40 protein-coding genes (1 of these 40 only partly in view) are annotated in these 47,216 nt (G+C 67.3%); 25 read left to right on the forward strand and 15 right to left on the reverse strand.

What is annotated here, in order from left to right; translation table 11 throughout:
• From A5780_RS28185 to A5780_RS28205, 5 genes are all read left to right on the forward strand, one after another.
• Nucleotides 1–634 carry the 3' portion of a hypothetical protein gene (locus A5780_RS28185; RefSeq protein WP_063014392.1) on the forward strand. 722 nt of this gene lie to the left of the window's left edge, so only the last 634 of its 1,356 coding nucleotides appear in the window; its start codon lies beyond the left edge, outside the window; the stop codon is at nt 632–634.
• A gap of 53 nt (nt 635–687) precedes the next feature.
• A complete protein-coding gene (locus tag A5780_RS28190) occupies nt 688–1,479 on the forward strand; it encodes a TIGR03084 family metal-binding protein (RefSeq protein ID WP_063014394.1) in 792 nt (263 codons plus the stop codon).
• 355 nt (nt 1,480–1,834) lie between these two features.
• Nucleotides 1,835–2,644 (forward strand): hypothetical protein, encoded by an 810-nt coding sequence (locus tag A5780_RS28195; protein WP_064906289.1) that lies wholly within the window; start codon nt 1,835–1,837, stop codon nt 2,642–2,644.
• Between the two features lie 225 nt (nt 2,645–2,869).
• Nucleotides 2,870–3,406 carry an SRPBCC family protein gene (locus A5780_RS28200; RefSeq protein ID WP_064906287.1) on the forward strand — a complete coding sequence of 179 codons (537 nt, stop codon included), beginning with the start codon at nt 2,870–2,872 and terminating at the stop codon, nt 3,404–3,406.
• A 10-nt stretch (nt 3,407–3,416) separates the two neighbouring features.
• Nucleotides 3,417–4,046, forward strand: coding sequence for a ribonuclease H (locus A5780_RS28205; protein WP_063017400.1), 630 nt, complete (start codon nt 3,417–3,419; stop codon nt 4,044–4,046).
• A 189-nt stretch (nt 4,047–4,235) separates the two neighbouring features.
• On the opposite strand, the gene A5780_RS28210 is transcribed toward A5780_RS28205, so the two are convergent.
• The 9 genes from A5780_RS28210 to A5780_RS28250 form a co-directional block, all read right to left on the reverse strand.
• Nucleotides 4,236–5,126 carry a hypothetical protein gene (locus A5780_RS28210; RefSeq protein ID WP_082976772.1) on the reverse strand — a complete coding sequence of 297 codons (891 nt, stop codon included), beginning with the start codon at nt 5,124–5,126 and terminating at the stop codon, nt 4,236–4,238.
• A 61-nt stretch (nt 5,127–5,187) separates the two neighbouring features.
• Entirely contained in the window at nt 5,188–6,357 is a 1,170-nt protein-coding gene (locus A5780_RS28215) for an MlaD family protein (protein WP_063025995.1), read from the reverse strand.
• Complete coding sequence (locus tag A5780_RS28220; protein WP_064906259.1) at nt 6,354–7,448, reverse strand: MCE family protein; 1,095 nt, start codon at nt 7,446–7,448, stop codon at nt 6,354–6,356. The genes A5780_RS28215 and A5780_RS28220 overlap by 4 nt, the downstream gene beginning before the upstream one ends.
• Complete coding sequence (locus A5780_RS28225) at nt 7,445–8,533, reverse strand: MCE family protein (RefSeq protein ID WP_063017374.1); 1,089 nt, start codon at nt 8,531–8,533, stop codon at nt 7,445–7,447. The genes A5780_RS28220 and A5780_RS28225 overlap by 4 nt, the downstream gene beginning before the upstream one ends.
• Entirely contained in the window at nt 8,530–9,537 is a 1,008-nt protein-coding gene (locus A5780_RS28230; protein WP_063017376.1) for an MCE family protein, read from the reverse strand. Before A5780_RS28230 ends, A5780_RS28225 begins: the two co-directional genes overlap by 4 nt.
• Nucleotides 9,534–10,565: an MCE family protein gene (locus A5780_RS28235; protein ID WP_064910268.1), complete on the reverse strand. Its 1,032-nt coding sequence runs from the start codon at nt 10,563–10,565 to the stop codon at nt 9,534–9,536. Before A5780_RS28235 ends, A5780_RS28230 begins: the two co-directional genes overlap by 4 nt.
• Complete coding sequence (locus A5780_RS28240) at nt 10,565–12,067, reverse strand: MlaD family protein (RefSeq protein WP_063017380.1); 1,503 nt, start codon at nt 12,065–12,067, stop codon at nt 10,565–10,567. The genes A5780_RS28235 and A5780_RS28240 overlap by 1 nt, the downstream gene beginning before the upstream one ends.
• A 10-nt stretch (nt 12,068–12,077) precedes the next feature.
• Entirely contained in the window at nt 12,078–12,941 is an 864-nt protein-coding gene (locus A5780_RS28245; protein ID WP_030514081.1) for an ABC transporter permease, read from the reverse strand.
• A gap of 4 nt (nt 12,942–12,945) precedes the next feature.
• The gene (locus A5780_RS28250; RefSeq protein WP_030514080.1) at nt 12,946–13,764 is read right to left on the reverse strand and encodes an ABC transporter permease; all 819 of its coding nucleotides are present in this window, start codon (nt 13,762–13,764) and stop codon (nt 12,946–12,948) included.
• Between the two features lie 541 nt (nt 13,765–14,305).
• Between A5780_RS28250 and A5780_RS28255 the strand changes: the two genes are divergently transcribed.
• From A5780_RS28255 to A5780_RS28290, 8 genes are all read left to right on the forward strand, one after another.
• On the forward strand, nt 14,306–14,977 hold the full coding sequence (locus A5780_RS28255; protein WP_030514079.1) for a hypothetical protein: 672 nt from the start codon (nt 14,306–14,308) through the stop codon (nt 14,975–14,977).
• A gap of 172 nt (nt 14,978–15,149) precedes the next feature.
• Nucleotides 15,150–15,662, forward strand: coding sequence for a DUF6764 family protein (locus tag A5780_RS28260; protein WP_231983128.1), 513 nt, complete (start codon nt 15,150–15,152; stop codon nt 15,660–15,662).
• A 163-nt stretch (nt 15,663–15,825) separates the two neighbouring features.
• Entirely contained in the window at nt 15,826–16,992 is a 1,167-nt protein-coding gene (locus A5780_RS28265; RefSeq protein WP_063017402.1) for a serine hydrolase domain-containing protein, read from the forward strand.
• A gap of 53 nt (nt 16,993–17,045) precedes the next feature.
• Nucleotides 17,046–18,449 carry a cytochrome P450 gene (locus A5780_RS28270; protein WP_082976776.1) on the forward strand — a complete coding sequence of 468 codons (1,404 nt, stop codon included), beginning with the start codon at nt 17,046–17,048 and terminating at the stop codon, nt 18,447–18,449.
• Between the two features lie 424 nt (nt 18,450–18,873).
• A complete protein-coding gene (locus tag A5780_RS28275; protein WP_081879348.1) occupies nt 18,874–19,701 on the forward strand; it encodes a L,D-transpeptidase in 828 nt (275 codons plus the stop codon).
• Nucleotides 19,702–19,942: 241 nt separating this feature from the next.
• The gene (locus A5780_RS28280) at nt 19,943–20,869 is read left to right on the forward strand and encodes a carbohydrate ABC transporter permease (RefSeq protein ID WP_063017406.1); all 927 of its coding nucleotides are present in this window, start codon (nt 19,943–19,945) and stop codon (nt 20,867–20,869) included.
• Nucleotides 20,866–21,708 carry a carbohydrate ABC transporter permease gene (locus A5780_RS28285; protein WP_064910270.1) on the forward strand — a complete coding sequence of 281 codons (843 nt, stop codon included), beginning with the start codon at nt 20,866–20,868 and terminating at the stop codon, nt 21,706–21,708. The genes A5780_RS28280 and A5780_RS28285 overlap by 4 nt, the downstream gene beginning before the upstream one ends.
• A gap of 19 nt (nt 21,709–21,727) precedes the next feature.
• The gene (locus A5780_RS28290) at nt 21,728–23,047 is read left to right on the forward strand and encodes an ABC transporter substrate-binding protein (protein ID WP_231983125.1); all 1,320 of its coding nucleotides are present in this window, start codon (nt 21,728–21,730) and stop codon (nt 23,045–23,047) included.
• Here the strand turns inward: A5780_RS28290 and A5780_RS28295 are convergent, their stop codons facing one another.
• Genes A5780_RS28295 through A5780_RS28305 form a run of 3 tightly spaced genes read right to left on the reverse strand, consistent with a single transcriptional unit; the run spans nt 23,048 to nt 26,327 of the window.
• On the reverse strand, nt 23,048–25,078 hold the full coding sequence (locus tag A5780_RS28295; protein WP_082940713.1) for a M13-type metalloendopeptidase: 2,031 nt from the start codon (nt 25,076–25,078) through the stop codon (nt 23,048–23,050).
• Entirely contained in the window at nt 25,079–25,468 is a 390-nt protein-coding gene (locus A5780_RS28300) for a DUF397 domain-containing protein (RefSeq protein WP_064910272.1), read from the reverse strand. It abuts the gene before it with no gap.
• Between the two features lie 10 nt (nt 25,469–25,478).
• Nucleotides 25,479–26,327 carry a helix-turn-helix transcriptional regulator gene (locus A5780_RS28305; RefSeq protein WP_063017384.1) on the reverse strand — a complete coding sequence of 283 codons (849 nt, stop codon included), beginning with the start codon at nt 26,325–26,327 and terminating at the stop codon, nt 25,479–25,481.
• 117 nt (nt 26,328–26,444) lie between these two features.
• On the opposite strand from A5780_RS28305, the gene A5780_RS28310 reads away from it, so the two are divergent.
• Nucleotides 26,445–26,960, forward strand: a complete 516-nt coding sequence (locus A5780_RS28310; protein ID WP_231983126.1) for a hypothetical protein — start codon at nt 26,445–26,447, stop codon at nt 26,958–26,960.
• 9 nt (nt 26,961–26,969) lie between these two features.
• Here A5780_RS28310 and A5780_RS28315 read toward each other — a convergent pair whose 3' ends face one another.
• Complete coding sequence (locus tag A5780_RS28315; protein WP_082976774.1) at nt 26,970–27,641, reverse strand: DUF4190 domain-containing protein; 672 nt, start codon at nt 27,639–27,641, stop codon at nt 26,970–26,972.
• Nucleotides 27,642–27,692: 51 nt separating this feature from the next.
• On the reverse strand, nt 27,693–28,493 hold the full coding sequence (locus A5780_RS28320) for a pirin-like bicupin family protein (RefSeq protein WP_156769697.1): 801 nt from the start codon (nt 28,491–28,493) through the stop codon (nt 27,693–27,695).
• A 95-nt stretch (nt 28,494–28,588) separates the two neighbouring features.
• Here A5780_RS28320 and A5780_RS28325 point away from each other — a divergent pair, with 95 nt between their 5' ends.
• From A5780_RS28325 to A5780_RS28335, 3 genes are all read left to right on the forward strand, one after another.
• On the forward strand, nt 28,589–29,953 hold the full coding sequence (locus tag A5780_RS28325) for a hypothetical protein (protein ID WP_063017387.1): 1,365 nt from the start codon (nt 28,589–28,591) through the stop codon (nt 29,951–29,953).
• 187 nt (nt 29,954–30,140) lie between these two features.
• Nucleotides 30,141–31,757, forward strand: a complete 1,617-nt coding sequence (locus A5780_RS28330) for a DUF4185 domain-containing protein (RefSeq protein WP_064910305.1) — start codon at nt 30,141–30,143, stop codon at nt 31,755–31,757.
• Nucleotides 31,758–31,837: 80 nt separating this feature from the next.
• Nucleotides 31,838–32,653: a hypothetical protein gene (locus A5780_RS28335; RefSeq protein ID WP_063017389.1), complete on the forward strand. Its 816-nt coding sequence runs from the start codon at nt 31,838–31,840 to the stop codon at nt 32,651–32,653.
• A gap of 27 nt (nt 32,654–32,680) precedes the next feature.
• Here the strand turns inward: A5780_RS28335 and A5780_RS28340 are convergent, their stop codons facing one another.
• Nucleotides 32,681–34,129: a CCA tRNA nucleotidyltransferase gene (locus tag A5780_RS28340; protein WP_063017413.1), complete on the reverse strand. Its 1,449-nt coding sequence runs from the start codon at nt 34,127–34,129 to the stop codon at nt 32,681–32,683.
• A gap of 195 nt (nt 34,130–34,324) precedes the next feature.
• Between A5780_RS28340 and A5780_RS28345 the strand changes: the two genes are divergently transcribed.
• The 8 genes from A5780_RS28345 (at nt 34,325) to A5780_RS28380 (ending at nt 47,176) form a co-directional block, all read left to right on the forward strand.
• Entirely contained in the window at nt 34,325–34,861 is a 537-nt protein-coding gene (locus tag A5780_RS28345) for an NUDIX hydrolase (protein ID WP_064923396.1), read from the forward strand.
• Nucleotides 34,858–37,419, forward strand: coding sequence for a DUF6049 family protein (locus A5780_RS28350; RefSeq protein ID WP_064910276.1), 2,562 nt, complete (start codon nt 34,858–34,860; stop codon nt 37,417–37,419). The genes A5780_RS28345 and A5780_RS28350 overlap by 4 nt, the downstream gene beginning before the upstream one ends.
• A gap of 1,036 nt (nt 37,420–38,455) precedes the next feature.
• Nucleotides 38,456–42,382, forward strand: a complete 3,927-nt coding sequence (murJ, locus tag A5780_RS28355) for a murein biosynthesis integral membrane protein MurJ (protein WP_064910278.1) — start codon at nt 38,456–38,458, stop codon at nt 42,380–42,382.
• A gap of 271 nt (nt 42,383–42,653) precedes the next feature.
• Nucleotides 42,654–43,217: an RNA polymerase sigma factor SigM gene (gene sigM, locus A5780_RS28360; RefSeq protein WP_030514058.1), complete on the forward strand. Its 564-nt coding sequence runs from the start codon at nt 42,654–42,656 to the stop codon at nt 43,215–43,217.
• Between the two features lie 181 nt (nt 43,218–43,398).
• Nucleotides 43,399–44,268, forward strand: a complete 870-nt coding sequence (locus A5780_RS28365; RefSeq protein ID WP_156769698.1) for a hypothetical protein — start codon at nt 43,399–43,401, stop codon at nt 44,266–44,268.
• 99 nt (nt 44,269–44,367) lie between these two features.
• Nucleotides 44,368–45,354, forward strand: a complete 987-nt coding sequence (trxB, locus tag A5780_RS28370) for a thioredoxin-disulfide reductase (protein WP_063017396.1) — start codon at nt 44,368–44,370, stop codon at nt 45,352–45,354.
• Between the two features lie 55 nt (nt 45,355–45,409).
• A complete protein-coding gene (gene trxA / locus A5780_RS28375; protein WP_030514055.1) occupies nt 45,410–45,739 on the forward strand; it encodes a thioredoxin in 330 nt (109 codons plus the stop codon).
• A 240-nt stretch (nt 45,740–45,979) separates the two neighbouring features.
• Complete coding sequence (locus A5780_RS28380) at nt 45,980–47,176, forward strand: N-acetylmuramoyl-L-alanine amidase (RefSeq protein ID WP_030514054.1); 1,197 nt, start codon at nt 45,980–45,982, stop codon at nt 47,174–47,176.
• Nucleotides 47,177–47,216 lie beyond the last annotated feature (40 nt).

A 47,216-nucleotide genomic window follows, 5' to 3' on the forward strand; every position in this document is an offset into this window, starting at 1 on the left:
GCATGTCCACTCCGACATTCCGGTGATCGGCTGGCTCCCGGGATGGCTGGTGGTACTGGCCGCGGCCGCCACCATCGGCGTGCTGGTGAACATGATCGCCATCAAGATGGTGTTCGAGCCCGGCGATCCACAGCCGCGCTACAAATACCTCTGGCGGCAGGCACTGCTGGCCAAGCGGCAACCGCAGGCCGCCGACGACCTCGCCCAGATTCTGGCCTATCAGGTGCTGACCCTGCCGAATCTGGCGGCGGAACTGCTGGACGGACCCAACGGGGACAAGACCCGTCAGCTCGTGGAGCATCTGATCGCCGATGAGATCCGCGCCCAGCTGGGACCCACGCGCTCGGTCGTGCGCGCCGCCTTCGGTGCGCGGCAGTTCGACAACCTGCAGGTCGGCGCCGCCGGGGCCGCGGTGAGCCTGGCGCCGAGCCTGGTGCAGGACGAGGCCTTCGCCTTGGACCAGGCCAAGAAGATCGACGAATTCGCGGCGCGGAAACTCAAGCAGCTCACGCCCGGTGAGTTCATGGAGATGTTCTACGCCTCGGTCGAACAGGACGCCTGGCTGCTCTATCTGCACGGCGCGGCACTGGGCCTGCTAGTGGGCGGCGTGCACCTGCTGATCTTCGGCTGGTGACAAACAAGCACGCATGCTTGCATTTTTTTCGGGGCGTTGCCATGCTTTCGGTCATGGCTGACCTAGAGGCGCTGCTCGACGACTTCGAGGCCGAATGCGCGGACCTGGACCGGCTGGTCGCGCCACTGGATCCGGCTGGCTGGGCGCGGGAGACACCGGCCCCAGGATGGACCATCGCCCATCAGATCGCCCATCTGACCTGGACCGACGAGGTGTCGACGATCGCGGCGACCGATGCCGAGGCGTTCGCCGAGTTGCTGCGCGAGGCGACCGCGAAGATCGCGACCTTCGTCGACGACGCGGCCGCCGAGGTGGCGACCACACCGGCGCCCGAACTGCTCGCGCGGTGGCGGCGGGGTCGGGCCGGTCTGGCCAAGGCGCTGCGCGCGGTGCCCGCGGGCACGAAGTTGCCCTGGTTCGGACCGCCGATGAGCCCGATGTCGATGGTGAGCGCGCGGTTGATGGAGACCTGGGCCCATGGTCAGGACGTCGCCGATGCGCTGGGCGCGGTGCGGACCCCGACGGCGCGCCTGCGCAATATCGCGCATATCGGCGTCCGGACCCGCGATTTCGCCTATACCGTGCACGGCCGCCAGGCCCCCGCGGAACCGTTCCGAGTCGAGCTCACGGCACCGGACGGGTCGATCTGGAGCTGGGGTCCCGAGGATGCCGCGCAACGAGTGAATGGTTCGGCATTGGACTTCTGCCTGCTGGTGACGCAGCGCCGGCATCGCGACGATCTGCCGTTGACGGCGACGGGAACCGACGCCGCGCAGTGGCTGACGATCGCACAGGCCTTCGCCGGGCCCCCGGGATCGGGGCGCGATGCCGGCCAATTCGCCTGAAAAGTTCCGGTTCGAGCGGGCGAGCGCCGACTCAGGTTGCGACGTGCTTGTGGCCGACCGGACGCCGTTGGCCGGAGGACTTCGAGATCGCAGCTCGAAGTTGACGCTCGCCAGCTTTCTCGGGTTACCCGGCGTCGATCCGGCGCAAACCTTCGCACCGCTCGGTGGCCGGCGGCGTACCGGCACCGACCGAATGGGGTGAACAGCGGTTTTCACGCCGCTACGCCCGCTGTTGTGATCTTGACCGCAGGCCTCGGAATCCCTTGCGCCAGGCAGTAACCTGGACGTGCGTACGACTTTCAACGGTGCGGGTCGGCCACGAGGGGAACCAGGGGAGAGGGAAGGACGCACCGGTATGGCCCAGTCCGCGCAGTCCCGGTCCACCGGCCAAATTCTGCAATACACCGCTGTCGTGCTCGCCGGAATGGCGAGTATCGGCCTGACCGTCGCCGCCGGAACCTATGTCGTCAACCAGATCGGCGGCGCGGGCCTACCGGCCGTCATCGGCTCCGGCGAGCGAGGCGACACGCTCGTCCCGGCGCCCGACACCCGCCAATCCGACACGTCGTCGAACACCGGCCCGGCCACCACCGGTTCGTGGGAGGCGGCCGCGGCCTCACGCCGCCTGCCCGCCTTCGCGGCCGACGCCGCGGCGACGCCGGCACGTCTCGTGCCCGAATCGGCGGACCGCTCACCGAATACCGAAACATCCTCGGCGACAACCGGTCCCGGCGGCGTCGGGGGCCGCCTGAACCTCACCGGCGAAACCTACGTCGGGGCGAATCTGTCCAGGACACAACAGCATTCGTTCGCCGTCACCGTCGACACGAATGTGCCGTCGGCACTGGGCGCGAACGGCTCCCCGGATCAGCGGCCGGGCGCCGCGCCGAATGCGGTGACCGAATTCCGTACCGACGTCGACGTGCACAGTGGTGAGTTCAGCGTCGCGATGAGCGATCCGCTCCTTGGCCGCCACGACGTTCAGGTCCAGCGGCACGCGCGGCCGGCTCCAATGCCGTCGCACCATCCACAGCAGATCCCCGCGGACCCGGCCGGCACCGATTCGACGGAACCGACGGTGGGCCCGGCGACCACGGCGGCAGCCGGTTCGCCCACCGCGGCAGCCGGGTTGACCACAGCGCCACCGGATTCCACGCTGGCATAGCGTTTCGACACCCTCCCGGCCGGGTACCGTCAAGGTGCCTGGCCGGTTGTCGTCTGTGCCCGCTCCCGTCGAGCACACTCGAAACGTACTGGTCGTTTGCCGCATTTGTCCTTGTCAGCGGTTATCCGCCACTCGACGTGCGGAGCGCACGTTATTCCCCGGTAACCGTTTAATAAAAAGGAATTCTGTAGTACTTTTGTGGCAAGCGTGGAACAGGGAGGGCCTATGGGCCACATCAGGTACGCGAGCGACGTCGGGGCTCCGGTGGAGGTCGCATTCACGTACACCGACAACCATCTGTTCGTCCCGGATTGGATGTTCGGCATCGCAGCGTTCGAACCCGTCGGCGAGGCCGGCCACGGACCGGGTGCGGTCTACGCGGCGACGTTCCGGCTCGGGCTGTGGCATCCCACGGTCGACTGTGAGATCACCGAATACCGCCGCAACGCGGTCATCGGGTACACCCTGCGCAGGCGCCGGCCGGGGAAGGTGGCGCCTGCGCAGGACCCCGCCGCGTCGTCGCAGGACCTCGAACCCGCACCCGCGCTCGCCACACTGACGCTGCGATTCGATCCGCTCGGCTACGGCCGGTCGGTGCTGACCTCGGAGGCCGACTATTCGCCGGCGCGCGGCTGGTTGGCCCGTCCGGCCGCCAAGGCCATCGATGCGCTGGCCCAGGCGGCGGTGCGGCGCAGCGAAACGCAATTGCGCAGGGAAATCGAAGAATTCCACGGCACGGATCTTGTCGGCCGGATTGCGTAGGGTACCGGTCATGATCATCGTGAGCACCGACGGATCCTGCCTGCGCAATCCCGGCGGCGCCATCGGCTGGGCGTGGGTCAATCATCAGGGCAGTTCGGCCAGCGCCGGCGCGGCCTCCGGCACCAACCAGGTGGCGGAGCTACGCGCGGTTCTGGAGGCGATTCGGGCGCATCCCGGTCCCGAACCGCTGTTCATCGAGAGCGATTCGCTGTACGCGATCAAATGCGCGTCGGAATGGCTACCGAGCTGGCGGCTCAACGGCTGGCGCACCGCCACCGGCAGCGCGGTGAAGAATGTGGAGCTCGTCCAGTGGATCGATCACGCGATCGCCACTCGCCCGGGGCCCGTGCGGTTCCGCTGGGTGCGCGGGCACGTGGGCAACTACTACAACGAACAGGCCGACAAGCTCGCCGGTGAGGCCGCCCGCGCCGCCGCGGGCCGGGCCGATGCGACGCCGAACGGTATCGACGATCTCCCGCCGTTGCCGACCGCGGTGCGGCCCCCCGCCGCAGTCACCGAGACGATGTCCGACACCGCCGCGACGACGCCGCTGACGGTCGTCGTCACCGACAAGCCGGCGTCCCGGCCCAAACGCGGCCGCGCGACAGCCGAAACCGCGGACGCCCTCACCCTTTTCTGACCGGGCACGCGTCAGACCACCTGAATGGCTTCCGGCGGTGGTGGGTCGGCCCACCGCCGGAGGCGCCCGGTTGCTGCACCTCGGCCGCCCGAACCCTGCCGGTTCCACCACCCGAGTTACCCCCGGACGCGTTCCGGCCCCGCGACGGAAACTGTCGCGGGGCCGGAAAGTGTTGTGCTGTAACCGGATTCAGTTACCCGGCTGCGGAGCCGGTGCGGGCTGCGCCCCGCCGTTGGCCTGCGGGCTGGTACCCGGGGCCGCCTGCGGCGCACCCGGAGCCGGACCGGACGGGCCCATTCCCTTGGTGACCGGCGAGTCGAACTTCGCGACCAGCCACTTACCGTCGTGCTTCTCCATCTGGGCGACGCCCGGGATGGTCAGCTTGTCCGGCTGCGGGACTGCCTGGTTGGTCTGCTCCTGGGTGATCACCAGCACCACGTTGGCCTGGCTGTCGTTGCCGGACTCCCACGCGCAGTGGATCTCGTCCAGCTTCGACTTGGCCTGCACGCTGACCATGGCCTGCTTCAGCGTGTCCGAGGCGCCGCTGAAGAACTTGCCCCACTCACCCGTCGAGAGGTCGTTGACGCTCTTGAAGTAGGCGTCGAGATCCTTCGAGTCGTAGCTGGCCACGGCCTTGCCGAAATCGCACGCCGCCTTGGTCGAGTCATCTCGTGCGGAGAGCTGATCCTCGCGATTGTCGGCCTTCAGATAGAAGACCACCACCGCGGTGACCGCGGCCACCAGCAGCACACCGGCGGCGAAGGCCGCAACGATCGGAACCCACGGAGTGCTCTTCCCGGAGGCAGGGGCGCTCGCCGGCGCCGGGGCCGCCGACTCGACGGCCGGCGCATCGGCCGAGGTCGGGCCCGCGGTCCGGAGCTTCACCGTTTCGTCCGCGTCGGCGGCCTTCGCGGCGTCGGCGGCCTTCGCGGTATCGGCACCCTTGGCGGCAGCAACCGACGAGTCCGACTCGAACTTGACCGTTGCGTCCGCGGCGGTGCTGTCTTGCGCCGCGCCGACCTTCTCGGTCGACTCGGCATCGTTGTTCGCCTTGTCCTTGGCGGTGTCGTCATCGGACATGAATCGATCTGTCACCTTCCCGGCATGTGGAAACCACGCCGTATGTTTCGGGCCACTCTACTTACCGCACCGGCTTCGGGGTCCGAGCGTTCGGATCGGCACCCGACGGCATCTGCGCTCCGTTGTTCGGAACGTCGGGCCGCGGCGCGTTCGCCGAACCACGAATCTGCTGGTCCGGAGGTGCGTTGGTGCAATAGTTGTACTTCGGGAACGTCCCGTCGGTCGCGACATACGGTGCGACCGGCGCGTGCGAGTACTGGCAGAACGGGCGCGGCCAGATATCGAGGATCGTATAGAACTCTCCGTCGTGGGCCGGCACCCCCATCGCCGAACTGCCGACGACCAGCGACGGGAACAGCGCCCGCAGTGCCGGCAGCCGCAGCTGCGCCGCCTTGGTGACGGCCACGAAGTTGGTCGCGAGGCTGGTGATCGGATCGGTGGTCTCGTCCAGCGTGGCGCCCAGCGACTTCATCTGCGCCGGGGCCTGGTCCAGCACCTTGCGCAGTTCGTCGTTGGCGTTGTTGAACTGGGTGAACAGCGTCGACGAGTTCTGCGTCAGGGTGCTCAGATCGGGCTGCGCGTTCGACGTAGTGGACGCGATGGTGCGCAGGTTGGTGAGCAGGTTGGTGGTCTGCGGCAGCAGATTGTCCAGACCGGCCGTCACCAGGCTCAGCGCATCGACCATGTCCCGCAGCTGATCCGGTCCGCCGCTGAGCGCTGTGTCGAATTCGGTGAGGATGGTGCTGAACCGGTCCGGGTCGATCTGGTCGAAGAACCCGCTGGCGTTCTCCAGCACCGCCGACACCGGCGTCGGGGTCTGCACCTTCTGCGGGTCGAACGGGATCACCGAACCGTCGGTGAGGTACGGACCCTTGTCGCTTTCGGGCTGGAAGTCGATGTACTGCTCACCGGCGGCCGAGAGGGCGTGCACGACGACCTGCGTGGCCTTCGGAATCTTGTACCGGGTGTCGATCTGGGCCTCGGCCGCGATCGAGGCGCCGCGATTCGCCAGCTTGATCGAATTCACCTTGCCGATGCGGAATCCGCGCAGCGTGACATCGTTGCCCGGCTGCAGGCCGCCGGAGCGGTCGAGCGCGACCGTGACCGTATAGGTGCTGCGCAGCGGATTGATCCGCATCACGCTCACCGCCAGGTACGTCGCGCCCACGACGAAGGCGATCACCAGTCCGATCGTGGACAGCAGCAGTTTGTGTCGCAGCAGCCAGCTCATCGGTGGCCCCCTGTCACTCGGCCGTAGACGATCTGCAGCACCTGGATCAGACTGCCCGCCATGTCCTGCAGATCGCGCAGATCCCAGAACTTGCTGTGCGGCGGGTCGGTGAGCAGGCCGATGTCGAGCTGGGTCAGAGTCGCGGCGACGGCGAGGGTGTTGCCCTTGAACGAGGCGTCGACCTTCGGCCGGATCTCGTGCAGTGCGTCCAGCGCCGGACCCAGGTCGTTGCCGGCTCGCGACAGCGCGTCCATCAGCCTGTGCACGTTCTCGAGCAGACTGGCCAGCTGATCGTGGCTGGTATCGGCGTAATCGCCGAGCGCCGCGCTGGTGGTGGAGATCTTGCCGAGCAGATCACCGATCTGCTTGTTGTTCTCCGCGATGGCGCCGATCATCTGCGGCAGCGAATCCGCCACCTGACCCAGCTGGTCGTGATTGGCCTCGATGGTGTTGGTCAGCGCGTCGAAGCCGTTGAGCGTGCTGTCGATGCGCTCGCTGTTGGCGTGCAGCGTGGTGACCACACTCGTCATCTGCTTGATCAGGCTCGCGAGCTGATCGGGCCGGCCGCCGACGATCGAATCCAGTTCCGAGGTCAGCTTGGTCAGCGCGGCCACGCCGCCGCCGTTGAACAGCATCGACACCGAGAGCAGCAACTCCTCGACGGTGGCGCCGGCCGAGGTGTGGTCGATGCCGATGGTGTCGCCGTCCTTCAGCATCGGCGTGGTCTCGTCGGACTTCGGCTTCGACAGCGCCACGAACACATCGCCCAGCGGAGTGGCCTGGCGCAGTTCGGCGGTGGAATCGCGCGGCAGCGTGATGTCCTTGCGGACGTTCATGTCGACGATGGCCTGATAGTTCTTGGTCGCGATGTGGGTGACCACACCGACATCGGAACCACCGATCTTGACCTTGGCCTGATCGGGCAGGTTGAGCGCGTTGGCGAAGATCGCGTGCAGGGTATAGGTCTCACCGGACTGCCCCGGTTTGGGCAGCGGCAGACTCTCCACGGTCAGACCGCAGCCGGAGGCCGCCACGGCCGCCGAGACGCCGAGTGCCAGCCAGGTGCGCCGCAGGCGCGTCGATACCGTCATTTCGTCAGTCCCAACAGTGCGGCGGACAACCCGAGGTCGGGTCCGAAATCCTCGATCTTGCCGGTCCGGCAGCCGTCGGCCCTCATCTGAATGCGTTCACAGAACAGGCTGACGATCTCGCCGGACAGTGCGGTGCCGAGCACCGCGTGCAGGCGGACGAAGCCGCGGTTGCGGTCCATCGAACGGTCCAGGTTCTGCAGCAGCAGCGGCGCCACGTCGACGGTCTCGACCACGCCGGCCGCGTTCTGCCGCAGCTGGTCGGTGACCTTGGTGAGCCCGGTGAGGCTCTCCGACAACTGGCTCTGGTACTGGCTGAACACGCCGCTGGTGTTGGCCAGGAAGTCGTTGAGCTGATCCAGCGTGGCCTGCAGACCGGGCGCCTGCTCGGCCAGCAACGACGACATCTGGGTGACCTTGTTGCTGAACTCGCGCACCGACTGGTCGTTGTCGGCCAGCATCGAGGTCAGCTCGTTGAGCTTGATGATGATGGTCGAGATGGCGTCCTTGTTGTCGACGCCGACCTTCAACGCCCCCGACAGCGCGTTGAGCGTGTCGCGGATCCGCTCACCCTGGCCGTTGACCATGTCGTAGAGCAGCGTGCCCGACAGCGGTCCCTGGCTCTGGCCGGGCGCCGGCTTCAGCGCGGCGGTGAACTGGTCGATGGTTTTGATCATCGTGTCCAGTTCGACCGGGGTGCGGGTCTGCTGCACCGTGAGGTGCGTGTTGTCCGGCAGCTTGGGGCCGCCGGTGTAGCGCGGGGTCAGCTCGATGTGCCGATTGGTCACGATCGAGGGCGACACGATCGCCGCCGTCACATTCTTCGGGATGTCCACGTCGTGGTTCACCGTCATGTGCACCTCGACGAACTCACCCTTGGGGATGATCTTGTCGACCTTGCCGACCTCGAGCCCCAGCACGGTGATCGGATTGCCCTCGAAAACGCCGGCGATATTGCGGAAATCAGCGGTGATGTGGGTCGACCCGCCCACCGCGTTCTGCACCGATCCGCAGCTGCCGGCCACCAGTACGGCCGCGCCGATCGCGACCGTCTTGGTGGCGCGGGCCAGCCATTTGTTCAGGATCATCCCTGGCACCCCTCGATCACTCGCGCGAAGCACAACCAGTTGTCCGGGAACAGCCACGGCACACCGACCTCACCGTAGGGGCCGTTGCCGAACACATTGTTGAACTGCCGCAGCGACGCGGGCATGATCGTCAACAGTTTGTCCAGGTTGTCCTTGTTCTTCTGCAGACCCTGGGCCATGGTGTTCAGCTGTTCGATGGTCGGGCCGAGCTGGTTGTTGTTCTCCGCGCCGATCTGCTGCAGTTGCTTGGTCAGGGTCGCGGTGTTGTTCAGCAGTTGCTTGAGCAGCTCCTGGCGTTCCATCACCCGGCCGGCGATGGCCTCGCCCTGGGTGATCACCAGCAGCAGGCTGTTGCGGTTGTCGCCGAGGATCTTGGTGACCTTGTCCAGATCCTTGAGCAGACCGTCGACCTGGTCGCGCCGATCGTTGATGGTCTTGGCGAGCGCGCCGACGCTGTCGAGCGCCTGCGCGGTCAGCTGCGGCGAACCGTCGATCTGGTCGCCGAGCACCTTCAGCGATTCGGCCAGCTTCTCGGTGTCGAGCGCCTCGAACTTCGGGGTGCCGATCTGCACCACGTCGGCCAGGTCGTAGGGCACCTTGGTGTTGGACTTGTGAATCCGGTTGCCCGGCAAGCCCTTACCGTTGCCCGGGTCGAGATCGACGTAGCGCGCACCCAGCAGCGTGGCCATCTTGATGGAGGCACGGGTATCGGGGCCGAGCTTCACGTCGTTGTTCACGTGCAGGGTGATCAGCACGTGGTCACCCTCGAGTTTCGCTCCGGCCACCGTGCCGACCGGCACACCGGCGACGTTCACCTTGTCACCGGTCTGGACGCCGGCCGTCTGCACGAATTCCGCCTGCACGTCCTTGGTGCCGACGCCCAGTTTCTTGTAACTGCTGGACACCACGAGCAGCACCACGATGAGAACGGCGCCGATGACGCCGAGCCAGAAGAAGCGGTTGCTCTGGAAACGATTCCTGATTCGCGTACCGAAGGTCGTCATGGGCGGCACACCGCCGAGTGGTTGGGTCCGCCGATCTGGCTGACCAGACCTCGCGGCAACAGCACCCCGTACAGCGAGACGTCCAGCGTGCACAGATACGCGTTGGCGTAGGCGCCGTCGGAACTGAACTTACCGACGTTCGCGAGGATGCCGGGCAGGTCGATCGCGGCCTGGTCCAGCTTGGAGCCGTTGTTGATCAGCATGGTCAGCGCCGCGGTGCTCGAGTTCTGCGCGGCCGCGATCTTCGGCTGCACCTGATCGACCATGTTCACCAGAGAGGAAGTGGCATTCGCGATCTGGACGGTCGAAGCCTGCAGGGATTGTCCCTGCTCGTAGAGCCCGCCGATCAAGGCACGAGTCTGGGTCACCAGTGTCTCCAATTCATCACCTCGTTTCGCCAGTCCCGACATCACGCCCGACAGTTTGGTGATCACGTCGGCCAGGATGACGTCGCGTCGCTGGAAGTCACCGGCCAGTGCGGCGGCCTGGGTGATGAACGAGCTCAGCGAAACACCGTCGCCCTGCAGCGCCTGGATGAAGGTGTTGGTCAGGTCGTTCACCTGCTGGGGTTGCAAGGTTTCGAACAGCGGCTGAAAACCGTTGAGCAGACCCGAGATATCGAACGAGGGCTCGGTGCGCTCGACCGGGATGGTCGTGTTGTTGCGCAGCGCCGAATTGTCGCCCTTGTTGCCCGGCGCCAGCGCCACATAGCGCTGGCCGATCAGATTCTGGTACCGGACAAGGGCTTTGGTGTTGCCGTACACGGTCTGATCGCTCTGCACGATGAACGACACCTTGGCCTGGTGCTGTCCTTCGACCTCGATGCCGGTGACCTTGCCGACGCGCACGCCGGCCATCCGGACGTCGTCGCCCTCCCGTAGGCCCAGCACATCGGTGAAGATCGCCGAATAGCTGTGGGTGGAACCGTTCACGGTGCGCGCCAGCGTATTCCAGATGACCACGGTCACCAGGATCGAGACGAGGGCGAAGATACCGAACCCGATCAGCGGTTTGCGAATTCCTCTCATCAGCTGGCACCGCTTTCGGAAACTTGCAAGGTTCCACCCCTCAGGATCGAGCTCAGCAGCAGATATTCGGCAGTCGTCGGATCCCGGCCGAGCAGCGCGCTCATCGCGTCACGTCCGGTGTAGTAGGCGATCGGCCCCGCAGTGGGCTTCTGCCCGTCCGACGCCGGAGCAGCGGCCGGAGCCGGCTGCGGCGCGGGGGCCGCGGGCGCACCCGGCAGGCCCGGCAGCTGCGGGAACAGACCCTCCAACGGAGTTCCGGCGAACGGGTTGCCCGGCTTGGGCGCCTGCTGCGGAGCTGCCGTTTGCGCGGTGTCACCGGTCGTGACGCCCGGGATGGCGGGCAGGCCCGGCATCGGCGGCAGCTTCGGCAGTCCCTGCGACGCGTCCAGCGTGCGCGGCTTCAGCGCCGGTGTCGGCGGGCCGATATCGGAGACCACCGGGGCGGTGCCACAGCTCGGCCCCGCCATGTCGCCGTAGCGCGGGCAGTCGGACCGGTCGTACGGCTTGTACGGCGTGAAGGTCAGGCCCGCGTTCCAGATCATCTGCTGCTGCGGACCCCAGTGGAAGGTGGTGCTCAGCTTGCGGACCGACGCGTTCAGGTTCGCGATGGCCTGCGGGATCGCGTCGGGGTCCTCGGTGAGCGCCCCGAACATGTCGCCGGTGCCCGAGGTCAGCTGCTTACCGACGTCGGGGTTGCGGGCGAACAGGTTGTTGACCTTGTCGATGGTCGCCGAGGTGCCGGTGATGAGGCCTGCCAGCTCGCTGCGCTTGTCGGCGATGGTCTGCGCGGTCTTCACCGATTCCGACAGCGTCGTCATCAGATCCGGCGCGGACTGGTTGAGCGCGTGGAACGAGGCGGAGAAATCGTTCAGCGTGCCTTCCGGATCCGGCACCGCGGCGCGGACCTGGGTGAACCAGTTGTTCAGCCGCTCGACGGTGGAACCGGGTACCCGGCCGCTGCCGTCCAGCGCATAGGACAGGGTGCTCAGCACCCGGCCCAGCTGCATGGGGTCGATCTTGTTCAGGATCGTGCGGACCGTGGTGAGGGTGTCCTGCAGCGCGATGGTGCCCTGGCTGTGGTCCTCGGCGATCTGCGAGCCGGCCTTCAGCGAGGCGTTGTCGGGACCGTTGTAGACCAGTTCGACCGAGGTGACGGCGAACAGGTTGCTGGGGACCACGCGAGCGGTGACGTTGGCCGGGATATCGGAGATGTAGTCCGGCTTCATATTGATGTGCACCTGCTGCAGCTCGCCCTTGGCGGCCACCGACACATCCTTGACCGCGCCGACCAGCACGCCGCGGAACTTCACGTCGGCCTGCGCGGGCAGGCCGTCGCCGGTGGTGGTCAGATTGGCGGTGACCTCCACCTTCGGATTGAGAATGTAGCCCTTGTAGCGGGCCATCAGCAGCGTCAGCGCGGCGGCGATGACGACGATTCCGCAAACGCCCGCGATGAGCAGCTGCCGCATCGTCGGTCCGCGGCCACTCGGATCGATGATCATATTCAGGCCCCTATCCCGAGATCCTGATGCCCGGGTTCACGCCCCAGATGGCCAGCGTCATGAACAGGTCGGCGAAGACGACCGCGATGATGCAGAGCTTGATCGCCCGGCCCGCGGCCACACCGACGCCCTCGGGACCACCCGAGGCGAAGAAGCCGTAGTAGCACTGGATGAAGGTCGTGATCGCCACGAAGAGAATGGCTTTCAGCAACGACCACAGCACGTCGTGCGGTACCAGGAATTGATAGAAGTAGTGCTGGAAGGTGCCCGAGGCCGTGCCGCCGATGAACCCGACCGTGATGGAACACGACAGGTAGGCGACCGGCAGCGCCAGGCAGTACAGCGGCACGATCGCGATCATCGCCGCGATCATCCGGGTGCTGACCAGATAGGGCAGCGGCCGGATCGCCTGCGACTCCAGCGCGTCGATCTCCTCGGCGATGCGCATCGAACCCAACTGGGCGGTGAAGCGGCAGCCCGCCTGTGCGGCGAATGCGAGGGTGGCGAGCATGGGCCCGAGCTCACGGGTGGTCGCGAAGGCGGAAATCGCACCGGTCAGCGGGCTCAAGCCGAGCAGATTCAGCGAGGTGTAGCCCTGGATGGCGACGGTCATACCGCCGAAGGCACTGAGGATCAGAACCACGCCGATGGTGCCACCACCGACGATCAGGCTGCCGTTACCCCAGGTGACGTCCGAAAGCAGCCGCCAGACTTCCTTCGGATAGTGCTTGAGCGCCAACGGCATCGAGCCGATCGAGCGCAGAAAGAAGAAGACCTGGTGACCGACCCGCGCGAGCCAGTCCCGCGGGGCGCCGGCGGAGCTGCGGATCCGCTGCAGGGGCCGCAGTAGCGGCGGAACATAAGTTGACGACACCGGCTCAAACCATCTGTGGGGGGAACAGGGCGTTGTAGATCTGCGTGATGATCAGATTCGTGCCGAAGAGCATCAGCGCGGACAGCACCACGGCGGTGTTGACCGAGTTCGCGACACCGCCCGGGCCGCCGCGAGTGTTCAAGCCCGAATCACACGCGATGATCGCGGCCAGCAGGCCGAAGATCAGCGATTTGATCAACGCCACCAGCAAATCGCTGGTCACCGCGAACGACGCGAATGTGCCGATATAGGAGCCGGGTGTGCCGTTCTGGGCGAAGATGTTGAAGATGTAGCCGGTCAGGAAGCCGACGAAGATCACGAAGCCGCACAGCAGCACCGACACCAGCATGGCGGCGCCGAGCCGGGGGGCCACCAGTCGCCGCATCGGGTCGACACCCATGACCTTCATGGCGTCGATCTCCTCGCGGATGGTGCGGGAGCCGAGGTCGGCGCAGATGGCCGAGCCGACGGCGCCGGCGATCATCAGCGAGGTGACCAGCGGCGCACCCTGCTGAATGATGCCCAGCCCGTTGGCCGCGCCGATGAAGGACGTGGCGCCGACCTGCTGCGCGACCGAACCGACCTGAATGGAGACGATGACGCCGATCGGAATTGCGACCAGCAAGGTGGGGGCCGCTGCGACGCTGGCCATGAATGCGCACTGCCGCACGAATTCACCGAACGGGAAGCGACGACGGAAGATGGCGACGAACAGTTCCGCGACCGCCGAGAAGCCCATCGTGATCTGTCGACCGAAGGTCTCGAGAGACCGCTTGGGATGATCCTGCCAGTACGCCTTCGTCCAGTCCGCCGCGGCACTCATTCTCGATGGTGAACTAATTGCCCCCGACCCGTCCGGACCGTTGGTGACTTGCACTGGCTACCCCTCTCGACGCCGGTTACCCGCCCCGACGACTGTTTCGCTTGAGGCACCTTACTACGGAGTTAGGAAAAACACACCACAAAGTGTGGCTGTGGTCATAGACCCAGATCACGTTGGTTCCGGACCTGTGATCGGGCGCACCCGACTGGTATCGATCACAAAGAACACGACCATTTCCTAGAACACGTTCTAGTTTACTGATCGAATGTCCAACTCGAGATCCGATACCTGTTTTATCGGATTAAAATTCTCGTTATTAAGATTTGCCCCGAATACTGACGAAAGCCTATAGCGAGTACCCGCGAAACAGCGGTCGTCGTGAGCAGGTGTCGCATCTCGTCGGCCTCGCACGTGTCGTCACGCGGCCACGGCATCGATCCAGCAAACTGCATGCGCATACCGGGCGCGTTCGGGCCCGACAACTGCAAGGATGTAGTACGACAAGGCTGATATCGTGCGGACTTCCGACGTCTGGAGGGAAATGTTCAACAAACTCGTCAGGGCGGCTCATGCCGCCTTCGCCGTAGCTCTGGGCGCGGCGCTGCTCGGGACGGGCGCGGGGGTCGCGCAAGCCGGTCCCGGATCGCCGGTGATCGGCGGCGGCTCCGGCATCATCATCGACAACCAGTTCGAGTGCACCGTCACGACCATCGGGCACGACGCCGGTGGCCGCCTGGTCGGCCTGACCGCCGGTCACTGCGGCGAGGCGGGTTCCGAGGTGTGGTCCGAACAGGACCGCGGCGCGGGCGTGATCGGACATTTCGTCTATTCCAACCACGACCTGGACTATGCGGTCATCCAGTTCGATCCGGGTCACGTCACTCCGGTCAATCGCATCGGCAATGTGACGATCACCGGGATCGGGGCCCCGGCCCAGTTCCCCAGCATCATCTGCAAGGAAGGCCGGACCACCGGTAACACCTGTGGCCTGGCCTTCGGCGACGTCTTCCAGACCGACGAGACGTGGGCCGAGATGTGTGTCGTCGAGGGCGACTCCGGCGCCCCCGTCGTCATCGGCACCACTCTGGTCGGCATGGTGAACGCCTATCTGGCGGTGGCCTGCTTCGGGCCCGAGGTCGGCACCAACATGTCGGCGATCGTCAACGACATGAATGCGCACGGTGGCGCCGGGGCGGGCTTCGCGCCGATCTGATCGGCGGCACGACGACCCTGGTAACGGGCGGCGATTCGGGTATCACACCGGAGTCGCCGCCCGTTTTCCGTGCCCGGGGCGGGGTCGGCCGCGCGGCGCGGATCGGGTCGGCCGCCGCGGGGTGCGGTTATGGTGAGGGCTGCCGGCCCGAAAGGAGCACTCCGTGAAGGTGATGAGCGCGATTACAGGGTGGGCCGTCGCGGCCGGGGCCGCGGTGTGCTGGGCCACCGGCACCGCCTCGGCAACCGCCGTGCACTGCGATGCCGACCGCAACCGCGATATGACGATCGTCGCCGGTGCCACGGCGTGCCGGGCGATGGGCGACGATTCCGGGCACGCGCGGTCGGCGGGAATCGATGGCGTCGGCTATGCCAAGGCAACCGCCGGTGCGGTCGCCCTCGGCCTGGGCGCCGGCGGCGGGATCGGGGCCAGTGAGGGCGCCGCCGGACTGCCGGTCGCGGTCGGTATGGGCCCCGACGCCTTCGCCTTCACCTCCCTCGCCGCGGAGGATGTACCCGGCCGGATCGGACTCTCCTTCGCGATGAACGGCTCGCAGGCGCAGGTGGTCTCGGGTGAGCGCAGCACGGTCTGTCTCGGCTCGGCGGCGCTGGCATGGGATTCCCGAACGGGCGCGCTCTGTCTCGCGACGCCGATCGGGATGTGGCAGGTCCCCGCCGCACACTGAGCACGAGTCCCGGGCTGTCCTACCCTGGCGGGTAGGGGTAACGACGCCGCGGCATGCGGCGGCAGGAGGTCGACACACGGTGGATTCGGCACGATCGGAGCAGGCAGCCGAGGCGGAAGCGGCGCGCGTGGCGCAGGCCGCCGAGACCGACGACGCACCGGAGATGGTCATCGACCCGCGATTCGTGCCGGTCGTGCACCATTTCTTCCGGCTGTTCCCGCGACCCAACCGGGGCGGGGGCGCCTTCGCGATCTTTCTGCACGGGCAGCCCGTCGTCGATGTGTGGGCCGGATGGTCGGCGCCGGACCAGCGCTGGCAGTCCGACACGGTGGCGTTGAGCTTCTCCACCGGCAAGGGTGTGGTCACCACGGTGCTGCATCGGATCGCCGAACGCGGACTGGTCGATTACGACGCCCCGGTGGCCGAATACTGGCCGGAATTCGCCGCGAACGGCAAACAGGACATCACCGTGCGCGAGGTGCTCACCCATCGCGCGGGACTGCACAAGGTGCGCGGCCTGGCCGCCGACGCCGACGGCATTCTCGACTACGACGCGATGATCGCGGCGCTGGCGGCCGCCGAACCGGATCCGCGCCGGTTGCAGGGGTCGGGATATCACGCGGTCACCTTCGGCTGGCTGGTCGCCGAAATCGTGCAGCGCGCGACCGGCAAGCCGTTCACCGAGGTGTTGCGGCACGAGATCGCCGAACCGCTGCAGACCGAGGAGTTCTGGTACCGGGTGCCTGAATCCGAGCGGCACCGCATCGCCCGCACCTTCCCGCGGTTGCGAATCCCCGGACTGCGCTGGGATACCGCCTCGAAGGTCATCGCCCGCAGCCGCACGGTCGGTGCGATCGCCGAGGCCGGGATGCCGGCCGGCTTCGATGTGCTGGTCGGCGATCCGCGCGTCCACGACTCGGTGATGCCCGGGTTCAACGGGGTGTTCTCCGCTCGCGCCCTGGCCCGGATGTACGGCGCCCTGGCGAATGAAGGGCGGGTGCTGCTGCCGGACGAGACCTGGAGCCAACCGCTGCTGCGCCCGGAAACCATCGAGTACGTCAACCATGTGCAACGCAGCGAACATCGCGACTACGTGATCGGCGTACCCGTACCGTTCACGCTGGGATACCACCGGCCGCCGATCGCTTCCCGGCGTCCGCTGCGCCGGGCGTTCGGCCACTACGGCGTGGGTGGTTCCGGTGCGTTCGCCGATCCGGAATCGGGCATGTCGGTCGCCTTCGTCACCAATCGGCTGGGCAATTCGCTGAATACGATCGGCGACGGGCGCCTGGCCCGATTGGCCGCGGAGGCCCGCGCGGCACTCGGCTGACGGCGGCGCGCGGGGGCTTCGAACCCGGGGCCGGACTGTCTCGTGTGCTGGGTATGCGCGCAGCAACAGCAGGCCGGGACCGCACACCGCAGATTTCCGGCGAACGGGCCGCGCCCCGGCAGCCGCGGTGGGTCGCGGCGCACGCGCTGGCGGCCGGAATCGATTTCGATCGGTACTTCCGGCTGCGTCGCGCGCGCGACGGCGACCCGTTTCTGGTCCGCTTCCCTGGATTCGGCGCGGTATTGTTCACAGGAACACCCGGTGGCACAAAGGAATTACTCCGGTCGCCGATCGGAATTCTGCATCCGCCGCAACCGAATCCCATTGAACCGCTTATCGGTTCGGCCTCATTGATACTCGCTCGTGATCAGCGCCATCGCAACGACCGCACTGTGCTGGCGCCCGCATTTCATCGCGCCCGAATTGCGCAGTACGGCACGGTAATTCGGGACAGCACTCGCGACGAGCTCGTCGGCGCCGGCGCCGGTCCGGCGTGGCTGCCGGGGACGGTGATCGATGCGCAGGTGGCGGCGCGAGCGCTGACGCTGCGGGTGATCCTCACGCTGATCTTCGGCGCCGACGACCCGCTCCGGCGTGACACCTACACCGCGGCGGTCGGCGAATTCCTCTCCGCCTTCACCGGACCGCTGATGCTGGTTCCCGCCTTGCGGCGCAGCGCATTCGGCATGTCGCCGTGGGACAGATTCGCCCGGGCGCGCACCCGGCTGGACGCGTTGCTCGACGCCGACATCGGCGCGCGGCGGGCTACCGGTACGCCCGATGACGGCGCGCTGGGCGTGCTGTCGAGCGCCCGCTACGAGGACGGCAGCGGGGTGAGCGACGCCGATCTGCGCGAACAACTGCGCACCCTGTTGGTGGCCGGTCACGAAACCACTGCCACGAGTCTGGTGTGGGCGCTGTTCCGGCTACACCGCGACCGCGGCGTGCTGGCCCGGCTGCGCGCCGAACTGAGTGCCGTTGGGCCCGACGCAGATCCCGAGGAGCTGGCCGGTCTGCCGTATCTGAATGCCGTATGTCAGGAGACGCTGCGACTGCATCCGCCGGTGCCGATCGTGCTGCGGCGGTTGACCGGACCGCACACGGTGTGCGGAGTGGAATTGGCCGAAGGGGACACGATGGGGGTCGCGATTCCGCTCGTGCACTCGGATCCCGGTACGTGGGACGAGCCCGAGCGGTTCCGGCCGGAGCGGTTCCTGGACCGCCGGTACGGGCCGTTCGAATACCTGCCCTACGGCGGCGGCCATCGCCGCTGTCTCGGCGCCACCCTGGCCGACTACGAACTGCGGATCGCGCTCGCCACCATCGTTTCCAGAGTCGAGCTGTCGCTACTCCCGCGCTATCGTCATGGCCGAATTCCGCGCTCGGTGCCGCACAACATCGCGACCGGTCCACACCGCGGAATCCGATTCACTGTGGAGGGAATCCGCCACCCGTGAGGTGATTTGTCTCACAATGAGGTTTGCTGGGTATCGATCCGGCTCTCGTCCGCCCGTCCGGACCCCGAATCCGACTCGCCGATGCGAACGGGACTTTCACCCTGTCACCACTACGCCGGCGACCCGTGGTGACGCATCACACACGCGCGATGCGGACTTCATAACTGCCGGAACACAATTGGCCGATGCCCGCGAGAGATGTAGTAATGGATGCCGGGCCGGGGCCTGATTGACCATTCGCGCACCCGCGCGCGAATATTCCTGTGCGCCGTGGCGCGCGATCTAGGTGGGAGAGGACGAAACGGCTGTGCGCACCACAACCTGTCGGAAGCCCGTTCGGGACGAGACCAGCCTGTCCAAGCGGACCGGCCTGTTAGCCCTCGCGGTGACCTCCCTGGCGGTGACCGCCGCCGGTGCCATCGCGATGGCGCCCGCCTCGGCAGCGCCGCTGTGGCCCGGCGGACCCGACGTTCCCGGCGCTCCCGCTGTCGTGCAGGCGCCGCAGCCCGAACCCGGTGCCGCGCCGGTGAAGAACCCGCCGCCGCTGCCGCAGGCGAATTTCGCCGCGCCGAGCATCAGCCCCGGCGACGGCGACGTGGTCGGCGTCGCGCAGCCCATCATCATCAACTTCAAGGATCCGGTCGGCGACCACGCCGCGGCGGAGAAGGCCATCCGGATCACCTCCAGCAATGCCACGCACGGCCACTTCTACTGGCGCGGTGACAAGCAGGTGCGATGGCGGCCGGAGGAGTTCTGGCCCGCCAACTCCGACATCACCGTCGAGGCCGGCGGCACCAAGGTCGCCTACAAGGTGGGCGATGCGGTCGTCGCCACGGCCGACGACGCGACCCACATGATCACCGTCACCCGCAACGGCGAGGTCATCAAGACCATGCCGACCTCGATGGGCAAGAAGGACCACGAAACCCCCAACGGCACCTACTACGTCGGGGAGAAGAACCGGAAGATGATCATGGACTCCTCGACCTACGGGGTTCCGATCACCGATCCGCAGGGCTACAAGCTCGAGGTCGAGTACGCGACCCGGCTGTCCAACAGCGGCATCTTCGTGCACGCCGCCCCGTGGTCGCTCGCCCAGCAGGGTGTGTCCGACTCCAGCCACGGCTGCCTGAACGTCAGCACCGAGGACGCCCAGTGGTTCTTCGAGAACGCGCAGAAGGGTGATCCCGTGGTGGTGACGAATTCCACCGGAAACTTCAGCGCAGGCGACGGTATGGGCGACTGGAGCTGAACCGAAACGCTGTTCGGTAGCGGCCCCGGAGCGAATGCGCTCCGGGGCCGCTGTCGTTGCCGCCCCTCACCGCACGGCGCTGTCGCCGATTCCCGCCGCCGGACGCGCTCGGCCACTTAGTATTCGGCGCATGACCCGGGTGTCGGAGACCACGCTCCCCGCCGGGAGTTCGCGCACACCGTTCAGGCGCCCGGCGTCGGGATTTCACCGCGTGTTCGCACGAGAGCGGCAGGCTGCGAACGTGCGTCGACGGCCCGAACGGGTATTGCCCTCGAACCGGGCACGCGGGCTGCGCCACCGCCCGTGGGGCGACTACGGGCTGTTCCTGGTGCTGGTGGTGCCGAATCTGGTGCTGCTCGGGCTGTTCGTCTACCGGCCGCTGGTCGACAACATCCGGCTGTCGTTCACCGACTGGAATCTCGCCGAACCGTTCGCGCACTTCATCGGAGTCCGCAACTACCGCGAGTGGTGGACGCGGGCGGACACCTGGCAGATCGTCGGCAATACCGTGATCTTCACCGCCTTCGCGGTCGGCGGCAGTATGGTGCTGGGCCTCGCGCTGGCGCTGCTGCTGGATCGGAAACTGTTCGGCCGCAATGTGGTTCGCTCGGTGATCTTCGCGCCGTTCGTGATCTCCGGCGCGGCGGTCGGGGTGGCGTTCCAGTTCATCTTCGATCCCGGCTTCGGCCTGGTGCAGGACCTGCTGCATCGCATCGGCATCACGAATGTGCCGGATTTCTATCAGGATCCGCACTGGGCGCTGTTCATGGTGACGGTGACCTACATCTGGAAGAACCTGGGCTACACGTTCGTCATCTATCTCGCCGCACTGCAGGGTGTGCGGCGAGAACTGCTGGAGGCGGCCGCGATCGACGGCGCCGGACGCTGGACCACCTTCACCCGGGTATTGCTGCCGCAGCTGCGGCCGACGACGTACTTCCTGTCGATCACGGTCATGCTGAATTCGCTGCAGGTCTTCGACATCATCAACGTGATGACGCGAGGCGGACCACTGGGCACCGGTACGACCACCATGGTCTATCAGGTCTACCAGGAGAGCTTCCGCAATTTCCGTGCCGGATACGGTGCCACGGTCGCGACGATCATGTTCGTCGTGCTGCTGGTCATCACGCTGATCCAGGTGCGAGTGATGGATCGAGACGAATGACGAGCACTCGGAAACGCCTGGCGGCGATGGTTTTCGGTTACGCGGCGATGGTGTGCGTGCTGATCGTCGTCGGGGTGCCGCTGTTCTGGATTCTGATCACCTCGTTCAAGGCGCGGCCCGATATCTACACCCAGCCGGCGGTGTGGTGGCCGCGCAGTTGGCATCCGGAGAACTATCGCGAGGCGACGACCACGTTGCCGTTCTGGACGTTCCTGCGTAATTCGCTGATCGTCACCGCCGTGGTCTCCGCGGTCAAATTCGCGCTGGGCGTCTTCAGCGCCTACGGACTCGTCTTCCTGCGCTTTCCGGGTAAGACGCTGATCTTCCTCGCCGTCATCGCCGCGCTGATGGTGCCCAACCAGATCACCGTGATCTCCAACTACGCCCTGATCGCCCAGGTGGGGTGGCGCAATACGCTGCCGGGCATCATCGTGCCGCTGTGCGGCGTGGCGTTCGGCACCTTCCTGATGCGCAACCATTTTCTCTCCCTGCCCGTTTCGGTGATCGAGGCGGCCCGCATCGACGGCGCGAACTGGTGGCAGCTGCTGGTCCGGGTGGTGCTGCCCATGTCCGGCCCGACGATGGTGGCGTTCGCGGTGGTTACGCTCGTCAACGAGTGGAACGAATACCTGTGGCCGTTCCTGATGGCCGACGATGCCGGCGTTGCGACCCTGCCCGTCGGATTGACGCTGCTACAGAACACCGAAAATCCGAGCGTCACCAACTGGGGGCCGGTGATGGCCGGAACCCTGCTGACCATGCTGCCGATTCTGGTGGTGTTCGTGCTGCTGCAGCGGCACATGATCAAGGGCCTCACCACCGGTGCCGTCAAAGGCTGATTCGCTCGAGGAGAGTGCCGTGACCCGACCGCGCACACTGACCCGCCGCGGATTTCTCATCGCCGCCTCGGCGGCCACCGGTTCGGCCCTGTCGGCGTGTGCGGGGATGGGCGGCAGCACCGGAGCCGGCGGCGACCCGAACACGATCATCTTCTGGTCGAACCATCCGGGCACCTCGAAGAATCAGGAAACCGAGTTGATCAACCGGTTCCACGCACAGCACCCCGAGCTGACGGTGAAGCTGGTGGACGCCGGGCGCAACTACGAAGAGGTCGCGCAGAAGTTCAATGCCGCGCTGACCGGCGGCGCGCTGCCGGATGTCGTGGTGCTCTCGGACGTCTGGTGGTTCAACTACGCACTGAACAAGGCCATCGAACCGCTCGACGAACACATCGCCGCCGCGGCGGTACCGCTGGCGGACTACGTCGACAGCTTCGTGGACGACTACCGGTTCGACGACAAACTCTGGGCGCTGCCGTATGCGCGTTCGACGCAGATCTTCTGCTACAACCGCGGCCTGTGGGCCCGAGCCGGACTGCCCGACCGTGGCCCGCAGAGCTGGCAGGAATTCGACGAATGGGGCCCCGAACTGCAACGCGCCATCGGCGCGGGGAGGTGGGCGCACGGCTGGGGTGATGCCAAGAACTACCTGGCCTGGACGTTTCAGGGACCGAACTGGACCTTCGGTGGCGCCTACTCGGATCGGTGGACACTGAAGTTCTCCGATCCTCGCACGGCCGAGGCGGGAAACTTCCTGCGCGACATGATCAATCGCAAACGCTACGCCGCCATCCGCCCCCAGCTGGCCGTGGATTTCGGCACCGGAGTGGTGGGGTCGGCCATCACCTCCACCGGCGACATCAAGGGCATCGTCGCCAATGCGGCGGGCAAGCTCGACTTCGCCACCGCGTTCCTGCCGCATCCGAACGGGCCGGGATGCACCACCGGCGGTGCGGGGCTGGCGATTCCGTCGCGCATCTCCGACCAGCGCAAGGCCAATGCCGTGCGCTTCGTCGAGTTCATCACGAATCCGGTGAACACCGCCTACTTTTCGCAGGCCACCGGCTACATCCCGGTGCGCAAGTCGGCGGTCCGCGATCCGTCGGAACAGCAATTCCTCGCCGCCAACCGCAATTTCGCGACCGCCGTCGATCAGCTGCCGCTGACCCGCTCACAGGACTATGCCCGGGTGTTCCTGCCCGGCGCCGATCAGATCATCGGCACCGGGCTGGAACAGATCGGACTGCAGAACCGGGATGTGAAGTCGGCCTTCGCCGATATCACCGATCGCCTGCAGACCATCTACGACCGGCAGATCGAACCGAAGCTGCCGCGCTAGCTACCAGATCCGCACGCGCTCGGTGGGTTCCAGATACAACGTGTCACCCGGTTCGACACCGAACGCCTCGTGGAAACCGTCCAGATTGCGGACCACACCGTTGCACCGGAACTCCGGCGGAGAATGCGGGTCGACGGCCAGCCGGCGAATCGCCTCCTCGTCGCGCGCCTTGGTCCGCCACACTTGCGCCCAGCCGAAGAACACTCGCTGCAGGCCCGTCAGGCCGTCGATCACCGGCGGCTCGGCACCGCCGAGGGCGATCTTGTAGGCCTCCAACGCGATCGAGAGCCCGCCGAGGTCGCCGATGTTCTCACCGATGGTGAATTCGCCGTTGACGGTGTGACCGGGCAGCGCCTTCGGTTCGAACTGGTTGTACTGATCGATCAACGCCTTCGTGCGCTTACCGAACTCGGAGCGATCGGTTTCGGTCCACCAATCGACCATATTGCCGTCGCCGTCGTATTTACTGCCCTGATCGTCGAAGCCGTGCCCGATCTCGTGCCCGATCACGGCACCGATGCCGCCGTAGTTGGCGGCGTCGTCGGCGTTCATGTCGAAGAACGGCGGTTGCAGAATCGCCGCGGGGAACACGATCTCGTTCATGCCCGGGTTGTAGTAGGCGTTCACCGTCTGCGGCGTCATGAACCATTCGCCACGATCGACCGGACCGCCGAGCTTGTTCAGATCGCGGTCGTGGTCGGCGGCGTAACCGCTGCGGTAGTTCTCCACCGGATCGGCGGGATCGACACGGACCGCGGAATAGTCGCGCCAGGTGTCGGGGTAACCGATCTTGGGGGTGAAGCGCTCCAGCTTGGCCAATGCGGCCTCGCGGGTCTGCGGGCTCATCCACTCCAGTTCGCTGATGTTGCGGCGGTAGGCCTCGATCAGATTCGCCACCAGCTCCTGCATGCGCTGTTTGGCCTCGGGCGGGAAATGTTCGGCGACATAAATTTTCGCCACCGCTTCGCCGAGCAGATCCTGCACCAGCGATACGCCGCGCTTCCAGCGCTCGCGATTCTCCTGGGCGCCGGTGAGGGTGCGACCGTAGAAGTCGAAGCTCTCCTCGACCACGGCGGCGGTCAGGTACGGCGCTCGCGCCCGCAGCACCCGCCAGCTCGCCCACGCCTGCCAGTCCTCGAGCGGCTCCGCGGCCCAGACCTGCGCGAAGGTGCGCGCGTAATCGGGCTGGCGCACAATCACTTCGGCGAACAACTCGGGTCCCGAGGCCGAGACGCCCTCGGCCAGCGCCTCGGTCCACGCGGCCCAGTCGAATTCGGGATTCGCGGCGGCGAGGTCGGCGAAAGTGGTGAGGTTGTAACTCAATTCGGCGTCGCGGCGGCGCACCACGTCCCAATGTCCGGCGGCCAGTTTGCGTTCCAGTTCGAAGACGCGCTGCGGGTCGTAGTCGATCGCGGCCAGCTGGAACATGCGCCGGATGTGCTCGACGTATTTGGTGCGGATCTCGGCGTAATCGTCGTTGCGGTAATACGATTCGTCCGGCAGCCCGAGTCCGGACTGGGTCAGGTTGATCAGATAGCGCTGCGAATTCTTGTCGTCGGTATCGACGTAGGCGCCGACCGCCCCGCCCACACCGGTGCGTTGCAGCCGGCCCAGCAGCGCGGCGAATTCGGCGCGATCGCTCACCTCGCGCACCGCCGCCAATTCCGCGGCGATCGGGGTGAGCGCGGCGGCCTCCACCGCCTCCTCGTCCATGAAGCTGTTGTAGAGATCGGCGATCTTGCGCGCCTCTTCCTCGTCCGGCACCGAGGCTGCGGTTCCGGCCGCCAGATCCTGGATGATCTTCTTGACATCCAGTTCGGCCTGGTCGTAGAGGGTACGGAACGCTCCGTCGACCGCGCGATCGGCGGGAATGTCGTACGTGTCCAGCCATTTGCCGTTGACGTGCGCGAACAGGTCGTCCTGCACCCGCACAGCGTCGTCGCGATAGGTCAGATCGATGCCCGAGGGAGTCGTCACGTCGAAAGTCACGACCTCCAGTATGCCGACGGCGGCGGCGCGCCGCCGCCGCATTCACCCCTGCGCGGCGGTCGCCACCGGGATGCGGTCGAATTCCCCGTCACGCGCGCCGGCCAGGAACGCCTGCCACTCGCCGGGGGTGAAGGACAGCTCGGTGGTGCCGTGGACCAGTACCGCGGCGCCGTCCGCGGCCGGGCGAACGTGCAGGTCACCCTCGCTGCCACCGTGCACGACCGTGCGGAGGAATGCCATCCAGGCGGGCGCGCCGACGGTGATCACCGGCTCGAGTTCGGGGCTGTTCGCGGGGTCGCGGCGGTATTTGCTGTCGCGGATCAGCACCGCGTCACCGTCGAACCGCACCTCGACACACTGATTGCCGTTGTTGGTGCGCGTGGAGGTGAACCAGGACGTGATCTCCGGCCGGTACCTCGCGGGGGTGGGCATGGGCAGGAGTTTACACAGCTGCGTATTTCTCGATCAGCGCCAATGACTCTGTGCGAGTGAGGGATTGATCGAGCGCTCGCACGAATGCGAACGCCAGATCGTGCACCTGGTCGGGATGGTCGACCGGTCCGCCGAAGACGGCGCTCTCGGCCCAGCCGAAGGTAGGCAGGTGCTCGGAGGCGAAGTCCAGCAGATGAAAACTCGCCCCGCCGAGGATCGCGCCGTCGGGAGCCGCGAACGGGATGACCCGGATGTCCACGTTCGGCCTGGTGCGCAACAGCCCGGCCAGATACTCCAGCTGCGCGCACAGCACGGCCTGCCCGCCGACCTGCTGCAACAGCGTCGCCTCGCCGACCACCGCGGTGAGCGCGACCGGGTCGTGTCCGTGCAACCGCTTGCGGCGCCGCATCCGCATCGCGACCAGCTGTTCGATCTGCGCCGGGCGGATCATCACATCCGCGGCGATCAGCGCCCGCGCATACGCCTCGGTCTGCAGCAGGCCCGGAATCACGAGGCTGTCGTAACTGCGGATACGGTCCGCGCCGTATTCCATCCCGTAGTAGCGCTGTAGTTCCGGCCCGATCAGCCCCGATCGCGTCCACCAGCCGCGCTCTCGCCCGGCGGACAGCAGTGCGAGCAGTTCCGCGCGTTCCTGTTCGCCGACCGCGAGCAGATCCAGCACCGGGCCGATGGTGTTGGCGGTCAGCACCCGGCGGCCCTTCTCGACATGCGACCAATTGGCCGGGGTGAAGCCGACCGCGCGGGCGAAGCCGGCGGAATCGAAGCCACGTTGTTCGCGAAGTTCGCGCAGGCGAAGGACCAATTCCCACCGAGCGACCACTGGCGAGGGAGGGGCCATGCGGGCAGATGCTACGCCGGCCGCCGCGACACGCCCGTGACTATTGTCATTTCAACTGTACGGCGATACGGTCTGCGTATCGGTGGCACTGCACTCGACGACGAGACGAGGTTCGCCATGAGCACGCGCGACCCGATGGCCGGCGCGATCGAACCGAATATCACCACCATCACCACCGCGCCGCGCGCTGTCACCCAGGAAGCGCTGGTCCGCTGTCGTCGCTACCGCAAAGAGAACGGGCTCTACGGGATCGTCGAACCGGTACGAGGTCGCATCCTGTTGGAAATAGGCCCGGTCGGCGCGATCACCGTGCCGGCCGCCCTCGGAGCCCCCATTCGCGAATACCTCACCGTGCGTGGACATCGCGGGCCGATCATCGGACATCCGCGATCGGCACGCTGGACGTTTCTCACCGGACATGTCGACGAATCGGCCACCGACGCCGCGATCGCTTCCGATATGTTCCATCGCTGCGCCGCACTGGTAGCCCCGGGCACCACCATCGTGCTGCCCTCACCCGCCGACGAACGCACCGGATACCGGGGGTGGATCGATTCGCCGCACAGCGACTACCGGCCGGAACTGGCCGAGGTGCTCACCGCAACCCGCCAGTGCCGGCCGGACCCGTACTGACCCGGCCTATCAGGAGGTCGGCCGCGGGCTCAGCGTCACGCTGTACTTGTTCTCCAGCGTCTGATTCCAATCACGTTGGCACTGATCGATCTTCGACTGATCGCCGTTGGCCTTGTTCACGCAGTCGAGGAAATCCTTGCCGCCGTTGTTGACGAAGAAGTTGACCCCGATCGCGGCGATCACGATTCCGGCGATGAGCCCGAGCAGGCCCAGCACCAGGCCGGCCATCGCCATACCACCCCCGGCCGCGGTGCCGCGCCGAGCCTTGACCGTCGCGATGATGCCGAAGATCAGGGCGACCAGGCCGAACAGGATTCCGCCCACCACTGTCCAGCAGGTCAGCAGGGCGATGATGCCGAGGACCAGCGCCGTGATGGCCAGCCCCTTGCCCTTGGGCTGCTCCCACGTGCCCTGTCCCGGCGGGCCGGGGTAGCCGCCGGCCGGCGGCGGGGGATATCCGCCCGGATACTGTCCAGGCTGCTGGCCGTACTGCCCCGGCTGCTGGCCGTACTGGCCGGGTTGTTGTGGGTACTGCCCCGGTTGCTGGGGATATTCGCCGGAGTGGCCGGCATACTCGCCGGAACGACCGGGGTACTCGCCCGAGCGTCCGGGCTGTTCGCCGCCCGACTGCGGATACGGTTCCGGCGGGGGATAGTTCCCGGGCGGTGGATTCTCGGTCATCGCTGTCCTCTCCTCGGACGCACGGGCCCTCGACGGCCGCGTCTGCCGACTCTATTGGCCGCCGAGACGTGCGTGCATTTCCCACACCAGGACTTCCGCCGGAACTTCGGCGACGATGCGCTGCCCGCCACTGCGCGTCATCCGCACCGCGTCGCCCTCGTAGAGGATTCCGACCCCCTCCATCTCCACCTCGCCGCGGGCGACGAAGACATGCAGGTAGGGCGCCTCGGGCAGGGTGATCGCCTGCCCCGCACCGGTTCCCGCCGCGCCGGGCATGCGCCCGACGTGCAGGGCGGAATGGCTGCTGCTGATCGCGATCGCGGTTCGATCGCGGTAACGCGGCATCCCCGTGGCGACCGTGATCAGGCCGCCGCGGTTCAGTTCGTCGTCGATTTCCAGTTGTTGATATCCCGGAGTAATTCCCGGCTCGTCCGGTACTACCCACATCTGCACGAAATGAACCGGCTCGGAATGCGGAGACGTGCCGCCCTGTTCGGGCGGCAGTCGCCACGAATCATTCTTTTCCGAATGCAGAATTCCGGTTCCCGCACTCATTCGCTGCGCCAATCCGGGATAGATGACACCGGCATGTCCCAGCGAATCCTGATGCACCAGAGAACCGTTCAGAACCCAGGTGACAATTTCCATATCGCGATGCGGATGAGTTTCGAATCCCTCACCCGGCAACACGATGTCCTCGTTGTTCACCAGCAGCAGCCCGTGATGGGTGTTCTCCGGATCGTAATGCTCGCCGAACGAGAACGAATGCTTCGAATCCAGCCATGCCACACGGGTTTTCATGCGATCGCCAGCGCGATGAACATCGATGTGTGGTGTCGTGAGTGTGGACAACGGGGGTCCTCCTCTCGAGCTGCTGTCGAGGCCGCCGGGTAGATTCTACCGTGGCTGTGCACCGGCCCCGCACATTGATCCGGAGGTGAACCGAAATGCGACCCGACGCTGCGCGGCGGGCCGCCGTGGCCGCCGCCGTCCGCCGGCCCGGAATGCCGCGGCTGGCGCTGATCCGGTTCTCCGGACAGTTCGGCGACGGAATGTTTCAGGCCGCACTGTCGGGAGCGATTCTGTTCAATCCCGAACGTGCCACGGATCCGCTGGCGATCGCGGGCGGGTTCGCGGTGCTGCTGCTGCCGTATTCGGTGATCGGGCCGTATGCCGGAGCGATGCTGGACCGCTGGGACCGCCGGATGGTGCTGCTGGTCGCCAATGCGCTGCGCGCGGTGCTGATCGTGGTGACCGCCGTCGGACTGTGGGCCGGAATCCGGGATACGCCGCTGTTGCTGCTGGCGCTGGCGGTGGTCGGGATCAGCCGCTTCGTCCTGGCCGGTATCTCGGCGTCGCTGCCCCGGGTGCTGGAACAGCGCTGGCTGGTGCCGATGAATTCGGTCCTGGCGACGGTGGCATCGGGATGCGCCGGTGCGGGAGCCGCGGTCGCGGTGGCGATCATCGGCGCGATGGGAGCGGGCGATGTCGCGAGCGCGGTGGCGGTGGCGGCCAGTGCCTGCGGGTCGGTGATCTCGGCCGTGGCGGCGATCGGTTTCGCGCGACGCCGACTCGGACCCGAACATCGCATAGAGACACCCGGGCGCAGTGCGGCCGCCGAATCCGTGCGGGCCGTGCTGACCGGTCTGCGCACCGGTGCCCGGGCGGTCGCCGAATCACGGGATTGCACCACCGCGATGATCGGCGTCGGCACCCACCGCATCGTCTTCGGTGCGAACACCCTGCTCATGGTGCTGGTTTTGCGTCGTCCCAACGAATCCGGGATCTCGGCCGGTTCGGGACTGGTCGGCTTCGGGGTCGCGATCACCGCGGTCGCCGCGGGCATGCTGGCCGCCGCGGTACTGACGCCGCTGCTGATTCCGCGGCTCGGGCGCCCGCGCACGGTGGTCGCCGGTCTGTCGGCGGCGCTGCTGGTGCAGGCGACACTGGTCCCGCCGATCACCGTCGCCACCGGTGCGGCCGAACACCGTGCCCATCAACTGTTGCTGGTGGGCGCGTTCCTGCTCGGCTTGGCCGGGCAGATGGTGAAACTGACCGGCGACGCCACCCTGCAGATCGATGTCGACGACGCCCGGCGCGGACAGGTATTCGCCCTGCAGGACACGATTTTCAACATCACGTTCGTGGTCGCCGTCGCGGTGACGGCCCTGATCATTCCCGCCGACGGCCGTTCTCTCGGCGTGGTGGCGGCCGGCGCCGGACTGTATGCGCTGGGTATCGCGGCGATCGCGGTCAACAGTCGCCGGTCTGCGCCACGCGGTTCCGGATGTTCGCAGACGCATCCCGAGTGATCGGTTAGATTGTTAGCCGCTGTGCTCGGTCCCAGCTGATGCGGTGACTGACAGTGCATGTCACCAGCGGTGCGAGTGGTAGTCGAGGAGTGCGGTGTTCGGGAACAACGCGACGGGGAGAGCGGCTGCCGATCGACCGGCGGCGGCGCGCGGCTCCACCCGCACCGGAAAGCGATGCGCCTCGGCAATTTTCACGCCTGCGGTCACCGGACTGCTGTTGTTCGGCACGGTCGCCCCCGTCCCGGCCTCGGCCGAACTCGCGCCGTGGGCGCCACCGCCGAAGAATGCCTGCGGCGAAACGGGATTCGATCCGCTGGCCCGCCAGCCCGATCCGAATGCGCCCGCGCCGCCGATCCTTCCGCCGCGAATCGACATTCCGGTGCCGGTGCCCGAGATCGTGCCCGTGCCGGTGCCGGGCCCGCGACCGGACAACACCCGCATCGTGCCGCAGCCTCTGCCCGCGGACCCGTGCCGCAACCCGTGCCCGGATATTCGCGATACGCCGAAACCACCGCCGGCCGAGGACCCTTCCGCGCCGGGCGAGCCCGCACCGGACTCCGGTTCGGCATCCGGCTCGAACGGTGCCTCGAACAACGGCTCGGGCACCGGTTCCGGGTCCGGCTCCGGCACGGGCTCGGGGTCGAATTCCGGTCCGTTCAATCTGCCGAACATCAACATCAATCCGGAACCCGAACCGATCCCGATCCCGATTCCCGGGGGCGAGCCGCCCGCACCGGAAACCCCGCCGCATCCGGTGCACCCGTCGATCGACCCGGGCGCGGTCGTCGAAGCACCCGCACCGCGCACGGTCGAGAACGTGAAGCTGGTCAATCAGGTGACCGGCCACGGCTCGGTCAACCGCACCGATATGCGCTGGCAGGTCGACGGGACCGACCTCGGCATCATGTGGGAGACCAAGCCCGGCCAGGTCGCGGTGGTGTTCGGCGACACCTTCGGCAAGGGCTGGGAGTACGGCCAGGTCGGCGGACCGGACTGGCGTTCGAACGTGCTCGGCTTCAGCTCCGAACAGGACCTGTCCAAGGGCCTGATCATCGACGACATGGTGCAGGACAGCCGCTGCCACGCCGCCGAACTGCTGAACAGTCGCAAGATCAAGAACTTCGAGACCACCGTGATCCCGACCTCCGGATTCGCACTCGGCGACCGGCAGTACATGAGCTACATGTCGGTCAATCACTGGAGCAAGATTCCGGGGATGTGGTGGACCAACAACGGTGGTCTGGCCTATTCCGACGACGGCGGCAGCACCTGGGTCAAGGATCAGTACGCCAAGTGGGACAACATGTTCGGCATCGATCGCTTCCAGGTCACGACGATGGTGCCGCACGGCGACTACGTCTACATGTTCGGCACGCCCAACGGCCGCATCGGCATGATCGGCCTGGCGCGGGTGCCGAAGAAAGAGGTACTGAACAAGTCCGCGTATCAGTACTGGGTCGACGGGACCTGGGCGCCGGCGCAGGAGAACCGCGCGACGCCGCTCATACCCGGCATCGCGGGCGAACTGTCGGTGCGCTACGACGACTCGAGCAAACAGTGGCAGATGGTCTACCTGGACCCGGCTCGGCATGCGATCGTGCTGCGCACCGCGACCGAACCGCAGGGGACCTGGACCGACGGCACGCTGCTGGCCGATACGAACGACTACCCGAAGGCCTACGGCGGATTCATCCACCCCTGGTCGACGGGTAAGGACCTCTACTTCACGATGTCGGCCTGGGACAGCTACAACGTCTACCTGATGCACGCGACGCTGAACGACCCGGAACCCGCCGATCCGTAGGTCCGCGCCGCCGTCCGATCGGAAAATGTCATCCACAGCCCCTGGCGTATTCACCGGCGGCCAGTACTCTCGAATCAATCATGGCCACCTATTTCGATCCCAAATCCTGGTCGCCGTCGCGGGCAGTGGACCTCGGCCGGCGGCTGTTCGACCCGGAGTTGCTGGATCAGTGGACGGCTTTCACCACCGCCTGGCTCGACCCGGTGGCGGATCTCGGTGCGGGTACGGTCACCGCACTCATGCCGGATGTGCTGATGACGCTGCTCAGCGAGGGGATTCTGAGTCGCTTCGGCGGCCGGGAGGTCACCGCGACCCTGCTCGGACACGATCTGACCGCGATTCTGCAAACCCTCAAGGTGCGCCGCCGCGGCGCCCACTTCCAGACCAAAACGGTACTTACCGAGCTGCGCTGGAACGGGCATCCGATCGAGGAGATGACGGTGATCGCGCACGGGGTGCGGCTGATCCCGGGCGTCCCGACGAAGGTGCGCACCGCGGGACTCGACGTCACCGGCACCGTGACGACCGTGGCCCTGGTCGAGTGGCTCAACGAGAAGCGGCTGGACTGGCGGTTCGAGGTGCATCCGAGCGGACTGATCAGCGCGCGTCATCGCACCCGGAAATTCCAGGCGCTGGTCGACGCCGCGATCAGTGACAACCTCGTCACGATCGCGGTCCATCAGGCCGCCTGGTCGGGCGTCCGGGTGCCGCGGCGCTGGGTGACGGTGGCGCCGGTCACCCTCTCGGACCTGCCCAACGACGTACGCATCGTGCGGGCCGACCGGCAGGGCGACCGGGTGCATTTCCGGCTCGAACTGTCGCAGATCACCGGCTCGTTCGACCTCGGGCAGATGCGGGCGGCGATCGTCGCCGGCACGACGCTGATCGTGTTCTGAGGCGTTTCGGTCCGCCGATTCCGGACGCTATTGTCCGCCGGCGTTCCACCATTCGAGCAGCGCGGCCTCGGCCTCGTCGCGAGTGAGCGGGCCGCGATCCAGCCGCAGTTCCTTCAGATAGCGCCAGGCACGGCCGACCTGCGGCCCCGGCTCCAGGCCGAGCAGTTCCATGATCGCGTTGCCGTCCAGATCCGGGCGCACCCGCTGCAGATCCTCCTCCTGCTGCAGGCGCTCGATCCGGGCTTCCAGGTCGTCGTAGGTCGAGCGCAACAGTGCGGCGCGGCGCTTGTTGCGGGTGGTGCAGTCGGCGCGCACCAATTTGTGCAGCCGCGGCAGCAGATCGTCGGCATCGGTGACGTAGCGGCGCACCGCCGAGTCGGTCCACTGGCCCTTGCCGTAGCCGTGGAACCGCAGGTGCAGATATACCAGCCGCGCCACGTCCTCGGTGAACTGCTTCGGATATTTCAAGGCGCGCATGCGCTTTCGCACCATCTTCGCGCCGACGACCTCGTGGTGGTGGAAGCTGACGCCGCCGCCGGGCTCGTTGCGCTTGGTCGGCGGTTTGCCGATGTCGTGCAGCAGCGCGGCCCAGCGCAGCACCAGATCCGGATCGCCCTGCTCCTGGTCGATGGCCTGGCGCAGCACGGTCAGCGAATGCTGGTAGACGTCCTTGTGTTGATGGTGTTCGTCGATCTCCAGTTTCATCGCCGGAACCTCGGGCAGTACGCGTTCGGCCAGCCCGGTCTCGCACATGATGTCGATGCCGTCGGTCGGATGTTCACCCGCGATCAGCTTGTCCAGTTCGGTACGGACCCGCTCGGCGGTGATGCGGCGGATCTCGTCGGCCATCAGCGCGATCGCCACTCGCACCCGCGGCGCCACCTCGAAGCCGAGCTGGGAGACGAAGCGGGCGGCGCGCAGCATGCGCAGCGGATCGTCGTTGAACGAATCCTCCGGCGCCGCAGGCGTATCCAGCACTCCGGCCAGCAGTGCGTCCATGCCGTCGAGCGGATCGACGAATTCCAGTTCACCGGCCCCGCCGATGCGCACGGCCATGGCGTTGACCGTGAAGTCGCGGCGAACCAGATCGCCCTCGAGGTTGTCGCCGAAGGTCACCTCCGGGTTGCGGGAGACGCGGTCGTAGCTGTCGCTGCGGAAGGTGGTGATCTCCAGCTGCCAGCCCGATTTCGACGCGCTCACCGTGCCGAACGCCAAACCGCCGGTGTCCCACAGGTTGTCGGCCCAGCCACGCACGATCTCCTGCACGACCTCGGGCCGCGCGTCGGTGGTGAAGTCCAGATCGGTGCCGAGCCGGCCCAGCACCGCATCGCGCACGCTACCGCCGACCAGGTACAGCTCGTGCCCGCGCGCGGCGAACAGGCCGCCCAGCGGAATCAGCACATCCGAGAGCCGGCCCAGGGTGATCGCCGCCGCGGCAAGCAATCGCGTCCGGCGATCATGGTCGGGGTCGGACACGGCCCTTCCTTTCACTTGTGTGCCGTCCTCCACTTCTGCGTCAACGGACTTCGGCGAAACCACGGAAACGCAGCTTAGTTGGTACGCACCCGCCGGTACCCGCCCGGACCGGCCGGACGACACCACCGCGGCGCGGCATGACACTCGGCATCGAACACGTTCAGTGCATCGATCCGGCGCGGCTAGACTGACCCGGTGTCTCCGGCCGATCGCGCGAACAGTCGACGCCGCCAGCCCCGGCGCCGCGGTTCGGCCGGTAATGCGGCGAAGCCTCGCATGCGCACCGTCCGGGAAACCTCTGCGGGCGGATTGGTCGTCGACGGACTCGACGGCCCCGCCGAACAGCGCTGCGCCGCGCTCATCGGGCGCACCGACCGCCGCGGCCGGCTGCTGTGGTCGCTGCCGAAGGGCCACATCGAGGAGGGGGAGACGGCCGAGCAGACCGCCGTCCGGGAGGTCGCCGAGGAAACCGGTATCAACGGCCGGGTGGTCGCGGAACTGGGAAGCATCGACTACTGGTTCGTCACCGAAGGCCGTCGGGTACACAAGACCGTGCACCATTACTTGATGCGGTCGTTGGGGGGTGAGCTCTCCGATGCCGACGTCGAGGTCACCAAGGTGGCCTGGGTGCCGTTGAGCGAACTCGATTCCCGGCTCGCCTACGCCGACGAGCGGCGTCTGGCCGAGGTCGCGAATCGGCTGATAGATCGGATGGAGAGCGGCAGACAATGACGCGTGCGAGTCGCAGTGGGCACCGCTGGGTGCTGCTGCTCGTCTCGCTGGCGCTCGCCGTATTGAGCGTGCCGTCGGCCGGGTCGAGCCATGCGCAGCCCTCCGGGTCGGGAGGTTCGACCGCCGCGCCGAAATTCCTCAAGCTCACGCTCGATTCGGTGTCGCCGAGCACGATCACCACCACCAGCGATTCCGTCCTCGCGCTGACCGGCACGGTGACCAACATCGGCGATCGCGTGGTGGACGACGTCAGCGTGCGGGTGCAGCGCGGGGCGGCCATCGCCGAACCCAGCGAATTGCGGTCCACGCTGCGTCAGGATCAATCGAATTTTCCGGTCAGCGCACAGTTCCAGGACGTCGCCGACCAGCTGGGGCCCGGGCAGCGCAAACAGTTCACCCTGCGGATCGGGGTGCGCGAGGGCATGTCCAACGCGGCCGCCAATCCGCCGGTCACCGACTCGCTCGGCATCACCGAACCGGGCGTGTATCCACTGCTGCTGAATGTGAACGGCGAACCGGCCTACGGCAATCAGGCACATCTCGACGATGCGCGGTTCCTGCTGCCGGTGCTCGGCCTGCCCGCCCTGCCGAACGGCGCCGATGCCGCCGCGGAGGGCGCACAGCCGGTTCCGGCCGCACCGCAGCCGCCGGTGGCCACCACCATGCTGTGGCCCCTGGCCGATCGGCCCCGCATGGTCGCGGGCATTCCCGGGTCGGTGGACGGCAAGGCGCTGCTCACCGACGACGAACTGGCCGGCGAGCTCGCCGCGGGTGGCCGCTTGGATCAGCTGCTCTCGGCGCTGGAGTCGGCGCTGCGGCCCGACCCCTCGCACGATTCCGGCCGCTCGGGCGCCGGGCTGGCCGGATCGCTGTGCCTGGCCGTGGACCCGGATCTGCTGCTCACCGTGTCGAGGATGACCGAGGGATACCGGGTGCTGGCCTCGCCGTCGGATCCGGACGGGCCGACACGCGACGGAACCGGACCGCAGGCCGCTCGGACCTGGCTCGACCGGCTGCGTGCGCTGGCGCCGACGATGTGCACGGTGGCGCTGCCGTTCGCGCAGGTCGACCCGACCGCGTTGGCCGGCGTCCACGATGCCGATCTGGTCGCCCGCGCGATCACCGCACCCGCGGATATCGTCGATTCGCTGCTGTCGGTCAAATCCGTGCGCGGTGTGAGCCTGCCCGCCTCCGGAGCCATCGGAGCCGATGCCGCGGCCATGCTGACCGAGCGCGGTTTCACGACCGCCGTTCTCTCGGGAAATGCCGTGGCCGAGGGCGGTTCCGTCAGCGCCGCAACGGGTTCCGGGCGCGGCGAGGCGACGGTGCGCAGTACCGCCTCCGTCGCCGCGGATATCGCACCGGTGGTGCCGGAGATGGTTCGCCTGCCGGCCGCCGCGCCGGCCAAACCCGAACTCACGCCGCCGGCGCCCGATTCCGGGTTGAGGGTCGCCACCTTCGACATGTGGTCGGCGACCGCGCTGGCCGCGGTCGGATCGAATCCGCCGACTCCGGCGTTCACTCCCGACCGGGTGCGTTACGCGGTCACCAACGACTCCCGCACCGCTCGACTGCAGGACGCACTGGGCGCGCTGACCTGGCCGGTGCTGAATACGACCGAGACCCGCCCCCGGGCGACCCTGCTGATGCCGCCGCAACAGTGGGGCGCCGACCGCGACGAGGCCGGAGCGTTGCTCTCGCATCTGGAGCTGATGTTCCGCAGCGGTTTGGCCACACCGCGTTCGTTCGCCGATCTGCTGGCCCAGCCGGTCGATCCGCGCCCGTACGACCTGGACTACTCCGGTGATGCGGTGGCGCAGGCGGTGCCGGACCAATTCGTCGCGCCGGTCGGGCAGCAGGAACATCGGATCGACGATCTGATGAGCGCCCTGGTGGAGATCCCTCAGCAGGAGCCGACGCCGCGGACGTTCCTCACGCCGCTGCGCGACGATCTGATCCGGGTGCTGACGCTCTCGGATCGCACCGGCACCGATTCGCAAGCCGATACCGTCGCGCAACGACGACTCGAACAGACCACCCGGACCATGGACGGTTTGTTCTCCTCGGTGAGTGTGCTGCCGCCGGGCGGGGTCTACACGCTGGCCTCGGAGCAGAGCCCGTTGCTGCTGGTCGCACGCAACGATCTGCCGGTCGCGATCCGGATCCGGTTCAAGATCGGGGCGCCCGCCGAGACGAATATCACCGATATCGGTGAGCAGCAGCTTCCGGCGGAGGGTACTCGGTCGTTCCAGATCCCGACCAAGGTGAGCGACAGCCGTAACCTGGTGATTCCGATATCCCTTACCACACCGGCCGGAGTGCCTCTCGGCAACGCCACCTCGGTTTCGGTACGTTCGAACGCTTACGGTCAAGCGTTGGCGATAATTACCGCATGTGCCGGTGCACTGCTGTTCCTGCTCGCCGGTCGCCGCTTGTGGCGCCGCTTCCGGGGACAGCCGGATCCGGCCGACAAGGGTTTGGACCCCGGAAAACGACGCAGGCTGAACCGATACCTGCGCGCCCGCAAACGAGTACTGCAGGAAGAGGAGGCACAGTGAGCAACAATCGCGCAGCGGCTTACTGTGCCGACCGGGTGCGGGTGTCCCGCAGGTCACGCGGCACAGTGAGCAACAATCGCGCAGCGGCTTACTGTGCCGACCGGGTGCGGGTGTCCCGCAGATCGCCGGGCACAGTGAGCAACAATCGCGCAGCGGCTCGTTGTGCCGACCGGGTGGTTCACAGGCCGGCCCGAATGCCGAGCAGACCGGAGGTCCGGTGACCGAGTACGACGGCCCCGTCGTGCCCGATCAGGCCGACGACGAGCAGTTTCCGCGACGCGCACCCGCCGCGCCGTGGGAGCGTGGACCGCGTCGGCTGAGTCCCGATCCCTCGATGCCGCCCTCGGGCGCCAACGGTGTCGTGCCCAACGGCGCGCCGCCGCATCGCTTGCCGAACGAGGCCCGCCCCGATCCGGCCGATCCGCGGCGACCGCTCAGCGGCCCGATTCCACAGGTACCCCCGGCCGGCCGGATGCCCGGCCCGAACGGGGCCCGGCCCACACCGCCGCCGCGCCGGCAAACGCCGCCCAGCGCACCCATGCGCCCGATACCGGGTGCCGTCCCGCGCCAGGTTCCGCCGGGAGCAGCGCCTCGTCCGGGACCGCCGAACCCGCCCGACGGGTCCCGGTATCCGGGCCCGCAGAATCCACCGCGCCGGCAGAGCCCGCCGAGCGCGCCCATCCGCCAGACGCCGCCGAATGCGCCGCGCCCGCCGCTACCCCCCACCGCCCCGCCGAGCGAGCCGTTCCGGCAACGCCCCCCGACGGATCATCGCGGTGCTCGCCCGCAGCAGGACACCCCGCCGCCGGGACGGCCCCGTCCACCGCAGCGCGGCCCGCGCCCGCCGGTCGATCCCTCCGACCAGGAATCCCGGTACCGAGACCCCGAGTACCGAGAACCTCAGTACCGCGAGTCTCAGAATCGGGAGACCCCGCGCCGGGACGTGCCTCGTGCGGATCCGCGACGGTCCTATCCGCCGGGCCCGCCGAGCGGTCCGGTCGACCGAGTCCCTCGCCCGCCCCGCGCGGAGCGGGCGATGCCGCGCCAGATCCCGCCCTCCGAGACCGCCGAGCCGCGTCGTCGGCCGGCAGCGGAGCGTCCGGCTGCGGCGCGCCCCGATACGCCACGGCCGACACGCGCGCGCGGTGATTCGGCAGGTCCTCGCACCGCCCAGCAGGCCGTGATCGAGCAGGAACCGGAAGAGTCGTCGACTTCGCGATTGGTCCGCGATTCCGGGTCCATCGCAGTCGCCACGTTGGTCAGCCGTATCACCGGCTTCGTCAAGCAACTGCTGCTCGTCACCGTGCTCGGCCCGGCCATCGCCAGTGCGTTCACGGTCTCCAGCACGATCCCGACCATGATTTCCGAGCTACTGCTCGGCGCGGTGCTCACCGCCATCGTGGTGCCGACCCTGGTCCGCGCGGAGAAAGAGGACGCCGACCGCGGCGCCGCCTTCGTCCGCCGCTTGGTCACCGCGGCATTCACGGTGCTGGCCATCGGAACCGTCCTCGCCGTCGCCGCGGCGCCGGTGATGACCACCCACATCTTCCTGTCCCACGACGGCAAGGTGAATACCGCGCTGACCACGGCGCTCGCCTTCCTGCTGCTGCCGGCCATCCTCTTCTACGGGATGTCGGGCCTGCTCATGGCGATCCTGAACACACATCAGGTGTTCAAACCGGGCGCCTGGGCGCCGGTGCTGAACAACGTGGTCGTGCTGGCGATTCTGACCCTGTACGCGGTGACGCCGGGTGAGATCAGCCTCGATCCGGTACGGATGAGCGATCCGAAGCTGCTGGTCCTCGGCGTCGGTGTGACCGTCGGTGTCATCGTTCAGATGGTGAGCCTGCTGCCGGCCATCCGGCGGCTGGGGATCGATCTGCGCCCGCTGTGGGGGGTGGACGCCCGGCTCAAGCAGTTCGCCGGAATGGGCGCGGCCATCATCCTGTACGTGTTCATCAGCCAGATCGGCTGGACCATCGCCACCCGGGTCTCCTCGCACGCCGATGTCGCGGGCCCGACCATCTATCAGAACGCCTGGCTGCTGCTTCAGCTGCCGTACGGCGTGCTCGGCGTGACCCTGCTGACCGCGATCATGCCGCGGCTGAGCCGCAATGCCGCCGCCGACGACAATCCGGCGGTCGTCGACGACCTCGGCGTCGCCACCCGTCTGACCATGATTTCGCTGGTCCCGGTGGTCACCTTCCTCACCATCGCGGGTCCGCAGATCGGCCAGGCGCTGTACGGATACGGCCATTTCGGTAGTTCGGATGCGGGCCGTCTGGGCGAGGCGGTCTCCTGGTCGGCGTTCACGCTGATTCCGTACGCGCTGGTGCTGATTCATCTGCGGGTGTTCTACGCGCGGGAACAGGCCTGGACGCCCACCTGGATCATCCTCGGCATCACCGGCGTCAAGATCGTGTTGTCGCTGCTCACGCCGGTGTTCTTCAGTGACGATCACGTGGTCATCGCCCTGGGCGTGGCCAACGGCCTGGGCTTCGTGACCGGCGCGGTGATCGGCGGCTGGCTGTTGCACCGCAGTCTCGGCGACCTGCGCATGGCCAACGTCGGCCGCACCGTCACCCGTGTCGTGCTGGCCTCGGTGGCCGGCGCGGCGGTGACGCTGATCATGGATCAGGTGCTGGGCCTGTCGCGGCTCGACGGCGGCCTCGCCTCGGTCCTGCGGGTCGGCCTGGACGCGATCGTCATGTTCGGCGTCGCATTCGGCCTGATGCGCCTCGCCGGAGTGCCGGAGATCGTCGCGCTCACGGTCGCGGTGTCGCGCCGCCTGGGCTTCACGCCGCCGGCGCCCGACCTCGGCTTGGACGACACCGCGGCCGATATGCACGACACGATGGTGCTGCCGCGCCCGGATCTCGCAGCTCCGTACTACTACCGCTACGACCCGTATACCGACGCCCAGACCATGGTGTTGCCGGTAATCCGTCCTGGTGCGGTTGACCGCACCGCTCAGGGCGAGTTCCCGTACCCTGTTCGGCAGAGAAACGCAAATGCCGGTGCTGCACCGGCGCCACAAACTTCGACATATCAGGGCGAAGGAGGAGCGAGGGTGAGCGACGACGCGGCGGAGGGCCAGCCTTCCGCCGAGGCTGCCGACGCGGCAGGCGCAGTGCGCACCGACGACGTCCCACCCGGGAGTGTTCCGCCGGCCGACCGCACTCGGGACTCCGCATCCGACCATACGGAAGCGTCGAACGCCGCTGCGGCGCCCGACGCCGAGGCCGGTGTGCACGGGGATGCCCCCGACGCGCCGAACGCCGCGGACGCGGTGGGCGGCAACGGCGCGGAAGCAGTGCCGCCCGCGGCGGTGCCGCCGCGGGATCCGGCCTACGACACCGGCATGCTGCCGGTCGGTTCGCCGGAGATGCCCCCGATGCGGGTGGAACCGCCGGCCCGGCGGGTGCCGCGCGGTCCCAAACTGATTCCGGGCGCCTCCGTGGCGGGTGGCCGCTATCGGCTGCTCGCCGACCACGGCGGCGCGCGCGGACTGCGGTTCTGGCAGGCCTTGGATGTGAAACTGGACCGTGAGGTCGCGCTCACCTTCGTCGATGCCGATCAGAAGGCCGCCGACAATCCCGGCCACGACGGCCCGCAGGCCATCCTCTCGCGCACGTTGCGCCTGGGCCGGATCAACTCGTCCGGCCTGGCCCGCGTGCTCGACGTGGTGCGCGGCAGTTCCGGCGGCATCGTGGTCGCGGAGTGGACTCCCGGCCGTTCGCTGCGGGAGATGGCCGAGACCCAGCCCTCGCCGATCGGCGCGGCGCGGGCCATCCGCGCCCTGGCCGCGGCGGCCGAACTGGCCCATCGCGGCGGCGGATCGCTCTCGATCGACCATCCGGACCGGGTACGCATCAGCGCGTCCGGCGATGCGGTGCTGGCCTTCCCGGGCACCTTGGCCGATTCCGACGCGCAATCGGATGTGCGCGGTCTCGGCGCGATGCTCTACGCGTTGATCACCGCCCGCTGGCCGATCCGCACCGGCGGTGTCACCGGTTCGGCGGCGACCGTCGGCGGGCTGAAGCTGGCCGATTTCGGAAGCGACGGCTCTCCGGTGGAACCGCGCCAGATTCGCCCCGAAGTGCCGTTCGAGATCTCCGCGGTGGCCGTCCGCTCGCTCGAGGCCGACAAGGGCGTGCGTACGGCGGCGACCGTGCAACACGTGCTCGAGCAAGCCTCGGTCGTCGACCAGAAGACCGACTTCATCCCGGTCCTGCGCCTGGGCCAGCGCGCGGTCGCGAATCCGGACGAAAGCCTCGCCGATCCGGAACTGCTCGCCGCCGAGCGCGAGCGGTCGCAGCGCATGCTGTGGATCCTGGTCGCTCTGGGTGTGCTCGCGGCGCTGGTCGTCGGCGTGATCATCTGGTGGCTGCTGAGTATCTTCGCGCCGGGTTCGGCCGACGAACCGCTCAACGAACAGCGCAAACTGGGCCTGACCACGGCCAGCGTCGCACCGACGACGCCGGCCGCGCAGTCGGCGGGACCCGCGCCGACCACGGCCGCCGGACTTCCGCTGCAGGCGACGGGCGTCTCGGTGTACTCCCCGGAGGGGACCCCGGACAGTCCCGGCAACGTGTCGGCCCTGCTGGACGGCAATCCGACCACCACCTGGCACACCGATCAGTACTTCCAGCAGTTCCCGGCCTTGAAGAAGGGGATCGGGGTGCTCGCGACGCTGCCCGGGCCCAGCAAGGTGAGCAAGGTCGTCATCGATTCCGCATCGCCGGGCACGGTGGTCGAGGTGCGTACCTCGCCCACCGCGGTTCCCACCCTGGATCAGACCCAGCTCGTCGGCCAGGCCACCCTGGCCGACGGCACCACCACGATCCCGGTGCAGTCCGACCAGCCGGCCCGCTACATCCTGATCTGGATCACCCAGCTGGCCAACAACGGCGGCCAGTTCCAGTCGTCGATCGGCGACATTCACTTCGAGGCAGCTTCCTGATTCCTGCAGTCGCGGCCGGCGGTTGTTCCGGCCCGTGATATCACCTCGCTCTGGTTGCTACCGATTCGTAATAAACGTTATGATTCACAGCGCGCTCTCAGCAGGGGAGCTTCCTGGGATCTGGTGTCTCGGTCCTGGATGATGCGGAATTTGCGGCCGGTCCGGTGTAGGACTTCGCGCCGCCGTGAGCGCTGTCCAAGGGGTTTGTGTGTCGTTCGAAGCGATCGCCAGTGGGGGGACACCGGAGTCGTCTGCTGTTCGTCGTCGCTCGATCGATCCGGACGAAACCACCGATTTCGAATTGCTTTCCGCCCATGTCGCCGGAGACCGCGACGCTTTCGGCATTCTGTTCCGCCGCCATTACAGCCGGCTCTGGCAATTGGCACTGCGCACCTGCCGAACTCCGGAGGATGCCGCCGATTCGCTGCAGGACGCGCTGCTGTCCGCGCATCGCAATGCCGCCACCTTCCGCGGGGATGCGGAGGTACGCAGCTGGCTGCATCGCATCGTGGTCAACGCATGCCTGGATCGTATGCGGCGCAACAAATCCCGTCCCGCGACGTCACTGTCGGACGAATCGGTGGCAGAACCCGCAATGGAACGCGACGACATCGCGCAGCGCGAGGTGAAAATGGTCGTTGCCGCGGCCCTGTTCACGCTGCCGCCCGATCAGCGAGCAGCGCTGGTTGCGATCGACATGGAAGGGTATACCGTAGCGGAAGCGGCGCAGTTGCTGGGCGTCGCCGAGGGGACGATCAAAAGTCGCTGCGCCCGTGGCCGAAAACGGCTGGAACAGGAATTGGAATTCCTGCGAAATCCGGGGAACCGGACGTAGCCGAGAAGCGTCTTTACTAACAGACGGACAAATATTCGTTGTGCCTGCCTCCGCATCGCTGCGATGACAGGCGCTACATCATGAGGCCGGACCCGGAGAGGCGATGGACGACAAGGGCGAATTCGCCGCGCGGCGACGCCGTTCCGGGGTGTGGGGCGACGAAGCGGACACAGGAGGTGTGATGGCAGCCCGTTCCGTGCCGCGCCCTCCGTTCTCCACCGATCTGCTGGCCGAGTTGCACGCCGACAACGTCCCTCCGGAGCAGGCCGAGCTGTTGTGGCCACAAGTTCGCCGGGACCCCGACGCCGTCCGTTTTCTGCACTCGCTCGACGGCGTGAGCGCCGAATTACGCGCGCTGAGCCTGGACGATCGCATCCTGCACCCGATACCGACCGAGGTCGCGGCCCGGCTGGACGCGCTGCTGGACCAGTTGTCCCGCGGCGAGCAGCCGCAACCGGTCGCCACCGTCCATCAGCTCCACCGTGAAGGCTCGGACGGTGAGCCACCCGCGACCCGTCCGATGCCGGCTCTCGACGCGATACCGCCGGAGCCGGTTCCCGAGGAGCCGCTGCCGCCGGACGCCGACGTCCCGGGCACGGCGTCACCGGACGAGCCGATTTCTCTGGAGGGTCACCGCACGAAGCGATTGCGCTGGTTCACCGCGGCCGCGGCGGCGGTGGCCGTCATCGCCGGAACCCTGGTCGCGGTCGACGCGGCGACCGATCGCACGGTGAGGCCGAACGCACTGCCCGCCGAACACGGCACCATCGTCGCCCTCGACGACGAGCTGTCCTCCGCGGCCGTACTCAGTGCCATGGGCCGCAACGACGTCACCGGCCCGCTGTCGGGCCCCGGCGCGATGGCCGGGTGTGTGAAGGCCGCCGTCCCGGACCGCACGGTGCTCGGCTCGACGAATGTCACATATCGCGGTGAATCGGCCGTGTTGATTCTGCTCACCGGCCCGCGTCCACCAAAGATCACTGCACTGGTCGTGCGGACCGGTTGCAGCCCAGCGGATCCGCAGATCCTCGATATGCGTGATATCGGCTGACAGCGCGCGGCCTCGGCCACAGCCGGTCGGCGGCGGGAACATCTACGTTTACCCTGTTGTTGACCGACACGCCTGTTGAACACACTTCGGAAGGGCATCATGAGCACGCCTGTACGCGATCTGATCATTGTCGGCTCCGGCCCCGCCGGCTACACCGCCGCGGTCTACGCTGCCCGGGCCGAGCTCGAACCTTTGCTGTTCGAGGGCACCCAGTTCGGTGGTGCGCTGATGACGACGACCGAGGTGGAGAACTTCCCCGGCTTCCGCGACGGCATCATGGGCCCCGATCTCATGGAAGAGATGCGTGAGCAAGCCAAGCGCTTCGGCGCGGATATCCGTACCGAGGATGTCGAGGCGATCGATCTCTCCGGCCCGATCAAGTCGGTCACGGTCGGCGGCGAGGTCTATCAGTCCTACGCGATCATCCTGGCCATGGGCTCGGCGGCCCGCTACCTCGGCGTGCCGGGGGAGCAGGAGCTGCTGGGCCGCGGGGTCAGCGCCTGCGCGACCTGTGACGGCTTCTTCTTCAAGGGCCAGGACATCGTCGTGGTCGGCGGTGGCGATTCCGCGATGGAGGAAGCGACCTTCCTCACCAAATTCGCCTCCAGTGTGACCATCGTGCATCGCCGCGAGGAATTCCGCGCCTCCCGCATCATGCTCGAGCGCGCGAAGGCGAACGAGAAGATCCGCTTCCGGCTGAACTCCGAGGTGGTCGAGGTGCACGGCGACACCGCCGTGACCAGTCTCACCCTGCGCGACACCAAGACCGGCGAAACCTCCGAGCTGGCGGCCACCGGCCTGTTCGTGGCGATCGGCCACGACCCGCGCAGCGAATTGGTCCGCGGCCAGGTCGATCTCGATGCCGAGGGCTACGTGAAGGTACGCGAGCCCGGCACCGCGACCTCGGCGGACGGCGTCTTCGCGGCCGGCGATCTGGTCGATCACACCTACCGCCAGGCCATTACGGCCGCCGGCACCGGCTGCCGTTCGGCGATCGACGCCGAGCGCTGGCTCGCCGAGAAGGGCGACATCACCAGCAACACGCTCGATCACGCCGGCAACCCGGTGGAAGTGACCGCCGGCTGATCGACCCCCGAAGCCTTTCGAATATCGCGTCATCGCACACCGCTAGGAGTTCCGCATGTCCGAAACAGCCACCAAGACCGTCACCGACGCCACCTTCGAACAGGATGTGCTCGGTAGCGACAAGCCGGTGCTCGTCGACTTCTGGGCCTCCTGGTGCGGTCCGTGCAAGATGGTCGCCCCGGTGCTGGAGGAGATCGCCGCGGCGCACGGTGACAAGCTGACCGTCGCGAAGGTCGATGCCGACGCCAACCCCACGAGCTCCCGTGACTACGGTGTGATGGCATTGCCGACGATGATCCTGTTCTCCGGTGGCAAGGAAGCCAAGCGCATCGTGGGTGCCAAGGGTAAGGCCGCCCTGCTGCGCGAACTCGAGGGCATCATCTGAGTCGTCCCGTTCGAGGCCCCGGGGTTACCGCACGTCGCGAGCGTGTCCGGCCCGGGGCCCCGATGCGGTTCGAACCAGGGGGCACTCCGGGACCCGATGGCTGTGTACTATTTCGGCACCCGGAGAATTGCCGAAATACGGCTCGGGTCTGAGACAATCGACCGACGCTCCGGTCGTGCGAGGGTGTGTGCCATCGCATAAGTGGGTACCCGGGTTGGCGGAAGGAAAGGGCTCTCACGCATGCACCGACTTCGTCACGGCGATACTGGTCCAGCCGTCGCTGAGGTCCGGAGCAACCTGGCAAGTCTCGGATTCCATCCACACCCGCACGGGACCGACCGGTCCGGTGGGCAGGGGGAGTACTGGAAGGATTCCGACGCCGTCTTCGATCGTGAACTCGATTCGGCCGTACGCGCTTTCCAGCAGCAGCGAGGCCTGCTGGTCGACGGCGTCGTCGGGCCCGCGACCTATCGCGCGCTGAAGGAGGCGTCCTACCGCCTCGGCGCCCGGACCCTGATCTATCAGCTCTCGGCGCCGCTGTACGGCGACGATGTCGCCACCCTGCAGCGGCGCCTGCAGGATCTGGGCTTCTACGTCCATCGCATCGACGGCTACTTCGGCCCGCATACCCACGATGCGCTCACGGCCTTCCAGCGCGAGATCGGCCTGTCCGCGGACGGCATCTGCGGTCCGGACACCCTGCGCTCGCTGGAACTGCTCGGAGCGCGGGTCACCGGCGGCAATCCGCATCGCATCGCCGAGGAAGAGGTCGTCCACCGGGCCGGCCCGCAGCTGACCGGAAAGCGCATCGTCATCGACCCCGGAATGGGCGGCGAGGACAAGGGTTTGGCCGTGCCGACGGAATTCGGCGACGTGTACGAGTCCGAGATCCTCTGGGATCTGGCGAGCCGCCTCGAGGGCCGGATGGCCGCCACCGGCATGGAGACGTTCCTGTCCCGCCCGTGGGGTGCCAACCCGACCGACGCCGAACGCGCCGAGACCTCCAACACCTTCGACGCGGATCTGATGATCTCGCTGCGCTGTGCGGCGAATCTCAGTTCGTCCGCGGGCGGCGTAGCCAGTTTCCACTTCGGGAATTCGCACGGTTCGGTATCGATGATCGGCCAGGTGCTGGCGGGATTCATCCAGCGCGAAATCGTGGCACGAACCTCGTTGCAGGACTGCCGCACCCACGCCCGCACCTGGGACCTGCTGCGTCTGACGAAGATGCCGACCGTACAGGTCGATATCGGCTACCTGACAAATGAATACGACGCCTCGGTGCTGACCAATCCCCGGATGCGCGATGTGATCGCGGAAGCCATTCTGATCTCGGTCAAGCGGCTGTATCTGCTCGGCCAGGACGATCAGCCCACCGGCACTTACACATTCGCCGAGCTGTTGGCGGAGGAATTGGCCGCGGCCGACCGCATGTAGTTCCCATATACCGCAAGAGGGCGCCCCCGGAATCCGATTC

The organism is Nocardia sp. 852002-20019_SCH5090214, assembly GCF_001665865.1.
Lineage (GTDB): Bacteria > Actinomycetota > Actinomycetes > Mycobacteriales > Mycobacteriaceae > Nocardia > Nocardia nova.

Coding starts and splice junctions, on each gene's coding strand:
- A5780_RS28190 (WP_063014394.1), top strand. CDS start 688: ATGGCTGACCTAGAGGCGCTGCTCGACGACTTCGAGGCCGAATGCGCG.
- A5780_RS28195 (WP_064906289.1), top strand. CDS start 1,835: ATGGCCCAGTCCGCGCAGTCCCGGTCCACCGGCCAAATTCTGCAATAC.
- A5780_RS28200 (WP_064906287.1), top strand. CDS start 2,870: ATGGGCCACATCAGGTACGCGAGCGACGTCGGGGCTCCGGTGGAGGTC.
- A5780_RS28205 (WP_063017400.1), top strand. CDS start 3,417: ATGATCATCGTGAGCACCGACGGATCCTGCCTGCGCAATCCCGGCGGC.
- A5780_RS28210 (WP_082976772.1), bottom strand. CDS start 5,126: ATGTCCGATGACGACACCGCCAAGGACAAGGCGAACAACGATGCCGAG.
- A5780_RS28215 (WP_063025995.1), bottom strand. CDS start 6,357: ATGAGCTGGCTGCTGCGACACAAACTGCTGCTGTCCACGATCGGACTG.
- A5780_RS28220 (WP_064906259.1), bottom strand. CDS start 7,448: ATGACGGTATCGACGCGCCTGCGGCGCACCTGGCTGGCACTCGGCGTC.
- A5780_RS28225 (WP_063017374.1), bottom strand. CDS start 8,533: ATGATCCTGAACAAATGGCTGGCCCGCGCCACCAAGACGGTCGCGATC.
- A5780_RS28230 (WP_063017376.1), bottom strand. CDS start 9,537: ATGACGACCTTCGGTACGCGAATCAGGAATCGTTTCCAGAGCAACCGC.
- A5780_RS28235 (WP_064910268.1), bottom strand. CDS start 10,565: ATGAGAGGAATTCGCAAACCGCTGATCGGGTTCGGTATCTTCGCCCTC.
- A5780_RS28240 (WP_063017380.1), bottom strand. CDS start 12,067: ATGATCATCGATCCGAGTGGCCGCGGACCGACGATGCGGCAGCTGCTC.
- A5780_RS28250 (WP_030514080.1), bottom strand. CDS start 13,764: ATGAGTGCCGCGGCGGACTGGACGAAGGCGTACTGGCAGGATCATCCC.
- A5780_RS28255 (WP_030514079.1), top strand. CDS start 14,306: ATGTTCAACAAACTCGTCAGGGCGGCTCATGCCGCCTTCGCCGTAGCT.
- A5780_RS28260 (WP_231983128.1), top strand. CDS start 15,150: ATGAGCGCGATTACAGGGTGGGCCGTCGCGGCCGGGGCCGCGGTGTGC.
- A5780_RS28265 (WP_063017402.1), top strand. CDS start 15,826: ATGGTCATCGACCCGCGATTCGTGCCGGTCGTGCACCATTTCTTCCGG.
- A5780_RS28270 (WP_082976776.1), top strand. CDS start 17,046: ATGCGCGCAGCAACAGCAGGCCGGGACCGCACACCGCAGATTTCCGGC.
- A5780_RS28275 (WP_081879348.1), top strand. CDS start 18,874: ATGGCGCCCGCCTCGGCAGCGCCGCTGTGGCCCGGCGGACCCGACGTT.
- A5780_RS28285 (WP_064910270.1), top strand. CDS start 20,866: ATGACGAGCACTCGGAAACGCCTGGCGGCGATGGTTTTCGGTTACGCG.
- A5780_RS28295 (WP_082940713.1), bottom strand. CDS start 25,078: ATGCGGCGGCGGCGCGCCGCCGCCGTCGGCATACTGGAGGTCGTGACT.
- A5780_RS28300 (WP_064910272.1), bottom strand. CDS start 25,468: ATGCCCACCCCCGCGAGGTACCGGCCGGAGATCACGTCCTGGTTCACC.
- A5780_RS28305 (WP_063017384.1), bottom strand. CDS start 26,327: ATGGCCCCTCCCTCGCCAGTGGTCGCTCGGTGGGAATTGGTCCTTCGC.
- A5780_RS28310 (WP_231983126.1), top strand. CDS start 26,445: ATGAGCACGCGCGACCCGATGGCCGGCGCGATCGAACCGAATATCACC.
- A5780_RS28315 (WP_082976774.1), bottom strand. CDS start 27,641: ATGACCGAGAATCCACCGCCCGGGAACTATCCCCCGCCGGAACCGTAT.
- A5780_RS28325 (WP_063017387.1), top strand. CDS start 28,589: ATGCGACCCGACGCTGCGCGGCGGGCCGCCGTGGCCGCCGCCGTCCGC.
- A5780_RS28335 (WP_063017389.1), top strand. CDS start 31,838: ATGGCCACCTATTTCGATCCCAAATCCTGGTCGCCGTCGCGGGCAGTG.
- A5780_RS28350 (WP_064910276.1), top strand. CDS start 34,858: ATGACGCGTGCGAGTCGCAGTGGGCACCGCTGGGTGCTGCTGCTCGTC.
- murJ (WP_064910278.1), top strand. CDS start 38,456: ATGCCGCGCCAGATCCCGCCCTCCGAGACCGCCGAGCCGCGTCGTCGG.
- A5780_RS28365 (WP_156769698.1), top strand. CDS start 43,399: ATGGCAGCCCGTTCCGTGCCGCGCCCTCCGTTCTCCACCGATCTGCTG.
- trxB (WP_063017396.1), top strand. CDS start 44,368: ATGAGCACGCCTGTACGCGATCTGATCATTGTCGGCTCCGGCCCCGCC.
- trxA (WP_030514055.1), top strand. CDS start 45,410: ATGTCCGAAACAGCCACCAAGACCGTCACCGACGCCACCTTCGAACAG.
- A5780_RS28380 (WP_030514054.1), top strand. CDS start 45,980: ATGCACCGACTTCGTCACGGCGATACTGGTCCAGCCGTCGCTGAGGTC.